The sequence below is a fragment of the Pseudomonas sp. SDI genome, from assembly GCF_003105155.1.
Taxonomy (GTDB): domain Bacteria; phylum Pseudomonadota; class Gammaproteobacteria; order Pseudomonadales; family Pseudomonadaceae; genus Aquipseudomonas.
Genome location: NZ_QETK01000037.1, coordinates 1 through 43,550, shown reverse-complemented (window position 1 = coordinate 43,550; position 43,550 = coordinate 1). Strand labels below are relative to the sequence as shown.

At 64.9% G+C, this 43,550-nt stretch carries 31 protein-coding genes and 2 pseudogenes; 19 read left to right on the top strand and 14 right to left on the bottom strand.

The window, feature by feature from the left end; translation table 11 throughout:
• Window positions 1-41: 41 nt before the first annotated feature.
• Together DCO48_RS23335 and DCO48_RS23330 are read right to left on the bottom strand one after the other, a co-directional pair.
• On the bottom strand, window positions 42-797 hold the full coding sequence (locus tag DCO48_RS23335) for a methyl-accepting chemotaxis protein (protein WP_371919531.1): 756 nt from the start codon (window positions 795-797) through the stop codon (window positions 42-44).
• A gap of 102 nt (window positions 798-899) precedes the next feature.
• Window positions 900-1,046: pseudogene (locus tag DCO48_RS23330) on the bottom strand (HAMP domain-containing protein); the annotation flags it as partial.
• 1,413 nt (window positions 1,047-2,459) lie between these two features.
• On the opposite strand from DCO48_RS23330, the gene DCO48_RS20170 reads away from it, so the two are divergent.
• On the top strand, window positions 2,460-3,779 hold the full coding sequence (locus DCO48_RS20170) for a Na+/H+ antiporter family protein (RefSeq protein WP_116552366.1): 1,320 nt from the start codon (window positions 2,460-2,462) through the stop codon (window positions 3,777-3,779).
• Window positions 3,780-3,823: 44 nt separating this feature from the next.
• Here the strand turns inward: DCO48_RS20170 and DCO48_RS20165 are convergent, their stop codons facing one another.
• The 3 genes from DCO48_RS20165 to DCO48_RS20155 all read right to left on the bottom strand — a co-directional run bounded on the left by DCO48_RS20165 (window position 3,824) and on the right by DCO48_RS20155 (window position 8,452).
• Window positions 3,824-4,837, bottom strand: a complete 1,014-nt coding sequence (locus tag DCO48_RS20165; RefSeq protein ID WP_116552365.1) for a FecR family protein — start codon at window positions 4,835-4,837, stop codon at window positions 3,824-3,826.
• A gap of 193 nt (window positions 4,838-5,030) precedes the next feature.
• Entirely contained in the window at window positions 5,031-6,800 is a 1,770-nt protein-coding gene (locus tag DCO48_RS20160; protein WP_116552364.1) for an acyl-CoA dehydrogenase C-terminal domain-containing protein, read from the bottom strand.
• Between the two features lie 29 nt (window positions 6,801-6,829).
• Complete coding sequence (locus DCO48_RS20155; RefSeq protein ID WP_116552363.1) at window positions 6,830-8,452, bottom strand: acyl-CoA synthetase; 1,623 nt, start codon at window positions 8,450-8,452, stop codon at window positions 6,830-6,832.
• A 197-nt stretch (window positions 8,453-8,649) separates the two neighbouring features.
• Here DCO48_RS20155 and DCO48_RS20150 point away from each other — a divergent pair, with 197 nt between their 5' ends.
• A complete protein-coding gene (locus DCO48_RS20150; protein WP_256584124.1) occupies window positions 8,650-10,062 on the top strand; it encodes a sensor histidine kinase in 1,413 nt (470 codons plus the stop codon).
• A 14-nt stretch (window positions 10,063-10,076) separates the two neighbouring features.
• Window positions 10,077-10,706 carry a response regulator transcription factor gene (locus DCO48_RS20145; protein WP_116552362.1) on the top strand — a complete coding sequence of 210 codons (630 nt, stop codon included), beginning with the start codon at window positions 10,077-10,079 and terminating at the stop codon, window positions 10,704-10,706.
• A 75-nt stretch (window positions 10,707-10,781) separates the two neighbouring features.
• Here DCO48_RS20145 and DCO48_RS20140 read toward each other — a convergent pair whose 3' ends face one another.
• Complete coding sequence (locus DCO48_RS20140; protein WP_116552361.1) at window positions 10,782-11,102, bottom strand: YqjD family protein; 321 nt, start codon at window positions 11,100-11,102, stop codon at window positions 10,782-10,784.
• Between the two features lie 129 nt (window positions 11,103-11,231).
• On the opposite strand from DCO48_RS20140, the gene DCO48_RS20135 reads away from it, so the two are divergent.
• Entirely contained in the window at window positions 11,232-11,486 is a 255-nt protein-coding gene (locus DCO48_RS20135) for a hypothetical protein (RefSeq protein WP_116552360.1), read from the top strand.
• 7 nt (window positions 11,487-11,493) lie between these two features.
• On the opposite strand, the gene DCO48_RS20130 is transcribed toward DCO48_RS20135, so the two are convergent.
• Window positions 11,494-11,970, bottom strand: coding sequence for an LEA type 2 family protein (locus DCO48_RS20130; RefSeq protein ID WP_116552359.1), 477 nt, complete (start codon window positions 11,968-11,970; stop codon window positions 11,494-11,496).
• Window positions 11,971-12,101: 131 nt separating this feature from the next.
• On the opposite strand from DCO48_RS20130, the pseudogene DCO48_RS20125 reads away from it, so the two are divergent.
• The 3 genes and pseudogenes from DCO48_RS20125 to DCO48_RS20115 form a co-directional block, all read left to right on the top strand.
• Window positions 12,102-12,612: pseudogene (locus DCO48_RS20125) on the top strand (RNA polymerase sigma factor); the annotation flags it as partial.
• On the top strand, window positions 12,613-13,497 hold the full coding sequence (locus tag DCO48_RS20120; protein WP_256584123.1) for a FecR domain-containing protein: 885 nt from the start codon (window positions 12,613-12,615) through the stop codon (window positions 13,495-13,497).
• Between the two features lie 203 nt (window positions 13,498-13,700).
• Window positions 13,701-16,058, top strand: coding sequence for a TonB-dependent receptor (locus DCO48_RS20115; protein ID WP_116552369.1), 2,358 nt, complete (start codon window positions 13,701-13,703; stop codon window positions 16,056-16,058).
• On the opposite strand, the gene DCO48_RS20110 is transcribed toward DCO48_RS20115, so the two are convergent.
• Window positions 16,059-16,949 (bottom strand): LysR family transcriptional regulator, encoded by an 891-nt coding sequence (locus DCO48_RS20110; RefSeq protein ID WP_116552357.1) that lies wholly within the window; start codon window positions 16,947-16,949, stop codon window positions 16,059-16,061.
• A 103-nt stretch (window positions 16,950-17,052) separates the two neighbouring features.
• Here DCO48_RS20110 and DCO48_RS20105 point away from each other — a divergent pair, with 103 nt between their 5' ends.
• The 4 genes from DCO48_RS20105 to DCO48_RS20090 all read left to right on the top strand — a co-directional run bounded on the left by DCO48_RS20105 (window position 17,053) and on the right by DCO48_RS20090 (window position 20,720).
• Window positions 17,053-18,132: an extracellular solute-binding protein gene (locus DCO48_RS20105; RefSeq protein WP_116552356.1), complete on the top strand. Its 1,080-nt coding sequence runs from the start codon at window positions 17,053-17,055 to the stop codon at window positions 18,130-18,132.
• A 15-nt stretch (window positions 18,133-18,147) separates the two neighbouring features.
• The gene (gene speB, locus DCO48_RS20100) at window positions 18,148-19,107 is read left to right on the top strand and encodes an agmatinase (RefSeq protein ID WP_116552355.1); all 960 of its coding nucleotides are present in this window, start codon (window positions 18,148-18,150) and stop codon (window positions 19,105-19,107) included.
• Between the two features lie 110 nt (window positions 19,108-19,217).
• Complete coding sequence (locus tag DCO48_RS20095; RefSeq protein WP_116552354.1) at window positions 19,218-19,541, top strand: hypothetical protein; 324 nt, start codon at window positions 19,218-19,220, stop codon at window positions 19,539-19,541.
• 30 nt (window positions 19,542-19,571) lie between these two features.
• Window positions 19,572-20,720, top strand: a complete 1,149-nt coding sequence (locus tag DCO48_RS20090) for a PQQ-dependent sugar dehydrogenase (protein WP_116552353.1) — start codon at window positions 19,572-19,574, stop codon at window positions 20,718-20,720.
• Window positions 20,721-20,816: 96 nt separating this feature from the next.
• On the opposite strand, the gene DCO48_RS20085 is transcribed toward DCO48_RS20090, so the two are convergent.
• The 6 genes from DCO48_RS20085 to glgA form a co-directional block, all read right to left on the bottom strand.
• Window positions 20,817-21,887, bottom strand: a complete 1,071-nt coding sequence (locus DCO48_RS20085) for an autotransporter outer membrane beta-barrel domain-containing protein (protein WP_116552352.1) — start codon at window positions 21,885-21,887, stop codon at window positions 20,817-20,819.
• A gap of 293 nt (window positions 21,888-22,180) precedes the next feature.
• Window positions 22,181-24,367: a glycogen debranching protein GlgX gene (glgX, locus tag DCO48_RS20080; protein WP_116552351.1), complete on the bottom strand. Its 2,187-nt coding sequence runs from the start codon at window positions 24,365-24,367 to the stop codon at window positions 22,181-22,183.
• A gap of 97 nt (window positions 24,368-24,464) precedes the next feature.
• Window positions 24,465-24,725, bottom strand: a complete 261-nt coding sequence (locus DCO48_RS20075; protein ID WP_116552350.1) for a DUF2934 domain-containing protein — start codon at window positions 24,723-24,725, stop codon at window positions 24,465-24,467.
• Between the two features lie 215 nt (window positions 24,726-24,940).
• Window positions 24,941-27,013, bottom strand: a complete 2,073-nt coding sequence (gene malQ / locus DCO48_RS20065; protein WP_116552348.1) for a 4-alpha-glucanotransferase — start codon at window positions 27,011-27,013, stop codon at window positions 24,941-24,943.
• Window positions 27,006-27,314: a hypothetical protein gene (locus DCO48_RS20060; RefSeq protein ID WP_116552347.1), complete on the bottom strand. Its 309-nt coding sequence runs from the start codon at window positions 27,312-27,314 to the stop codon at window positions 27,006-27,008. The genes malQ and DCO48_RS20060 overlap by 8 nt, the downstream gene beginning before the upstream one ends.
• Window positions 27,315-27,327: 13 nt before the next feature.
• Window positions 27,328-28,890: a glycogen synthase GlgA gene (glgA, locus tag DCO48_RS20055; protein ID WP_116552346.1), complete on the bottom strand. Its 1,563-nt coding sequence runs from the start codon at window positions 28,888-28,890 to the stop codon at window positions 27,328-27,330.
• Window positions 28,891-29,584: 694 nt separating this feature from the next.
• On the opposite strand from glgA, the gene DCO48_RS20050 reads away from it, so the two are divergent.
• The 8 genes from DCO48_RS20050 to DCO48_RS20015 form a co-directional block, all read left to right on the top strand.
• Window positions 29,585-29,872, top strand: a complete 288-nt coding sequence (locus DCO48_RS20050; RefSeq protein WP_116552368.1) for a hypothetical protein — start codon at window positions 29,585-29,587, stop codon at window positions 29,870-29,872.
• Between the two features lie 76 nt (window positions 29,873-29,948).
• Window positions 29,949-30,710 carry an efflux RND transporter periplasmic adaptor subunit gene (locus DCO48_RS20045; RefSeq protein ID WP_116552345.1) on the top strand — a complete coding sequence of 254 codons (762 nt, stop codon included), beginning with the start codon at window positions 29,949-29,951 and terminating at the stop codon, window positions 30,708-30,710.
• Window positions 30,707-32,026, top strand: a complete 1,320-nt coding sequence (locus tag DCO48_RS20040; protein WP_116552344.1) for an efflux RND transporter periplasmic adaptor subunit — start codon at window positions 30,707-30,709, stop codon at window positions 32,024-32,026. The genes DCO48_RS20045 and DCO48_RS20040 overlap by 4 nt, the downstream gene beginning before the upstream one ends.
• Window positions 32,023-34,122 carry a site-2 protease family protein gene (locus DCO48_RS20035; RefSeq protein ID WP_177410628.1) on the top strand — a complete coding sequence of 700 codons (2,100 nt, stop codon included), beginning with the start codon at window positions 32,023-32,025 and terminating at the stop codon, window positions 34,120-34,122. The genes DCO48_RS20040 and DCO48_RS20035 overlap by 4 nt, the downstream gene beginning before the upstream one ends.
• 113 nt (window positions 34,123-34,235) lie before the next feature.
• Window positions 34,236-34,742, top strand: a complete 507-nt coding sequence (locus DCO48_RS20030; protein ID WP_116552342.1) for a GNAT family N-acetyltransferase — start codon at window positions 34,236-34,238, stop codon at window positions 34,740-34,742.
• Window positions 34,739-35,080, top strand: a complete 342-nt coding sequence (locus DCO48_RS20025; RefSeq protein ID WP_116552341.1) for a hypothetical protein — start codon at window positions 34,739-34,741, stop codon at window positions 35,078-35,080. The genes DCO48_RS20030 and DCO48_RS20025 overlap by 4 nt, the downstream gene beginning before the upstream one ends.
• A gap of 41 nt (window positions 35,081-35,121) precedes the next feature.
• Window positions 35,122-35,679 (top strand): phage tail protein, encoded by a 558-nt coding sequence (locus DCO48_RS20020; protein WP_116552340.1) that lies wholly within the window; start codon window positions 35,122-35,124, stop codon window positions 35,677-35,679.
• Between the two features lie 99 nt (window positions 35,680-35,778).
• Window positions 35,779-43,550 (top strand): DUF4347 domain-containing protein (locus DCO48_RS20015; protein WP_116552339.1); only part of this gene is annotated, 7,772 nt, incomplete at its 3' end.

Below are 43,550 nucleotides of genomic sequence, written 5' to 3'. Positions count from 1 at the left end.
TCACTGTGGGTGCCGGCCTGGCCGGCGATAGAGCCCTCAGATCAAACCCTGAACTGATCCATCAAACCCTGCTGCTGGTTCGCCAGGCTGTTCAGCGACTGGCTGACCCGCGCCGACTCATTGGCCTGTTCCGACAGCGATTCAGTTACATCGCGGATGCTCGCCACGTTGCTGTTGATCTCCTCGGCCACCGCGCTCTGCTCCTCGGCGGCGCTGGCAATCTGCAGGTTCATGTCGCTGATAACGGTCACCGCATCGCCGATCTGTCGCAGCGCGATCACCGCCTGGCCGACCTGCTCGACGCTGCCCTGGGCCTGGCGATGGCTGCTGTCCATTGCGCCCACCACCTCACGGGTACCCGCCTGCAACTGCTCGATCACCTGGCGGGTTTCTTCCACCGACTCCTGCGTGCGCCGGGCCAGGTTGCGCACCTCGTCGGCCACCACGGCAAAGCCGCGCCCGGCTTCACCGGCACGGGCGGCTTCGATGGCAGCGTTCAACGCCAGCAGGTTGGTCTGCTCGGCGATCGAACGGATCACCTCCAGCACCGAACCGATCTTCTCGCTGTTGTCGGCCAGCCCCTCGACCTGGCTCATCGCGGTGCTCATGTCGGCGGCCAAGGTGTCGATGCTGCTGGTGGTGCGGTCGATCACCTGCAGGCCCTGGCGGGTGGCCTGGTCGGCTTCGCGTGCGGCCTGGGCGGCCTGGGCGGCGCTGCGCGCGACGTCCTGGGCGGTGGCGCTCATTTCATGCGAAGCGGTGGCCACCTGATCGACCTGGCGGTACTGCTGCTCCATGCCGGCACTGGTCTGGCTGGCAATCGCCGACGACTGATCGGCGGTATCGCGCGCGGCCTGCACCGAGTGTTTGACCTCGGCGATGATCGGTTGCAGCTTGTCGAGGAAACGGTTGAACCAGCCCGCCAGTTCGCCCAGTTCGTCGCGCTTGTCGTAGGTTAGGCGGCGAGTCAGGTCGCCTTCGCCGCTGGCGATGTCCTTGAGCATGCTGGCCACGCCCAGAATCGGTCGAGTGACGGTGCGGGCCATGACCCAGATCAGCAGAAGGCCAACAATGGCTGCCAGCAGGCCCAGGCCCAGTTCAATCAAGGTACCACTGGTGTTACGCTGATCGAGCTCGGTTTTCAGGGCTTCAGCGGGACCGGTAAGGGCGTTTTCCGGTACATCGAGCAACACCCCCCAGGACTTCGCGCCAGGAATCGGCGAGAACGAGGCCAGCACTTTCAGTCGGCCGTCATGGTGCACGCTGTGCAGCGGGGTGCTGTCGGCGAGCAGGCGAATCAGCTCTGCGCCATTGGCGCTGTCGACCTGGTCGAGGCGCTGGGCCAGCTTGCTGGCGTCGGCGCTGTAGCCGGCCAGCAGGCCGACCGGGCTGAGAATGCCGACACGCGTCTGGCCTTCATACAGGTTGCGGCTGGCCTGTTGGCTGATCGCTTGCAGGCTGTTCAGGTTGATGTCGATCGACAGGGTGGCGACCACCTTGTCGGCCACCATCAACGGGAAGACGATGCTGGTCATCAGCACCTGCTGCCCGTCGATTTCATAGAAGTACGGTTCGATCACACAGGTTTTACGGGTGGTCCGCGGGCACACCGACCAGGTGTTGGCCGGCTCGCCGCTCGGGCCGATGCTGGTGTCGGCCATGTCGCGCTCGGGCAGCGCCATCGAGGTCAACTGGCCTGGGGTCGGTTGCGACCAGTACAGGGCAAAGCGGCCTTTCTCGTTGCTGCCCAGTTCTTTCTGGTCGACGAACAGTTCGTCCTTGTGGTCCAGGGCATTGGGTTCGAACACCAGCGACAGGCCGAGCAGGTCCGGGTTGGCCTGCAGTGCCGAGCGCACCTGGCGAGTCAGGTCTTCACGCAGGTCGAAGGCATCGAGGAAGCGTTTTTCCGCCTGCTCGCGCAGGAACAGTACCTGCCGGGAAAAACCGGCGCCGTACTGGTAGGCGTCCATGAACTGGCGACGAATGTTCAAGGCCTGGACTTCGCCCTGCGACTCGATCCGCGCCTGGGCCGCTTCGGTCAGCATCTGCATGCTGCTGGCCTTGACCAGCTCCGAGTTGTGCTCCATGCGATAGAGCGAGAGGCTGACCAGCAGGGTGACGATGCTTGCGAGGCAGAGGCCGGCCAGCAGGGTGATTTTCCATTGGATGGAAAGTTGTCTGAACGACATGGGCGAAGTCCTTTGATCCAGAAAGTTGGAAGCTGCCGACTGTAACGGCCGCATCGCGGTTTTCTTTATTCAAACGTTCAATTTAAATGCGCCGTTTTCGTTCATCCAGGCGACCCTGCGCCTTGCGTCTGGCCCGACACTTTGACAACGGCGGGGGCCTGCTTCAGAGTGTGCGCCCTCCTAAAACAATACCTTACGCATTCGGCCGGTGCCCTGGGCAGCCTGTCGCCGAAGCGCTCGCTTTTTGTCTGGTTTCTAGAGGTTACAGGAATGAATGCAGTCATTGCCGCGGTCGGCATCATGCTGATACTGAGTCTGTCCCGCGTGCATGTGGTGATAGCCCTGATCATCGGCGCACTGGTGGGCGGCCTGGTCGGCGGTCTGGGTATCGAGGGTACGCTCAAGGCCTTCAATGGTGGCCTCGGTGGCGGCGCCACGGTGGCGTTGTCCTACGCATTGCTCGGCGCATTCGCCGTGGCGATTGCCAAGTCGGGCCTGGCGCATGCGCTGGCAGACCGGGCGCTGGCCATGTTCGACCGCCAGGGCCATAGCGATGGCGGCGCGATCAAATGGCTGCTGATCGGCCTGTTGCTGGCGGTGGCGATTTCCTCGCAGAACATCCTGCCGATTCACATCGCCTTCATTCCACTGCTGGTACCGCCACTGCTGTATGTGCTGACGCGCCTGCAGATCGACCGGCGGCTGGTGGCCTGCGTGATGACCTTCGGCCTGATCACGCCGTACATGTTCCTGCCGGTGGGCTTCGGCAACATTTTCCTGAACGAGATCCTGCTGGCTAATGTGGCCCGCAGCGGGGTCGATATCAGCGGCGTGAACGTCACCCAGGCCATGGCCATTCCTGCCGCCGGCATGCTCTTCGGCTTGCTCATGGCGGTGTTCTTCAGCTACCGCAAAAAGCGTGTGTATGACCTAAGCAAGATCGAGGAGGTCGAGCAGGTTGCCGTGCGCTACAACCCGATGACCCTGCTGATCGCCGGTGTTGCCATTGCCGCTGCGTTCATCATCCAGTTGCTGCTCGACTCGATGATCATCGGCGCGATGGCCGGCTTCCTGATCTTCTCGGTCTCCGGCATCGTGCGCTGGAAAGACACCGACGACCTGTTCACCGAAGGCATGAAGATGATGGCCATGATCGGTTTCATCATGATTGCCGCGTCCGGCTTTGCCGAAGTGATGAAGGCTACCGGTCAGGTCACGACGCTGGTCGAAACCTCGGCGGCCTGGATCAACCACAGCAAGGGGATCGGCGCGCTGCTGATGTTGCTGGTCGGTCTGCTGGTGACCATGGGGATCGGCTCGTCCTTCTCCACCGTGCCGATTCTGGCGGCGATCTTCGTGCCACTGTGCGTGCAGTTGGGCTTCGACCCCGTCGCCACCGTGTGTATCGTCGGCACCGCCGGCGCGCTGGGCGATGCCGGCTCGCCAGCGTCGGATTCGACCCTCGGGCCGACTGCCGGCCTCAACGTCGATGGCCAGCATCACCATATCTGGGACACCGTGGTGCCGACCTTCATCCACTACAACCTGCCACTGCTGGCGTTCGGCTGGTTGGCGGCGATGGTGCTCTGAGGGCAGGGCAGGCGGGTCAGTAGCCGGCCGGCTGAGCGCAAGGCTCAGCCTTTGGCCGGTGGCAGGGCGATGCGGTTGAGCACCGTGTAACCCTGCTTGTCCTGGGTCAGGTAGATCGGCAGCACTTTCGGCAGGCTACTGACCAGGCGTTTGACCTCGGTGATGTTGTAGATCCCACTGATACGGATATGCCCGGTGCTGCTGTCGGCCAGGCGCAGCGGCTGCTCCAGGTAGCGGTTGATCAGCGGCAGGGCCTGGTCCAGGGTCAGGTTGTCGAGGATCAGCTTGCCGCCACGCCAGGCCAGGCTGGTGTCGTCGGCGTAGGTCTGGCTCAGTACCGGCTCGTAGTCACCCTTGTGGTAGACCGCCTGCATGCCAGGGCCGAGGCGGTAGCCACTGTCGGTGTCGTTGGCATCGCTGGTGACCAGCACCGAACCTTCCACCAGCGTTACCTTGACCGCGTCGCCGTACTTCCAGACGTTGAACTGGGTACCGGTGACCTTGGTCTGGCCGCTGCCGGCACGGACCACGAATGGGTGCTGGCTATCGTGTTGCACCTTGAAGAACGCCTCACCCTTGACCAGGGTGGCCCGGCGCTCGTCCTTGAAGTTCATGTAGCGCAGCTCGGTGCCGAGGTTCAGCTCGGCCGTACTGCCGTCGCCGAGGGTAACGTGGGTCAGCGCGTTGCCGCTTTCGAAGTGCTCGTAGCGATTGGGCACCCAGCCCTGTTCCCAGCCGATCCAGGCGCCGACCGGCAAGGCCAGCAGGGTGATCGCGGCGGCCGCTGCACAGTGACGCAGTGTCCGCGAACGGCGACGTGTGGCAACGGGCAGGGCAATGACCGGCGCCAGCGCCGGGCGTGGCAGGTGGTCGGCGGTCAGCCAGATTTCCTGCATGGCTTCCCATTCCTGCGCATGCAGCGGATGCGCGCTGCGCCACTGTTCGAACGCGGCGCGTTCGGCAGCGGTGCAGTCCTCAGCATGCAAACGCATGCACCAGTGCGCGGCGGCATCGGTGATGGCATCAAGTTCGGCGGCGCTGAGGCTGGTTTGATTCATCGAAACTCCCGGTTTTGTCCATTCTACCCTTGCCGGGTGGTTGCCGAGAACCGGGATCATGGCGAATCACTATCAGTTGCACGATTTCTTTCAACGAAAACACCTGCAAATGCAGGCATTTTCAAAGAAAACCATTCAGACGAGTGGTGGTGCCGAGCCTGGCCGTTGAGGCTGCGCCCGGCACAAACCCGGCTTAGAACTGCTCTGCGCCAAGCGCGAAGAGGCTGCCGCTACCGGCATGAATGCTCGCTTGCAGCGACAGCACGCGCGGCAGCAGCCGTTCGAAGAAGAACGCTGCGGTGCCCAGCTTGGCGGCGTGGAAGTCCGGCTCCTGCTCGCGATTGGCCGTGGCCACCGCTGCCATGCGCGCCCACATATAGGCGTAGGCCACATAGCCGAACAGGTGCAGGTACTCCACCGACGCTGCACCTAGCGCATTGGCGTCGCCACTGGCCTGTTCGCGCAGCCAGGTACTGGTCTGTTCCAGTTGCGCCAGGGCTTGCAGCAGGGCCTGGGCATACGGTGGCTGGCTGTTACAGAAAGCGCGGATCTCGTCGGCGAACACCCCCAGCGACTGCCCGCCATCGGCGACCACCTTGCGTCCGAGCAGGTCCAGGGCCTGGATGCCGTTGGTGCCCTCGTAGATCTGCGCGATGCGCACGTCGCGCACCAGTTGCTCCTGACCCCATTCGCGAATGTAGCCGTGGCCGCCGAACACCTGCTGGCCGAGCACGCAGCTTTCCAGCCCGGTGTCGGTGAAAAACGCCTTGGCCACCGGCGTCAGCAGGGCGACCAGGCGCTGGGCCTGCTCACGCTCGCCGGCGTTCTCGGCATACTTGGCGATATCCAGTTGCAGGCCGACATAGGTGGCGAAGGCCCGACCGCCTTCGGTGAGGGCACGCATGGTGAGCAGCATGCGCCGCACATCCGGGTGTACGATGATCGGGTCGGCAATCTTCTCCCGTGCCTGTGGCCCGCTCGGTGCGCGGCTCTGCAAACGGTCGCGGGCATAGGCCACGGCATTCTGGTACGAGGCCTGCGCACAGCCGATGCCCTGAATACCGATAGACAGCCGTTCGTAGTTCATCATGGTGAACATGGCCGCCAGGCCGCGGTTGGCTTCGCCGACCAGATAGCCCGTCGCGCCGTCGAAGTTCATCACGCAGGTGGCCGAGGCCTTGATGCCCATCTTGTGTTCCAGCGAACCGCAGTTGACCGCGTTGCGCGCGCCGAGGCTGCCGTCGCTATTGACCAGGAACTTCGGTACCAGGAACAGTGAGATACCCTTGGGCCCGAGCGGCGCATCCGGCAGCTTGGCCAGCACCAGGTGGACGATGTTCTCGGTCAGGTCCTGCTCGCCGCCGGTGATGAAGATCTTCGTCCCGCTGATGGCATAGCTGCCATCGGCCTGCGGCTCGGCCTTGCTGCGGATAATCCCCAGGTCGGTGCCGGCATGCGGTTCGGTCAGGCACATGGTCCCGGCCCACTCGCCGCTGTACAGCGGCGGCAGGTAGCGGGCTTTCAGTTCGTCGCTGGCGTGCGCGTCGATGGCCAGGCAGCAGCCGGCACTCAGTGCCGAGTACAGGCTGAAGCTGCAGTTGGCGGCGTAGAGCATTTCCTCGAACTGCACCGCGAGCATCTTCGGCATGCCCAGTCCGCCATGCTCGGGGTTGCCGGCCAGGCCTACCCAACCGCCCTCGCGGTAGGTCTGCCAGGCCTGGCGGAAACCGTCCGGGGTGCGTACCTGGCCGGCGTCGAAGTGCACGCCTTGCTCGTCGCCGCTGCGGTTGAGCGGGGCGATCAGTTGCCCGGTGATCTTCGCCGCTTCCTCAAGGATGGCATCGGCGGTGTCGGCATCGACGCCGGCGGCCAGCGCCGGTAGGCGCGCCCACTGGGCCGGGCCGTGGAATACCTCGTGCAGTACAAAGCGCATGTCGCGCAGCGGGGCGGTGTAATCAGGCATCGTGGTTCTCGCAATGAAAAGGGTTTGAGTCAGAGCGCCTTGGCCCAGTCGCGCAGCAGGTACTTCTGGATCTTGCCGGTGGAGGTCTTCGGCAGCTCGCTGAAGACCACGGTTTTCGGCAGCTTGAAGCCGGCCAGGTGTTCCCGGCAGAAGGCGATGATGTCGGCTTCGGCGGTGCCTTCCAAGCCCGCCTTGAGGGTGACGTAGGCGCACGGCGTCTCGCCCCATTTCTCGTCCGGGCGGGCGACCACGGCCGCTTCGAGCACGGCGGGGTGGCGGTACAGTACGTCTTCGACCTCGATGGTGGAGATGTTCTCGCCGCCGGAAATGATGATGTCCTTGAGCCGGTCCTTAATCTCGACATAGCCGTCGGCATGCCACACCGCCAGGTCGCCGGTATGGAACCAGCCACCGCGGAACGCCTCGGCAGTGGCTTCGGGGTTCTTCAGGTAGCCCTTCATCACCGTGTTGCCGCGCATGAAGATCTCGCCGAGGGTGTTGCCGTCGCGTTGCACCGGCTCCAGGGTTTGCGGGTCGGCGACCATCAGGCCTTCCAGGGTCGGGTAGCGCACGCCCTGGCGCGACTTGATCCGCGCCCGCTCGGCCAGCGGCTGTTCGTCCCACTCGCGATGCCAGGCACACACGGTTACCGGGCCGTAGACCTCGGTCAGGCCATAGACGTGGGTTACCTTGATGCCCATTTCCTCGACCGCGCCAATCACCTTGGCCGGTGGTGCGGCGCCGGCGACCATGGCGTTGACTGGATGGTCGATGGCCGCCTTGGCCGATTCGGGCATGTTGATCAGCGCATTGAGCACGATCGGCGCGCCGCACAGGTGGCTGACCTGGTGCTCGCGAATCAGCGTCAGGATCCGCTGCGGGTCAACCCGCCGCAGGAACACATGGGTGCCGGCAAGGGCGGTCACGGTCCACGGGTAGCACCAGCCGTTGCAGTGGAACATCGGCAGGGTCCAGAGGTACACCGGGTGGTTGCCCATGGCCCAGGTCATCTGGTTGCCCAGGGCGTTGAGGTAGGCGCCGCGGTGGTGATAAACCACGCCCTTGGGGTTGCCGGTGGTGCCGGAGGTGTAGTTCAGCGAGATTGCCTGCCACTCGTCTTCCGGCCACTGCCAGGCGTAGTCCGGGTCGCCTTCGGCGAGAAAGGCCTCGTAGTCCAGCTCGCTGACGGCCTGGCCTTCGCCGTATTCCGGGTCGTCGACATCGATCACCAGCGGCGGGTATTCCAGCAGCGCCAGGGCGCCGCTAATCACCTTGTGGAACTCGCGGTCGGTGATCAGCACTTTGGCTTCGCCGTGCTCAAGCATGAAGGCAATGGCTTCGGCATCCAGTCGCACGTTCAGGGCATTGAGCACCGCGCCAACCATCGGCACGCCGAAGTGCGCTTCGAGCATTGCCGGAATGTTCGGCAGCATCACCGCCACCGTGTCGCCACGACCGATGCCGCGGCCGGCGAGGGCGCTGGCCAGGCGCCGGCTGCGCTGATAGGTTTCCTGCCAGTTGCGCCGAATCGCGCCATGAATCACCGCCGGGTACTGGCCGTAGACGGCAGCGGTACGCTCGATGAAGCTCAAGGGGGTGAGGGCAATGTGGTTGACCGGGGCGGGTGCCAGGCCTTGGGAGAAAATCGACATGAGGTCGTCCTGTGCGGGAGGCAGCCGGCCGCATGGGCTGACTGAAACCTCCGATGGCTGATTGTTAGCTCTGATCAGGTTTCGGGAGCGGCAACGCTGGCTGCTCCGGACTCGCAATTTTTACGCGAATCGCCATACTACTTGGAAGATAGACCATAGCAATATGGTAGAAATACTAGATATCTTCGGAGCCTGCCTTGACTGACACTCCCCTGGCCTTGTTCGACAAAGACCCGCAACCGACCCTGCTGCTCGATGCCGAGGCGGCCGTGCTGGCGCTCAATCCGGCCCTGGCGGCGCAGCTCGCGGAGTGGCCACCGACGCCGCTGGAGCGGCTGTTACCGGCCAATCACGCGGCGCTGGTCGGTGCCTGTGTGCGTCAGCAGCGGGCGATTGTCGACGTCGAAGCGCAGGCCGACGAGGCGATTTTGTTGTGGACCTACGTGCCGGTTGCCGAGCGCCAGGTGCTCGCTCGTTGCCGTGATGCCAGCACCGAGCGTCGTGCCGAGCGCGAGGGCAGCCAGGCGCGCCGGTTGTATCGGCTGATCACCGAAAACACCACCGACCTGATTTCCCGGCACACCCCCGACGGCTGCTTTCTCGACGCCTCGCCGGCTTCCTACCGCCTGCTCGGCTACTGGCCGGAGGAACTGCGCGGGGTAGCGGTGCAGTCGCTGTTCCACCCGCAGGACCGCGAGCAGTTCCTGCAGCAGGCCGCCCACGCCCTGGAAGCGGACGGCTACCAGACCATGACCTGTCGGGTGCGTCACCGCGACGGTCGCGACCTGTGGTTTGAAATCGCCAGCCGGGCGATTCGCGAAACCTATACCGGTGTAGTGGTGGAGATTGTCAGCGTATCGCGCGACATCACCCTGCAACGCCGGCACCAGGACGAACTGGCGCACACCGCGCGGCTGATCACGCTCGGTGAACTGGCCTCGGGCATCGCCCATGAAATCAACCAGCCGCTGGCGGCAGTGCTCAACTATGCCGGCGCCAGCCAGCGCTACTTGCAGACCCTGGAGCGCGACCCGCAAGCCGCTGCCCGGGTTGCCCAGGGCTTGCAGCGGATCAGCGAGCAGGCCACCCACGCCGCGCAGGTGATCAAGCGCCTGCGCGCCTTCCTGCGCAAGGAACCTCGCCGTCTGCAAGCCCTGGCTATTGCCGATGTGGTGCGTGAGGCCGGGCGCCTGTGTGCCTGGGAGGCGGCGCAGGCGCAGGTGACGATCGAGTCGCAAATCGCCGACAATCTGCCGCCGGTCTACGCCGACCGGGTGCTGCTTGAGCAGGTGCTGCTGAATGTGCTGCGCAATGCCATCGATGCCAACCGCGAGCAGCAGCCGCAGGCGCCCTCGCGGGTGCTGCTCGAAGGCGTGCTGGAGGAGGGCTGGCTGCTGATCCGCGTCAGCGACCAGGGCCCGGGCGTGGCAGCGGAATTGCTCGACGGCATTTTCACTCCATTCACCACCAGCAAAGCGGATGGCCTCGGCCTGGGCTTGAGCATGAGCCGCAGCATTGTCGAGGGCTTCGGCGGCACGCTGGAGGCGCACGCGGGGGCGGCGGGCGGATTGCTTCTGTGCTGTCGGCTGGCGCCGGCGGTGACGGTTTGAACGAGGGGACACCAATGCAGCAACCGAAGGTCTATGTGGTCGACGACGACCAGGGCATGCTCGACTCCACCGTGTGGCTGCTGGAGTCGGTGGGCTTGCAGGCATTGCCGTTCACCAGTGGCCAGGCATTTCTCGAAGCCTGCGATGGGGATTTGCCCGCCTGTGTGCTGCTGGATGTGCGCATGCCGGGGATGGGCGGGTTGAGCGTACAGGAAGCGTTGCGCGCGCGCGGGCTCGACTTGCCGGTGATCTTTGTCAGCGGGCATGCCGATGTCCCGATTGTGGTGCGCGCATTCAAGGCAGGGGCGCATGACTTTATCGAAAAACCGTACAACGATCAGTTGTTGCTCGACAGTGTGCAGGAGGCGCTGGGGCGGGCGTCCCGGGTCCAGGTCGACAGCCACGAGCGGGGCGTCGTGCAGGCGCGTATCGATAGCCTGACGCCGCGCGAGCGCGATGTGTTCGTACCCCTGGTGCAGGGGTTCAGTAATCGGCAGATTGCCGAGCAGTTGGCGGTGAGCGTGAAGACCGTGGATTTGTACCGTGGCCGGGTGATGAAGCGCATGCAGGCCGAACACCTGCCGCAACTGGTGGGGATGGCGATTGCCTGTGGGGTGGTCGATGCACTGGTCTTGAGGGCCTAATCGCGAGGCCCGCCCGGGCCCACAGGGGTTGAGGTAATCTCTGTGGGCGCGGGCGGCTCCGGCGATAGGCTCACCTCAATTCCTGCGGCCCAGCAACAACCCCACCACCAGGCCGAACCCCGCCGAAATCGCCACGGTCTGCCACGGATGCCCGCCAATGTAATCCTGTGTCGCCTCGACCACCGGTTGGGCCTTGTCGCGTACGCCGCCGACCGCCGTGCGCGCCTGCTTGAGCTTCAGGCCAACCTGCGCGCGCAGGCTTTCGGCCTCTTCGCCGACCAGCGCGGCGCTGTCGTTGAGCAGCTTTTCCGATTCCTCGATCAACGCCTGCAACTCGCTGAAGGCCTGATCCTTGATTTGGTCGGCAGTGTTTTGCGCAGTGGTTTTCCTGGCCATGAAGGCTTCCTCGTCGAGTGATGAACAGTGTTCAATGGATGCCGGCGCGCGCGGAAAGTTGCAGCGGCTTTCCGGCCGGTCGCGGCTACAGTGTAAGATAGCGCCCATTTTCAAGCGGCAGGAGTCCCCATGAGTTTCAATCTGGCCAACAAGAGCTTCGCCGAACGGGCGCAGATCGAGGACGAGAAATCGCGCCTGTTCGAACTCTGGCAAAGCAACCTGGGCAAGGCCAAGGCCGATGCCGCCCGGCTGATCAGCGAAAAACCACGGCGCAAGGGCAAATGGGCCGAGTGGGTCCGCGCCGAACTCGACGGCATGTCGCCACCGGAATACGCCAACATGGTCCGCAGCGAAGTCAACAAGCTGATGGCGGCGGCCAAGTAATCCCGCGTTACCAGCCTGCTGGCCGTGGCTTTGGCAGATTCAGCCGGCCTTCGTCGCTGAAGCGCAGCGTCCCGAACGGGCCGCCGGCAAGCTTGCCGCGCACGGTGTAGGGCAGGCCATCGAGGTCGCGCATGCGGCTCAGGCCCACCGCCTGGCGCAGGAACGAAAACGCCGTGATGCTCACCGGCACCACCAGCACGCGCTCCCCATAACGACCGATACTGCCGTGCTGGTCGCTGACCCCGGCGGCCAGCGGCTGGCCGTTCACCTCCAGGTTCAACGCCACGCCGTTGAACTCGATCGGCGTTTCGTTGGGGTTCAGCACTCGCAGTTTTACTGCCATGCGCAGTTCCAGGTCCTGGCCGGGCAGGGGCTCGATGCCGATCACGCTGATGTTTAGCGGATCGCGCCCCTGTAGCAGCGCACAGGCGCCGAGGCTGAGGATCAGGCCAAGGGTCAGGCAGCAGCGGAAAACGGCTTTCATGGGCACGGCTCACAGGCAAAGATGCCCTGAGTGTGGCAAATGCACGGCGACGTTGAAAGCCGCAGGCGTTATGAACGATACTGTTTCTCATTAACGTCCTATAAGTTCCCCTACCGGCCCTGCGATCCCCCATGCTGATGTCCCCCCTGTCCGGGCTGCTGGCAAGCTTCCAGGAGCATTACGACGACCTGCTGCAGTTTCTCACCCGGCGCATGAGCGACCGGCAGCGGGCCGCCGATGTTGCCCAGGAAACCTACCTCAAGCTGGTCAAGATCGACGAACAGGCCGTACCGGTGCTGCACGCGCGCAGTTTTATCTTCCGCGTAGCCAGCAACCTCGCCATCGACACCCTGCGCCGCGATCAGCGCCTGTCGGCCAATTTTGCCGACAGCGAGGCGGCGGCTGAAGTTGCCTGCCCGGCGCCGGCCCCGGAGGCGGTCTTGCTCGCCAGCGAGCGCTTGCAGATGCTCGACGAAGCGCTGTTGCAGCTGTCGCCGAATGCCCGCCAGGCCTTGTTGCTCAATCGTGTGGAAGGCCTGACCCAGGCACAGATTGCACAACAGCTGGGTGTTTCCGAGAGCATGGTGGCAAAATACATCGGCCAGGCCCTGCGCCATTGCCGCGACTGGCTCAAGCACAACCATGACTGACGCCATCGCCATGCCGACTCCGCATCCCCTTCACGATCTTTCCGACGCTGCGCTCGACTGGCAGGTGCTGCTGCATTCGGGGCGCGCCAGCGCGGCCGAGCAGGCGCGCTATCGGCGCTGGTGCCAGCTGAGCCCGGCGCATGCCGCCGCGGCGGCCGAGGCCGAAGCGTTGTGGCTCGACCTGGGCCAGACCGTGACGGCGCAGCACCTTGTTGCTGCGGCTGTACCGCAGCGCCGACGGCATTGGAGCCGTGCGCTGGCAGCGTCGCTGCTGCTGGCGTTGGTCGGCTACGGCGGCTGGCAGCAGGCGCCAGCCTTGCTCGCCGACTATCACACCGGCACCGGCCAGCGGCAGACGGTAACCCTGGCTGATGGCTCGCGGGTCACCCTCAACAGTGCCAGTGCGTTTTCGGTGAGCTACAGCGGCGAACAGCGGCGGGTTTCGCTGAAGGCTGGCGAGGCGTTGTTCGAGCCGGCCGAGGATGCGCGGCCGTTCGTGGTCGACAGCGGCGCCGAGCAGGTGCAGGGCAGCGGCGCGGTGTTCAGCGTGCGCCGCACCGGTAGCGGCACCGCCGTGGTGGTCACTCGCGGCCAGGCGCAGCTGGGCGAGCAGGTGTTGCAGCGCAACCCGAACGCCGAGGCGCTGACCGCCTGGCAGCGCGGCAAGCTGATCTTCAATGGTCGGCCACTGCGTGAGGTGATCGCCGAGCTTGAACGCTACCAGCATGGGCGCATCGTGATGTCCGATGGGCAGCTGGGGGCGTTGCAGGTGAGCGGGGTGTTCGACCTGAACGATCCCGAAGGGCTGTTGCGCACGCTGGAGCAGCGCTATGCGCTGAAGGTCACCTACCTGCCGTGGCTGGCGGTGCTGCACTAGCGCAGGCCCCCACAGGGGCCATGGCAAGCGTTTAATTTTTTTCATTTCTCTACTGCAAGTTCGCTCACGCCAGATCGTCGTAGTGAGACTGATCAGAAACTCATTCTCATTTACACCACTTTGTCTGGAAGAAAACCGTGAAGGGTCCGTTCAAGCCAACCGCGCGTTCCACCGCCCCCCTCAAACACGCCCTGGCCATTGCCATGCTGCTTGGCCCCGCCTGGGTCAACGCTGCCGAGCCGGCCAGCGCCGCGCAGGTGCAAAGCCGCCAGGTCAGCCTGGACCTGCCCGCACAAAGCCTCGACCAGGCCCTGACCCGTTTCGCCGACCAGGCCGGCCTGCACCTGCTGTTCACCAGCCAGGACGTCGCCGGCCTGCACAGCGAGGGCCTGCGCGGCAGCTACAGCATCGAACAGGCGCTGCAGCAGTTGCTCGCCGGCGCCGGCATGCGCTGGCAGTTCAGCGACGCGCGCACGGTGATCCTGCGCAAGGCCGATGGCCAGGCGCAAAGCGTCAGCCTCAAGCCGACCGAAGTCAGCGTCGCCTCGCGCACCAGCACCGCCATCAGCGAAATCCCGGGTACCGTCTGGGTGGTCGATCAGCAGCAGCTCAAGGAGCAGATCGACAGCGGCGTCAGCCTCAAGGAGGCCATCGGCAAGCTGGTGCCCGGCCTCGACCTGGCGCCGGAAGGACGCACCAACTACGGCCAGAACATGCGCGGGCGCAACGTACTGGTGATGATCGACGGCGTCAGCCAGAATAGCTCACGGGGCCTCTCGCGGCAGTTCGATAGCATCTCGCCGTTCAACGTCGAGCGCGTCGAAGTGCTTTCCGGCGCCAGCGCCCTCTACGGCGGCGGGGCCAGCGGCGGGATCATCAACATCGTCACCAAGAAGGGCGAAGCCGGCCCGGCCCGTTTCGAAACCCAGCTTGGTGCCAGCAGCGGTTTCAACAACAGCGACGACCTGTCGACGCGCATTGCCCAGTCGATCAGCGGCGGCAACGAGCGGGTCAACGCCCGCCTGGGGATCTCCGGCGAGCAGAACGAAGCCTTTTACGACGGCCAAGGCGATCAGATCTTCATCGACAACACCCAGACCGACCTGCAATACAACCGCACCCTCGACGTGCTCGGCAGCCTCGGCCTGCGCTTCAACGACGAGCAGAGCCTCGACCTGCTGGCCCAGTATTACGACTCGGGCAACCACGGCAGTACCGGCATCTACTTTCCGCACCTGAACTACAACGCGCCGTCCGACCTGAACGACGCCGAACTGCGCAGCGGCCTGTCCAGCGACCTCGAACCGCGCACCAAGCGCCTGCTGCTCAACGCCAACTACCATCACAGCGACGTGTTCGGCCAGGATTTCTACCTGCAGGCCTCATACCGCAAGGAAGACGACAACTTCTATCCGTTTCCCTACTACAACGCCGGCAAACCGGCCGGGGTCAAGGGCGTGTACTTTGCCGCCTCGCAGCAGAACTTCGAAGTCAGCAGCCTGAAAGCGCTGTTCGCCAAGCAGTGGGACCGCCTCAAGCTGACCTATGGCGTCGACCTCGACCGCGAGCGCTTCAATGCCGAGCAGACCACCTTCGACGCGCGCAGCTCTTCGGCCAGCGGCGGCCTTGAGCTGGACGAAGCGAGCAAAGCCGCGCGCTACCCCAGCTACCGCGTCGACGGTGTGTCCGTCTACGCCCAGCTGGACTGGAAAGCCACTGACAACCTGAGCCTGTCCGGCGGCGCGCGGCGCCAGCAGATGGATGTCGACGTCGGCACCTTCAAGGGCGTGCCCGGCGGCCGCAACGACTACCAGGTCAACCTGTTCAACCTCGGCGCGATCTACGACTTCAAGAACGGCCACCAGGTCTGGAGCAACTACGGCGAAGGCTTCGACCTGCCGGACCCGGCCAAGTACTACGGCAAGCCCGGCCTGAGCGTCAAAGACAACCCACTGGCCGGCATCAAGAGCCGCCAGGTCGAGATGGGCTGGCGCTATGCCGACCTGGACTGGGACGCGCAAGCAGCGTTGTACTACATCTGGTCGGACAAGATCATCAGCACCGACATGGCCACCCTGACCATCAACGTCGAACCACAGAAGAGCCGTGACTTTGGCTTCGAAGGGGCGCTGACCCGGCACTTCCAGAACGGCTGGGAAGCCGGCAGCACCCTGCACCTGGTGCGCTCGGAAGAAGAGGACGCCAGCGGCGACTGGATCAAGCGCGATGCCCGTTACGCCTCGTTGTCCAAGTCCACCGCCTTTGTCGGCTGGAAGGGCGACGGGCGCAGCGCGCGCCTGCAGGCCAACCGCGCGTTCACCCTCAGGGACGACGCCGACCACAAGATCAGCGGCTACACCACCTTCGACCTGCTCGGTAGCCAGGACAGCGAATTCGGCACCTTCAGCGCCGGCATCCAGAACCTGCTGGACAAGGCGTACAGCACGGTCTGGGGGCAGCGCGCGACGCTGTTCTACTCGCCGACCTACGGCCCGGCCTACCTCTACGACTACCAGGGGCGTGGGCGCACCTACACCCTGACCTGGTCGCTGGCTTACTGATCAGCCGAACACCGCCAGCAGGTCGTCCTCGAACGCCTGCTGGGCATCGCTCGGCACCTGCGCCCGGTGCCGGGCGAGCATGAACTCGGCGGCGAAGTCCAGCGCCGGGTCCAGCGCGCGCAGCAGCCCACGGGCCACCCACGGCGCGGCGAAATGCTGCGGCAGGTAGCCGATGTGGCAACCGGAGAGGATGAAGGTCAGCGTACCCTCGACTTGCTCCGAGCGGGCCGAGCAGACACTGCCAATGAACGGCTCCGGGTCTTTCAGGAAGCGGTACGGGTGTTCGACCCGATCGCTCTGCTGCAAGGCTTCGGCGGTGATCGTCGCGCAGGTAAACAGCGGGTGACTGCTGGCGCAATACAGGCGCTGGGTCTCGCTGAACAGCGGGCGGTAGGCGAAGGCCGCATGGCTGCCGGAGAAATAGCCGATGCCCAGGTCCAGGCGCTGCTGCAACAGCAGGCGCTCCATTTCCGCCGGCATCGCACTGACCAATTCCAGCCGTACCGACTCGTCGCGCTGGCGAAAGCGCGCAATGGCCTCGGCCAGGCGCAGGCTGACGCTGCTGTCGAGGGCCTCGGAAATGCCGATCCGCAGTTCGCCGAGCAGGCGCCCGGCGACACCGTTGGCGCGGTTGCGAAACGCCTCGATATTGTCCAACAGCTCGCGGGTCGCCTTGAGCAGTGCCTCGCCCTTGGCGGTCAGCTGAAAGCCGCGTTTGCCGCGATTGCACAGACGGTAGCCAAGGCGCGTTTCCAGTCGCGCCATGTGCTGGCTGATGCTCGGCTGGCTGAGCCCGAGCGCGCCCTGGGCGGCGCTGAAGCCGCCAGCCTCTACTACAGTGACGAACAGCCGCAGCAGCTGCAGGTCGAGGTCGTGCAATTGGCCAAGCATCAAACATTGCTCCTGGGTAATGTCAGGATCATCGGGTTGGTATTTTTCCAATGTAACCCGCCACGCATGCTGACGGCACTCCCTGGATCGAGAGGTGCCCGAGATGCGTTCATCCCTGTGGTTGCTGTGCCTGGTTCTGGCCTTGCCGGTTCAGGCCGAGGAAAAAGTCCTTAACCTGTACAGCTGGGCCGATTATGTGGCCCCGGAAACCCTGCAGCGCTTCGAACAGCAGACTGGCTACAAGGTCCGCTACGACAGCTTCGACACCACCGAAGTGCTGGAAACCAAACTGCTCACCGGCGGCAGCGGCTACGACGTGGTCGTACCCTCGTCCAGTGTGCTGGCACGGGCCCTGGCCGCCGACGCCCTGCAGCCGCTCGACGGGCAGGGCATGCCGGGCTACGCCAACCTCGACCCGGACCTGCTCGGCAAACTCGCCGAGGTCGACCCCGGCAACCGCTACGCGGTGCCCTACACCTGGGGCACGCTGGGGCTCGGGCTGAATGTCGAAGCGGTTCGCCAGCGTCTCGGCGATGTGCCGCTGGACAGCCTCGACCTGCTGTTCAAACCCGAATACGCCGGCAAGCTCAAGGACTGCGGCATCGCCATGCCCGACTCACCGCAGGAGGTGATCGGCCTGACCTTGCACTACCTGGGCAAGGATCCCTACAGCCGCGACAAGGTTGACCTGGCCGCCGCCCAGGCGCTGCTCAAACAGTTGCAGCCGTCGATCAGCTACGTCGCCAACGGCCGTCAGATCAACGACCTGGCCAACGGCAGCGTGTGCCTGGCGCTCACCTACAACGGCGATGCGAACATGGCCGCCGATCAGGCGCGCAAGGCCAACAAACCCTACTCGGTGGTCTACCGCATCCCCCGCGAAGGCACGCTGATCTGGCAGGACAACCTGGTCATTCCCAAGGATGCGCCGCACCCGCAGGCGGCGCGGGCGTTTATCGCCTTCATGCTCCAGCCCGACTCGGTGGCGCCGCTGACCAACACCCTGTACTTCGCCAACGCCAACCAGGCGGCCACCGTGCTGGTCGACGAGGCGGTGCGCAGCGACCCCGATATCTACCCTTCGCCCGAGGTGCGCAGCCGGCTGTATGCCGACCGCAGCATGGCCCTGGCCGACCTGCGCCAGCGCACCCGGTTGTGGACCACTTTCCGTACTCGCCAGTAACCGAGGAGCCCCACCATGGACCACGCTTTCAACAACGACCAGGCGCTGACCCGCGACAGCCTCTACGGCACTGCGGCCGAAAGCACCTACGCCGGCATTACCAGCTTCTCCCGGCGGCGTTACAGCCGCGACTTGCGCGGCGTCGACGTGGTGGTCAGCGGTGTACCGTTCGACACCGCCACCAGCAACCGCCCAGGTGCGCGCTTCGGCCCGCGTTCGATCCGCGCCGCCTCGGTGCAGCAGGCCTGGGCCCGGCACTGGCCGTGGGCGTTCGATCCGTTCGAACACCTGGCGGTGATCGACTACGGCGATTGCGCCTTCGATTCCGGCCTGCCGCAGTCGGTGCCGGCAAGCATCGAGGCGCACGCGCAGCACATTCTCGATGCCGGTTGCGCGATGCTCACCCTGGGTGGCGATCACTTCATCAGCTACCCGCTGCTCAAGGCCCATGCCCGCAAACATGGCCCGCTGTCGCTGATCCACTTCGACGCGCACAGCGATACCTGGCCGGACGAGGACGGCCAGCGTATCGACCACGGCACCATGTTCTGGCACGCCGCTCGCGAAGGGCTGGTGGATCCGGCGCGCTCGGTGCAGATCGGCCTGCGCACCACCAACGACGACAGCCAGGGCTTCGCCATTCTCGATGCGCGCCAGGTGCATCGCAGCGGCGTGCAAGCGATTGTCGAGGCGATCCGCGCGCGGGTCGGCGAGCACCCGGTGTACCTGACCTTTGACATCGACTGTCTCGATCCGGCCTATGCGCCGGGCACCGGCACCCCGGTGTGTGGCGGCCTGAGCACGCTGCAGGCGCTGGAGATCCTCGGCGGTCTGCGCGGGATCAACCTGGTCGGCATGGACCTGGTCGAGGTGGCGCCAGCCTATGATCATGCCGATATCACCTCGCTGGCCGGGGCCACGCTGGCGATGGAGATGCTCTGTCTGTACGCCGCGCGGCATAAGGTCGACTGCTGATGCGGTAACAAAATGAATCACCTCCGGGCGCGGTGCCGGTATCGCAATGAACCGTGCGCGCCGTAGGCTATCCAACGCTTGGGTGTAGGACGCTGGCGGAGGTGATTTCGATGAAAGCCATCAGTTTGTTGTTCTTCTCGGCCTTGAGCCTGCTGCTCGGCCTGTCGGTGCAGGCCGCGGCGGCGCCGTCATGGCTGTTGGCGGCCGATGCCAGCAACCCCTACAACAGCCCGATTCGTCGGGCCAATCCCAATTCGCGGCAGGGCAGCGTAGCGGCTACGCCGCCACTGCCGGGGCCGAATACGGTGCCCAAGCCACGCCTGCCGACCCTGGAGAACCGTGGTATTGGCAATGGCGACACCCTGCGCCGCGAACAGACCACGCCGCGGTTCGAACCCACCCGACCCGCTCGCGATTCGCGGCGGGTGCCGTAAGCGCCTGCGCTTGACTGAAAGGACCCCCCGATGACCTCACGACCCTGGCTCGCCGTCCTCTGCGCCGCTGCATGGCTACCGCTCACCGCTGGCGCTGCGCCGCAACGCAGTGTTCCCAGCGAGCTGGGCACGCTGACCGTCAGTACCCTGGCCGAAGGCTTGAAGCACCCCTGGGCCTTGGCATTTTTGCCGGACGGGCAAGGCCTGCTGGTCAGCGAGCGCCAGGGCAACCTGCGCATCGTCGGCACCGACGGTAAAGTGGGCGCGCCGTTGTCCGGGGTGCCGGTGGTGTGGTCCAAAGGTCAGGGCGGCCTGCTTGACGTGGCGTTGTCGCCGCAGTTCAGGCAGGACCGCATGATTTACTTGTCGTTTGCCGAGGGCGATCAGCAAGGCGACAAGGCCGGTACGGCGGTCGGCCGCGGGCGGTTGTCAGCCGACCTGGCGCGGCTGGAGGATTTCAACGTGATCTTCCGTCAGCAGCCGAAGCTGTCGGTGGGCAACCATTTTGGCTCGCGGCTGGTGTTTGATCGCGACGGTTACCTGTTTGTCACGCTGGGCGAGAACAACCAGCGACCGACCGCGCAGGACCTGGACAAGCTGCAGGGCAAGGTGGTGCGGCTGCTGCCCGATGGCAAGGTGCCGAATGACAACCCGTTTGTCGGGCAACGCACTGTGCGCCCGGAGATCTGGTCGTATGGCCATCGCAACCCGCAGGGCGCGGCGCTCAACCCGTGGACGGGCCAGTTGTGGACGCACGAGCACGGGCCGCGCGGCGGTGATGAGATCAACATCCCCAAGCCGGGCAAGAACTATGGCTGGCCGCTGGCCACGCACGGCATCAACTATTCGCTGATGCCGATCCCGGAGGCGCAGGGCAAGCACGTCAAGGGCGCGCTGGACCCGCTGCATGTATGGGCGCAGTCGCCGGCGATCAGTGGCATGGCGTTTTATGACAACCCGCGCTTCAAGGCCTGGGAGCACAGCCTGTTCATCGGTGCGCTGGCGGCGCAGGCCGTGATTCGCCTGCAACTGGACGGCGACAAGGTGGTGGGCGAGGAGCGCCTGCTCGGGCAGTTGAACGCCCGGGTGCGCGATGTGCGGGTGGGGCCGGATGGCTTCCTGTATGTGCTGACGGATGAGGATGATGGTGAGTTGTTGAAGGTGGGGCTGGCGCAATAGTCAGTAAATGCACGGATCACTGTAGGAGCAGGCAAGCCAGCTCCTACAGAAAAACTACGCAGAATCTGTGGGAGCGGGCTGGTCCTGCGCTTGCTGTTACCAGCGCATCCGCACCCCCAGGTTGCCAATCAACCCATTCAGGTCGTTGTCATCGACATCGCTGCTGTAATCCGCACTCACAAACAGACTGACCGTCGGCGTTACCCGCGCCACCAAGCCCAAACCCAACTCCACCGTCGCCGAATTGCGCCCGCTGCTGATCTTGTCGACCTTGTCCAAACTCACCGTGTCGGCGTTGGAGAAGTCATACCAGACGTTGGTCCGCACATACGGTTCAATTGGCATCCCGCGCACTTCATAGCGACCGGACAGCTTCGCGCCCACCCGGCCCGACCAGGTTGGCTGGCGGTCATACGCCTGCAGCGTTTCCGCCTGCGCCTCGTTACCCGGGTAATACTGCTGATTGATCACCTGCGCCTGTGGTTCGATCACCCAGTTCTTGCCCAGGCCGATGGGGAAGCCACCCTCGACCGAGAAGGTCAGCGCGTGGCCGTTGCCGTCCAGCCGCTCACCCGAAGCGCTGCGGCCGTTGGCATCGAAGCGGGTGCCCATGGCCACCGCATCCACGTGCCAACCCTTTTCGTGCTGCACGCTCCAGTACACGCCCAGGCTTTCACCTTCCAACTGCACGGCCTGCTGCTTGCTGTCGCCCAGTGCCGGCCGGGTGGCGTTGACGCCGGTTTGCAGGTTGCTGCGGCCGACGAAGAACCCGGCACGGTGAGTATTGCCGCCGGCAGTTTCGCGGATGAACAGATCAGGACTGATCTGCAGGTTCCGGTTCGACGTATCCAGTTGCGCCGAGGCTGGCGCCGGGGTGCGCGCAGGGCTGGGGAAAAACTGCGCCCACTGGCTGGCAATCAGCTCGGCCGGCACCTGTGCCTGACGTTCGGCCAAACGGCTGGAGAAGCCGTCGAGCAAGCTCAGGCTCAATCCAGACACATTCACCGGGTTTAGCGCGAGCGTTGGCAGGCTCTGCGCCAGGTTGATAAACGGGTCGTCATCCTCCAGGCCCACTGCATGGGTTTCCACCGGGGTTGCTAATAGCAGCGACGTGGAAACCGCATAGAAAACATACGCAAAACCCGAAGGATTCGATGCTTTTCTCATGACGGATCTCCTCTGTAGTACAGCCAAAAGTCTGGCGTGATGTCACAGGCTGTACGGCAAAACCAGAGGGCGACTCAAACCAGCAAACCAATCCCGTACCCGCGCCGCAAGGCGCGAGCTAGAGGCTCGGGTTGATGTTTAAACATGCGGTCTACTGTTCAGCTAAGGAGAGGACACCGGGTGCGTCAAGATTGTGTGATTAATTCGTCAGTGTTTTGTTGGGGTCATTAACTCGCTGAAAAATATAGGAACATTGGCTTCTATAGCCGGGAAGACTCTTTCAAGCGGGTTGGCTATGCCGAATCATTGCTAAGAAGCTGTTGAGCGTCCTCGTCGCGTTGCAGCTCGAACAGCAGCAGCGAGCGCCCGCTGACGGCAAATGCGCTGCCGAAATCATGCCGCTGGGCCTTGCGCAGGTTCGGCCGGTCGGTGTCCAGCAGGCAGTTCCAGTGCTCGCCTTGCGGGACTTCGGGCAGGCTGAAGGGGATCTTGTCGTGCTGTGCGTTGACGATCAGCAGCAAGGTCGCATCGGCGCCGGGGCGGATGATCCCGCTGACCTGCGCACGGCCATCGAGCAGCATGCCCAGGCAGCGACCCTGGCTGTCCTGCCATTGCTCCAGCGACATCTCGTTGCCGTCCGGGGCCAGCCAGGTGACATCCTTGACCCCGATCGCCGCGTTGTAGTCGCCGACCAGGAAGCGGCTGCGGTGCAGCACCGGGTAGGTATGGCGCAGTTTGGTCAGGCGCTTGACGAACTTGAGCAGTGCCGCGCCTTCCTCGTCCAGGTCCCAGTTGACCCAGCCGATCTCGCTGTCCTGGCAGTAGGCATTGTTGTTGCCGTGCTGGGTGCGGCTGAACTCGTCGCCGGCGACGATCATCGGCGTGCCCTGCGAAAGCAACAGGGTGGCGAAGAAATTGCGCATCTGCCGCAGGCGCAGTGCCTTGATCTCGGGGTTGTCGGTCGGCCCTTCGACGCCGTGGTTCCAGGAGATGTTGTGGTTGCTGCCATCTTGGTTGTTCTCGTCGTTGTCCTCGTTGTGCTTGTGGTTGTATGAGACCAGGTCGCGCAGGGTGAAGCCGTCATGCGCGGTGATGAAGTTGACCGAGGCATACGGCCGCCGGCCACGGCGGTTGAACAGGTCGCCGGAGGCCGTCAGGCGTTTGGCGAAGTCGGCCAACTGGCCCCCGTCGCCTTTCCAGAAGGCCCGCACGGTGTCGCGGAAGCGGTCGTTCCACTCGGCCCAGCCAGGGGCAAAGTTGCCCACCTGGTAGCCGCCGGGGCCGCAGTCCCACGGTTCGGCGATCAGCTTGACCGCACTCAGTAGCGGGTCCTGGCGGCAGGCAACGAGGAAACTGTGGCGCTCGTTGAAACCGTCGTGGTAGCGGCCGAGGATGGTCGCCAGGTCGAAGCGGAAGCCGTCCACGCGCATTTCCCCGGCCCAGTAGCGCAGCGAGTCGGTGACCAGTTGCAGTACGCAGGGGTGGCTCAGGTCGAGGCTGTTGCCGGTGCCGGAATCGTTGATGTAGAAGCGCTTGTCCTCGGGCATCAGGCGGTAGTACGAAGCGTTGTCGATGCCGCGCATCGACAGCGTCGGGCCTTGCTCGTTGCCTTCGGCGGTATGGTTGTAGACCACGTCCAGAATCACTTCCAGGCCGGCGTCGTGCAGGTGCGCGACCATCTCCTTGAACTCGGCGATCTTGCCGTTGGCCAGGTAACGCGGGTGCGGGGCGAAGAAGGCGATGCTGTTGTAGCCCCAGTAGTTGTTCAGGTTCTTTTCCAGCAGGTGCTGGTCGTTGACGAAGGCATGGATCGGCAGCAGCTCGATCGCCGACACGCCCAGTTGCTTGATATGCCCGAGCAGTTCGTCGTTCATCAATCCGGCAAAGGTCCCGCGGACCGCCTCCGGCACGCCCGGGTGGCGCATGCTGATGCCGCGCACGTGGGCCTCGTAGAGCACCGTGCGTTCCCACGGCACGCCGACGCGCTGGTCGCGGCCCCAGGTATAGGCCGGGTCGATTACCTTGCACTTGGGCACGAACGCCGCACTGTCGCGCTCGTCGAAGCTGAGGTCGGCATCGGCGTGGCCAATGGTGTAGCCGAACAACGCTTCCGACCAGCGCAACTCGCCCACCAGCTGCTTGGCGTAAGGGTCGATCAGCAGTTTGTTGGGGTTGAAGCGATGGCCGTTCTGCGGTTCGTAAGGCCCGTACACCCGGTAGCCATAGACCAGCCCCGGATGCGCGTCGGGCAGGTAGCCGTGGTAGATCTCGTCGGTGTATTCCGGCAGCTCGATGCGTTCCAGTTCCTGCTCGCCGGTGGAGTCGAACAGGCACAGTTCAACCTTGGTGGCGTTGGCCGAGAACAACGCGAAATTCACCCCCAGGCCGTCCCAGGTGGCGCCCAGCGGGAAGGGCAGGCCTTCGCGAATACGCGAGGGTTCGGCGGCGGCAGGTTCGGGCTTTTTCTGGCTCTCGCTCATGTCAGTCCTTGTTCGGGCGATAGGGAATCCGCCAACCGTGGCGGTAGCCCTGGACTACCGCGTGGTCGGGTATGAACAGCGCCGAGACCGGCTGGGCTCAGGTGGCGGCCGGCTTCCTGGGGGCGCGCGGCTTCTTCTCGGGCGCAGCCTTGCTCACCGACGTGGGCTTGGTGCTGGCCGCGGCGCTGCTGCCATTGGCCGCGCTGGGCTTGCGCGGCTTGGCCTTGGGCGCCAGGGATTCGGCTTCGGCGAGCTTGCGCGCCATGTCCCAGTGGCGGTTTTCCTGGCCGTCGGGTTTACCTTCCGACTCCCAGATTTGATAGGCGAACTCACGGATACGCTTGTCGTCGACAGTCATGGTTAGGCTCCTGATAACGCAACGGAATCAATGAACAGATTGACCGGAACATCCTTGAGCGCAGCGCTCAGCCGCAGCCCCTTTGAGGCTGTGACTGCGCCTTGCTCGAAAAGTCCAATCCAGTTGGCAGTGGATACGGCGAACGGCAGCTCTACGTAGGTGTCGTCCCAGTTCTGTGCCGGGATCAAAGGGTAGGCGTTGTTGCCCGAGCGGGTTCATTGGTCACGCTCGAAGGCTTGTTCGCGGGCCTGTGCCAGCAGTTCCAGACGCCGCGCGGCGTCGGCGTCGTCGAGTAACTGGTCGACCGGCAGGCTAAAGCGCCGCCGCCAGTTCGGGTGGCTATCCAGGGTGCCGGGCAGGTTCGGTTGTTCGTCGACCCCGAGCAGGTCTTCCAGCGGCAACAGCACCAGTGGCGCCCGGGTGTGCCCGAGCAGCCGCACGCTGGCGTCGAGCAGCGACGCTGCACAGGTCTGGCTGCCGCCATAGTTGCTGCGCAGCAAGTGGCGCAGGCCTTGGATTTCCTGCTCGCGGCTGTCGCGCCAGTGCTGCTCGGTGTTGGCGTCGATCAGTTGCAGGCGGTGGTTCCAGTCGATGTCGCGGGCCAGCAGCCAGCCGGCCAGCGGCGGCAGGTCGTGGGTGCTGGTGGTGGCCAGGGCGTTGTCCGGCCAGTCGAGGATCGGCTTGAACTGGCCGGGTGGGTCCTGCTCGAACAGCAGCACGCGAATGCCGAGGATTGCGCGCGCCGCCAGCTTCTCGCGCAGGCCGGCCGGCACCGTGCCGAGGTCTTCGCCGAGGACAATCGCGCGGTGGCGCAGCGACTCCAGCGCCAGCAGGCGCAGCAGGTCGTCGAGCGGGTAGTTGAGGTAGGCGCCGGCGCTTGGCGGCGCCCCGGCGGGGATCAGCCACAGCCGTTGCAGACCCATCACATGGTCGATGCGCAGGCCGCCGGCGTAGGCAAAATTCGCCCGCAGCATTTCGATGAAGGCGCGGTAGCCATTGCGCCGCAGGCCTTCAGGGGAAAAGGCGCAGATGCCCCAGCTTTGCCCGCAACGGTTGAGGGTGTCCGGTGGCGCGCCGACATGCAGGTCGGCGAGCAGTTCGGCCTGGCGGCTCCAGGCCTGGCTGCCGGCGCCGTCGGCACCGACGGCAAGGTCGGCGATCAGGCCGATCTGCATGCCATTGCCGCGCGCCGCCTCCTGGGCCCGCGCCAGGCTGCGGGCGATCAGCCACTGGCAAAACAGGTAGTAGTCGATCTGTTCGCGGTGCTGCTCGGCGAAGGCGGCGATTTCGGCGCTGCGCGGGTCGTGCCAGCCGCTGGGCCAGCTGCGCCAGTCCTGGTTGTGGCCGTTGGCGGCAGCGGCATCGAGCAGCGCCTCGAAGCGGCAATGGTCTTCCAGCGGCTGGCCGCCGGCGCTGCGGAAGCTTTCGAAGTCCTCGCGCTGCGGGTGTTCGCCGTTGATGAAGTCCTGGTACAGCGTGCGCAGCAAGGCATGCCGGGCAGCGACGGCCCGCGGCCAGTCGACCAGCGGCAGCGCTTCCAGCTCGGCGAGGGTGGCTTCCAGGCCCAGCGCTTCAATGGCCAGGCGCACGCTGCGTTCGCCAAACACCGCCTGTGGGCTGGCATACAGGCTGTTGAGGAACAGCCGGCTCGACGGCGAATAGGGGCTGAAGGTGTGCTGGTTATTGGCGAACATCGCATGCAGCGGGCTGATCGCCAGGGCATCGGCACCGCGCTCGGCGGCACTGCGGGCCAGGGTCTCCAGCGCCAGGCTGTCGCCGAAACCGCCATCGCCGGGCCGGCGCAGGCTGTACAGCTGGGCGGCCAGGCCCCAGCGGCGTGGCGCGTCCTGTTCCAGCGCATCGCCCAGACTGAAGCAGCGCAGCGGTGCCACGGCGAGGGTGAAACGCTGCCCCTCGATCGCCAGGGTGTGATAGCCGATCGGCAGTTCGCCGGGCAACTGGGCGTGGTCATCCAGGTGCAGGGTCAGGCTGCTTTCGCCCTCAAGCTGTGCATCGCAGCGGCTGCCTGCACCGAAATACAGCGACAGGTCCAGCGGCTGGCCGTGATCGACGGTGAGCAATGGTGGCAGGTGGCGGGCATCATGGGCCCGCTCCAGGCTGGCGAGGCTGCGCGCGATGGCCGGGCCATCCGCAGCCGGCAGGCCGAGCCCGGCCAGCACCTGGCGCAGGGCGTCGTCGGCGACCCGCTGGGGGCGGCCGTTGGCGTCGATCCAGTCGACCGACAGGCCGGCGCGGTGGGCCAGTTGAATCAGGCGATCGTCAGGCATGTACAGGCTCCGTGAGGGTGATAAGGCTGACCAGGGTGCTGAACGGCGGTAAGTGGTTGTCGCCGATCGGCGTGTCGAAGCCTGCTTCAAGCCGGTGCGCCTGGTTGCGCTCGTTTGCCAGGGTGAGCCACAGGTGCCGGCCCGGCGCACAGTTCCTGGAGGAAGTCCGGGGCGTCGATGGCGTCCTCGGCGCCCAGCCGTCGTCGCTGCGCGCATCCGGCGCCCAGAGGGCGAAGCGGGTTGTTGCGGGGTCGAGCATCGCGGCCCCGTGGGTCGAGGCATCCTTTGACCGTAAGGGCATACCGGGCCTCTCCTCAGCCGACGTTCAGCATGGCGCGTTCCACCAGCTCCTCGTAAAGGCGGGCATAAGGCTCGACGGCCTGGCACCAGTTGAACGGCTGGGTCATCGCCAGGCAGCGCATGGCATTGAGCAGGTGTTTCTTGCGGTACACATAGAACGCCCGGTGCAGGGCTTCGCGGTAGCTGTCGACGCTCGACTCGTTGAACAGGAAACCGGTGACGCCGTTCTCGATGGTGTCGGCCAGCCCCCCGGTGTTGCGTGCCACCGGCAACGAGCCGAAGCGTTGCGCATACATTTGGCTCAGCCCGCAGGGCTCATAGCGCGAGGGCATCAGCAGGAAGTCGCTGCCGGCGAACATGCGCCGGGCGTCGGTTTCGTTGAAGCCGATGCGTACGCCGATCTGCCCGGGGAAGCGCAGTGCCAGCTCGCGCATGGCCTGCTCCTCTTCCGGTTCGCCGCGGCCGATGATGGCGATCTGGCCGCCTTGCTCGACGATGTATTCGGCCACGCCCAGGGTCAGGTCGAGGCCTTTCTGGTAGACCAGCCGCGAGACCACGGCGAACAGCGGGCCGCTGGACGGCTGCAGGCCGAACAGTTCGCGCACCTGGCGGCAGTTGGCGGCCTTGCCGTCCCAGTCGTTGATGCTGAAGTTGTGGCTCAGGTGGCTGTCGGTGGCCGAGTCCCAGCTTTCGTCGATGCCATTCGGAATGCCGCTGAGCAGGCCTTGCTGGGCCTTGCTGCCGAGGAAGCCGTCGAGGCCGCAGCCGAAGTCCGGGGTGGTGATTTCCCGCGCGTAGGTGGCGCTGACCGTGGTGATGTGACTGGAATAGGCCAGGCCGGCCTTGAGGAACGACAGCTTGCCGTAGAACTCCATGCCTTCCTGGTGCTGGGCGTGGTCGGGGATGGCCAGCTCCGGGCAGCAGGCGCGGCTGACCACGCCTTGGTAGGCGAGGTTATGGATGGTGAACAGGGTTGGCGTGCGCAGGCCGCGCCAGTGCATATAGGCGGGGGCCAGGCCGGCGGGCCAGTCGTGGGCGTGGACCAGGTCGGGTTTCCAGTGGACCATGCCTTCGCCGGCGGCGATTTCCGCGGCGGCCAGGCCCAGGCGGGCGAAGCGGATATGGTTGTCGGGCCAGTCGCGACCATTGTTGGCGCCGTAGGGGGTGCCTTCGCGCTGGTACAGTTCGGGGCAGATGAGTACGTAGATAACCAGGCCGTCGGCCAGGTCCATGCGGCCGATCTTGCACGGGGGCAGGGCGGCGTGCCCGCCAAGTTCGCCGACCAGGTGGATCGGGTTGTCGCTTTCCAGCACCTGCGGGTAGCCGGGGATCAGCACGCGGACGTCGTGCAGGTGGCGCATGGCCCGGGGCAGTGCCGCGGAGACGTCGCCGAGGCCGCCGGTTTTGACCAGGTCGGCGATCTCCGAGGTGACGAACAGCACTTTGCGCTTGTGCGGGTTGTGTCGCGCTTCGCTGGCCGGTGCCTTGGCTGTCGTGGCGAGGTCCGCCTGGCTGAGTGCGGTGCTGGTTTCGGTTCTGAACTGTTCTACATGAGGTTCGACAGCGGCACTGATCATACTTCTCTCCGTCCCTTGTAGCGGGTGTGTGGGGTCACCCGTTGTTATGTCTGTGTGTGAATCTCTCTGTGAGTTGTCCTGCCTTCTTGCGATCCCTTTCCCCGGGGGTGCGTGCAAGCGCTGCGCCAATCGGCAATCCTGGCCGATGAACGGGCTGCTGGGTCGGGTGGGTGGGCCGCGCCTGGGTGTGTCCAGATTCGTTGGCCTGCTTCTGTTGCTGACCTGCCGTGGCGTCGGAAAGTTTCGACTATTTCTGGTCGAGTGTTCCGGCTCGGTATTTACGGTCGAAGCTGAGTGTAGGAGAGGTGGCTATAAAAATGTGACCCGCTGGTCATTTTTGCTTATTTGGCGGGTTTGGGGAGCGCGCGGGGCGCATCTGAATGCCTGCTCAGATCCCGAGCAACATGTCCAGCCCTCGGGCAAAACTTGAATAGGTATGAAAAACAACCACCACCTGCGGCTTGCGGTAGCTGTCCATGTTCGCTACGTCTGCTCGGGTTAAACCCTCTGATCGTCCCGGCTACCGTTATTTCGACACCGCCACCGAAAATAATCTGCAAAACCGACCAGCGGCCCACTTCCGCGCTATTGAAAACATTGATAGCATCCGGCCACTTTTTTTGGAGTCTCAGTCGTGACTCACCTCGCCCCCCCGCCTAGTACCCTGCGCCTGCTTGGCGCCGGGCTGGTGCTGATGCTGGCCGGCGCCAATGCCATGGCCGCCAACCAGCCCTGCTCAGGGCGCAAAGGCGGGATCGCCGGCTGCGACGGTGACCTGTTCCTGTGCAACGACGGCTCAATCAGCGCCTCGAAGCAGCGTTGCAGCGCCAGCCGCTTCGGCAATAGCGCCCGGCCTGCGCCCCTCGGCGGGCAGGGGCGTGCCGATAGCTGCGCCTGCGGCACCGGGGCGTTTTGCACCGGCCCGCGCGGCGGGGTCTACTGCCTGACCCCGGCAGGCAAGAAAAGCTACCCACGCCACTGACCAATGGTGTTCAGGTTTACCCTGCGGCAACCGATACAGACCTCATACAACCAATTAAACGTAAGGATGCAGCGAGATGAAGCAGGGAGCGTGGTGGGTGGCGTTGCTGATGGCCAGCAGCCTGTGTCAGGCCGCAACAGAGAGCGATCCGCTGCTCGACGGCGCCACCTCGACCGCCAGTGAGGTGCGCGGAGTGCTGCGTGCCCGCTCCCAGGCCGTGTTGGCCAGCGAGCTGTCCGGCCGGGTCACGGACATACCGTTTGCCGAAGGCCAGTCGTTCAACAAGGGCGACGTCCTCGTACGTTTCGATTGCAGCGCCTACCAGGCCCAGCAGAACGCCGCCAGCGCCGCCGTGCGCGCCGCCCGTGAAGAACTGAAGAACAAGCAGCAACTGGCCGCCCTGAACTCGGTGGGTCGCTTCGAAGTGACCCTGGCCGAAGCACGCCAGGCGCAGTCCGCTGCCGAAGCGCAGGTCTATCAGGTGCAGGTCCAGCGTTGCCAGGTCAAGGCGCCGTTCGACGGCCAGGTGGTGTCGCGCAAGGTCCAGGCCCACGAAAGCGTCGCCAGCGGTGCGCCGCTGCTGGAGATCGTCGATAACCGCTCGCTGGAAGTGCACCTGCTGGTGCCGTCGCGCTGGCTTGGCAAACTCAAGCCGGAACAGAAATTCAGCTTCGTTCCGGACGAAACCGGCACACCGCTCGACGCCGTGGTCAAGCGCCTCGGCGCACGCATCGACGAAGGCAGCCAGACCCTGCTGCTGATCGGCACCGTGCCGGCCAACAGCGCCGGCCTGCTGGCCGGCATGAGCGGCACCGCGCACTTCGCCGAGCAGCCATGAACGCCCCCGTACCCAATGCCATGGAACAACTGCTCGCGCATTACCTGCGCCTGGAGCAGCAAGCCCGCGTCGCCACCTCGGTAGAGGCGCTCGGCTACAGTATCGTCAACGACCCGCAGCCGCTGTTCGCCTTCCGCCACGCGGCGCTGTTGATCGCCGGCAAGGTGCAGGCGCTCACCGGTATCAGCGTGGTTGAACCCAATGCCCCTTTCGTGGCCTTCATCGAGCACGCCGCCGGCCAGTTGGCCAAAGCTGGCCGCCTCGATAGCGCCGGCCCGCTCAACCCGGAAGCGTTCGACCAGACCAGCCGCGATGACTGGCAGTCGCTGTCGGCCGCCGCCGCATTCTGGCTACCCCTGAAGGATCGCCAGGGGCTGGTGTTTGGCGGGCTCTGGCTGGCCCGCGACAATCCTTGGGTGGAGGCCGAGCAAAGCCTGCTCAGTCACCTCGGCGACTGCTACAGCCATGCCTGGCTGGCGCTGCAACCGGGCAAGCCATGGCGCCTGCGCTGGCCGGCCAGGACCCGCTGGGCGCTGGCCGCTGCGGCGCTGCTGGTGCTGTTGGTGCCGGTGCGCCAGTCGGTGCTGGCGCCGGCTGAAGTGGTGCCGCGCAATGGTCAGGTGGTGGCGGCACCGCTGGACGGGGTGGTCGCCGAGTTCCTGGTCAAACCCAACCAGCCGGTGCAGGCCGGGCAGGTGCTGGTGCGCTTCGATGCGACCAGCCTCAAGGCCCAGGCCGATGTCGCCGAGCGTACCCTCGGGGTCGCCGAGGCCGAACTCAAGGCCAATACCCAGCGAGCCTTTTCCGACAGCGAATCCAGCGCCCGGCTCGACCTGCTGGCCGCCCGCGTCGAACAGAAGCGCGCCGAGCGCGACTATGCCCGCGACCTGCTGGCCCGCGCCGAAGTGCGCGCCGAACGTGCCGGCATCGCGGTGTTCGCCGACGCACAACGGCTGACCGGCAAGCCAGTACAAACCGGCGAGCGCCTGCTGGAAATCGCCGACCCGGCCCAGGCCGAACTGCGTATCGAACTGCCGGTGGCCGACGCCATCAGCCTGGAGCCCGGTGCCGAAGTGGCGCTGTTCCTCGACAGCGATCCACTGCACCGCCATGGCGCCGAGCTTGAGCGCGCCGCCTATGAGGCGCAGAACACCCCGGCCGGGCAGTTGGCCTACCGGCTGGATGCACGCTTTACCGACGCACCGCCACGGATCGGCCTGCGCGGCACCGCCAAGCTGTTCGGCCAGCGTGCACCGCTGGCCCTGTACGTGCTGCGCCGGCCACTGGCGGCGCTGCGGCAGACGGTGGGCCTGTGATGCTGCCGGCGCTGCGCCCGGATCTGCAACTGTCGCCGAGTGCGGCAGGGCTGGATGGCGCCCCGCAATGGACCCTGGCCGACCCGCTGCGCGGGCGCTATTTCAAGCTCGGTGCACCGGCCATGCGCTTGCTGCGGCATTGGGCGCTGGGCGACCCGGCACGGGTGCTGGCAGCAGCCAACCGCGAGCCGGGTGTGCTGCTGCCCGAAGCCGCCATCGACGAATTGTTGCGCTTTTTGCGCGGACACGATCTGGTCGCCGCCAGCGACGCCGAGCAGCGTGCCGGGTACGCCGACAAAGCGGCGAGCCAGCGTCAGGGGCTGTGGACCCAGTTGTTGCACAAGTACCTGTTTTTCCGCGTTCCGCTGTGGCGCCCGGATGCCTTCCTCAACCGTACCTGGCCGTGGCTGGCGCGTTTCGGTCCGAACCTGTTGCGCTTCGGCCTGCCGGCTGTGCTGGGCCTGGGGCTGTTTCTGGTACTGCGCGACTGGCAGCGTTTTCTCGCAACCTTTCCGCATTTGCTGAGCCTCGGCGGCGCGGCGGCGTTTGCCATCGCCCTGGGGTTTGCCAAGCTGTGCCACGAATTCGGCCACGCCTATATGGCCAAGCGCGCCGGTTGTCGGGTGCCAAGCATGGGCCTGGCGTTCATGGTGCTGCTGCCGATGCTCTACACCGACGTCAGCGATGCCTGGCGCGTGCAGGACCGGCGCACCCGCCTACTGATCGGTGCGGGCGGTGTACTCGCCGAGCTGCTGCTGGCCTGTATTGCCTTGCTGGCCTGGTCGCTATTGCCGGACGGGGCAGGGCGCACGGCGGCCTTCATGCTCGCCAGTGCCACGTGGATCACCACCCTGGCGATCAACCTCAACCCGCTGATGCGCTTTGACGGCTATTTCCTGTTGAGCGACCTGTGGGCGGTCGACAACCTGCAAGGGCGCGCCTTCGCCCTGTGCCGCTGGCGTTTGCGCGAGGCTCTGTTCGGTTACGGCGAACCGGCGCCGGAACCCTGGTCGGCGGCCATGCGCCGGCGCCTGCTGAGCTGGGGCTATGCCGCCTGGATCTGGCGCGCAGTGCTGTTTTTCGGCATCGCCCTGGCGGTCTATCACCTGTTCTTCAAGGCGCTCGGGATCTTCCTGATGCTGGTCGAGCTGACCTGGTTCATCGCCTTGCCGATCTATAAGGAAGCACAGCACTGGTGGCAGCAACGCGAACGCGCGCAACCGCACAAGGTGCTCTGGCTCGGCCTTGGCCTGCTGGCCTTGCTGGCACTGCTGCTGGTGCCATGGCGCAGCGACGTTGAAGTGCCGGCGATGCTTGAGGCGTCGAAGCTCAGTGCGCTGCATGCACCGACCGCCGCGCGGATCCGCGAAATGCGTGTACGCGACGGTCAGCGTGTGGCCGAGGGCGAACTGCTGCTGGTGCTCGAATCACCCGACCTGGATTCGCGCTTGCAGATCGTTCGCCGCGAAATTGAGATTGCCCAGTTGCAACTGCGCCGCCAGGCTGGGCGCAGCGAAACTGCCGCCGACAGCGGCATTCTCGAACAGCGCTTGGCCGAGGCCGTGGCCGAATACCGTGGTTTGGCCGCCCAGCGTGAGCGCCTGAACCTGCGTGCGCCGCATGCCGGCGTGGTGCGCGACCTGGCCGTGGGCCTGGCGCCGGGGCGCTGGATCGCCGCGCAGTTGCCACTGGCGTCGGTGATGGAGGAGGGCGCGCGCCTGCGCGGCTACCTGGCCGAAGCCGACCTCTGGCGGGTCGAGCCCGGTGCCCGTGGGCACTTCGTCGCCGACGATCCGCTGCGCGATTCGCTCGGCGTGAGCCTCAGCGATATCGACACCACCGGGGTCGCGGCCATCGATCAGGAGGCGTTGGTTTCCGAACACCACGGACCGATTGCGATACGCCGCGACGAGAACCGTCGGGCGCAGCCTCTACAGGCGCAATATGGCGTGCGTTTTGCCCTGGATAACGCCGCCTCGACCCGCGTCTCGCACCCGATTCGCGGGCTTGTGGTGCTCACGGGCAAGGGCGAGTCGCTGTTGGGATCTGCATGGCGACGAATGGCCGCACTCGGTGTAAGAGAAAGCGGATTTTAATGATGTGATTGTCTAACAACTAGAATATGATGCCATCACAATGATCTCACGCTGAACGTGGGTGTTTGGGCGAACGAGTCAACGCAGCGTTACAAGCAGGGATGCTACACACGATGAACCTCTCCGGTCTGATTTTTCGCCCGATCGCGCAAGGTGACCTGCCGTTTTTGCAGCAGTTGTACGCCAGCACCCGTGCCGAGGAGATGAGCCATAGCGGCTGGTCTAGCGAGCAGATCGCGGCGTTTCTGCTGCAGCAGTTCAACGCCCAGCATCAGTATTACCAAACCCATTTCCCGGACGGCGAGTTCTTCGTCATCGAGCGCCAGGGCCAGGCCATTGGCCGGCTCTACCTGTTCTGGGGGCAAACCACCCTCAATCTTATCGACATTGCCCTGTTGCCGGCCTGTATTGGCCACGGCACCGGCAGCGCGATTCTCGCCGAACTGCTGCAACGCGTGGATGCGTGCGGGCTGGCCTGTGAACTGAGCGTCGAACATTACAACCCTGCGCAACGGCTGTACGCCCGGTTTGGCTTCGAGCCGGTCGGCGAGTCCGGGGTTTACCGCCGCCTGCGGCGCGCGGCCGTTGCGTCAGTTGATCAGGTCGTGGAGGCCTCATGAGCGACAACAGCGAATTCCTGATACCCAGCTACGCCGAGCTGGAGGCCGCCGACCCGCACGCTTTTGCCATTTGGAACGGCCCGGATGCGCCGACGCCGGTGGAGCGCGTGCAATTGGACCGCGGGGTGGCGCTCAGTGCCCGTTTCGAATGCTTCCTGGCGTTTTTCGCCGTTCCAGCAGGCGTCACGCCGCAACAGGGGGTTTACCGTCTGCTCGGCCCGGACCAGAAACACTGGGATCTCTTGATGACCCCGGTGCAGCCCGAACCGGATGGCCGTCATGTATTGCAAGTGGTGATCCATCGCGAGCAACCAGCGCTGACGGCGAGTGGCGTCTGAGTAACCGATTCCTAAAACAACCAACCACAGAGTAATCCTAGATGAGTGAACCATTCCTCGGTGAGATCAAGATGTTCGGCGGCAACTTCGCGCCACGTGGCTACGCATTTTGTGCCGGGCAACTGTTTTCGGTTTCGCAGAACACCGCGCTGTATGCCATCCTGGGTACCACCTTCGGTGGCAACGGCCAGACAACCTTCGCCTTGCCTGACCTGCAGGGCCGTTCGCCAGTGGGCACTACTGTTCAAAGTGGATCAGGCTTGCGCGTTGTAACCCTGGGCGAGGCCGAAGGTACTGAAACCAACTCCCTGACGTTTAGCCAAATGCCGCCTCACAACCATGTGGTGACCTTGGCCGCGTCCCTCAAGACGGCCGACACCGACATCCCTGGTCCTGCTCAGGTTCTGGCAAAAAGCACTGACTCGAGCCTTGCCCCGGCGAACATCTATGGCAATATCCCGGCCTCGACAGACCTGACCACGCTGCACGGTGGCACCTGCAGCATTAGCGGTAGCGGCCAGCCGATCAGCAACCTGAGTCCGTACCTGGGCGTGAGCATGATCATCGCGACTCAGGGCATGTTCCCTATGCGCAATTAATGAACAACCGGCGCGGCGGTGCCTGACCGGCGCTGCCGTTTGCCGCCGCGAATCCATCAGCAATTACAGGGCAACATCCCGTACAACACGAGGTGCAACATGAAGTTCATCGACCGATTCAAACGTCAGGGCCGGCCTGTGCCCACCACCTCGGGCGCTGCCGGTCAGGCACCGCTGTTGTTCGCCCTGGAACCGCGCATCATGTTCGATGCCTCGGTCGCCGTGGTTGCTCAAGAGGCGACCGCCGAAGCTGCCAAGGACACCGCAAAAGATACCGCCAAGGACACCTCGCATGCCGACAAGGCTGCGGTTGCCACCGGCGATGCCACCGGCAGCGGCGCCAGTCAGCGCCACGAAGTGGTGTTTGTCGATGGCCAGATCAATAACCCGCAGGACGCCCTCAAGGGCTTGCCGGCGGGCAGCGAAGTGGTCGTGCTCGACCCGAGCAAGGACGGCCTGCAGCAGATGGCCGACTACCTCAAGGGGCGCAACGACCTCGATGCGATTCACGTGTTGTCGCACGGCGCCTCGGGCACCGTGCAGTTGGGCAATGTCTGGCTGAGCAGCAGCAACCTCGCCGATCACAGCGCAGCGCTGCAATCGATCGGTGAGTCGCTCAAGCCTGATGGCGACCTGATGCTGTATGGTTGCAAGGTTGGCAAGGACGCCGCCGGCGAGGCTTTCATCAGCCAGCTGGCAACCCTGACCGGTGCCGATATCGGTGCCTCGATCGACGATACCGGCGTTGCCGCGCAGGGTGGCAACTGGGCCTTGGAGCGTAGCAGCGGCCAGATCGACACTGCCGCGTTGGCGCTCAACGATTACCAGGGCCTGCTGCTGACGTCGTGGAGCACCGGCAGCCCGCCGTTCGGCGCCAGCATCATTAGCGCCGGCTCGCGGGTGGTGGTCGGCGACTTCGATAACGACGGCGACGCCGATATCCTCTACCAGACCGGCAGCAACGGTTCGGCCTGGGCGTTCGCCCGCAGTAATGGCGACGGCACCTTTACCCTGCTGAGCCAGGCACAATCGCCGTTTGCCGGGCTGACGCTGCCGGACAATACTGGCGCCAACTACTATGTTGCCGACATTGACGGCGATGGCGATGTGGATGTGGTCGCCGGGGTAAACGGCAGCTCTGGCAACTATTTCCGTAATGACGGCGGCAGCTTCAGCCTTCAATCCACCTCAACCTTCCCGACACCGGCGGCTGGTTCGCGGATGGTGTTCGGCGACTTCGATAACGATGGCGACGCCGACATCCTCTACCAGACCGGCAGCAACGGTTCGGCCTGGGCGTTCGCCCGCAGTAATGGTGACGGCACCTTTACCCTGCTGAGCCAGGCACAATCGCCGTTTGCCGGGCTGACGCTGCCGGACAGCAACGGCTCCAACTATTTCGTGGCCGACTTCGACGGTGACGGTGACGTGGATGTGCTGGTCGGGGTCAACGCCAGCACCGGTAGCTACTTCCGCCAAGATGGCAGCTCCTTCAGTGCGCAGTCCACCGCCTCTTTCCCGGCGCCACTGGCCGGCTCGCGCATGGTGGTGGGCGACTTCGATAGCGACGGCGATGCCGACATCCTTTACCAGACCGGCGCCAACGGTACCGTCTGGAACTATGCGCGCAGCAACGGTGACGGCACCTTTACCCTACAAGCGCTGTCGCAGTCGCCGCTGAGCGGGCTGACCCTGGTCGACCATACCGGCACCAGCTACCGCGCCGCCGACTTCGACGGCGATGGCGACATTGACATCTATGGCGGGGTGAACTCCACCTCCGGCAAGCTGTATATCCAGAACGACAGCCCGCCGGTGATCGTGATCTCGACGCCTGGCGACGATGGCATCAACGTCGACAGGAACGCCAACATTGTGCTGACCTTCAACGAGACCGTCAGCAAGGGCAGTACCGGCAACATCTATATCGTGCGGACCTCGGACAACGCCGTGGTCGAAACGATTGCCATCGGCAGCAGCCAGATCACCGGCTCCGGCACCACCTGGACCATCGACCCGTCGATCACCCTGGCGCTGGGCACCGGCTATGCGATCCGCCTTGACGCCAAGACCTTCGTCGACGGCGACGGCGCAATCTTCAAAGGCGTGAAAGACAACACCACGCTGAATTTCACCACCAAGCTCAACGACCCGCCAGTGCTGAGCAACGTCAATGGCGACAGCAGCACCTTTGTCGAGGGGAGTGGTTCGGTCCTGCTCGATGTGAGCAGCAACGCCACGCTCACCGACCTCGACTCGACGGACTTCAACGGTGGCAACGTCACCGTGGCGATCACCGGCAACCGCCAGAGCGGTGAAGACCTGCTGGGGATTCGCAACGAAGGCACCGGCGCGGGCCAGATCGGCGTGTCCGGTTTCAACGTGACCTATGGCGGTATCGTTATAGGCACCGTGGCGGGCGGCAGCGGCGTCAGCAACATGGTGGTGACGCTCAACAGCGCAGCCAACGCGGCGGCGGTGCAGGCCCTGGTGCGTAACCTGACCTACAGCAACAGCAACAACGCCGATATCGGCACTGCTGCGCGGACGGTGCAGATCAGCATCAACGACGGCGACAGCCCCAGCAATACCAGCGCCACGGTGACTGTCAACGTCACTGCGGTCAACGACGCACCGACCGTCAGCGCCACGGGTGGCCCGACCAACGCGGTCGAGGGCTCGCCGAGGGACCTGTTCAGCTCGGTGGTGGTGTCTACCGTCGAAAGTGGACAGAACATCAACCAGTTGACCTTCACCGTCAGCAATGTCACCGATATCGGCAAAGAACAGCTGAGCCTCGACGGCACCAACATCGACCTGGTCAACAACGTTGCCGGCACCACCAGCATCAACGGCTTCAGCTATCTGGTCACCTTGAGTGGCTCCACCGCTACCGTCACCCTGAGCAAGGTCGGCGGTGTCAGCGTCGGCCAGGTGCAGACACTGATCGATGGCGCGTCCTATACCAACCTGAGCAACGCGCCGACCATCGTCAACCGCGTGGTGACCCTGACCAGTATCAGCGACACCGGCGGCACCGCCAATGGGGGGGTGGACACCAGCGTGCTGGCAATTGCCGCCACCGTATCGGTGGTGGCCGTCAACGATGCGCCAATCCTGTCCTCCGGGTTGCCGGCGGTTTTGCCGAGCACCAACGAGGACAACGCTTCCAGTGGCTGGTTGGTATCGAGCATTCTTGCCGGGGTGATCTACCACAACGACCCCGACGGCCCAGGTGCATTGAGCGGCATCGCTGTGACGGCCATGAGTGGCAACGGCATCTGGCAGTATTCCACCGACGGCGTGAGCTGGACCAACATCGGCGCGATTTCCAACAGTGCCGGCCTGCTGCTGTCGAGCACCGCGCAAGTGCGTTTTGTGCCGGATGGGATCAACGGCGGCAACGCCAACCTGACCTTCCGCGCCTGGGACCAGACCACTGGCACGGCCTCGGCCAACGGTGTGCCGCGCACAGCCGACACCAGCAGCAACGGTGGCAGCACCGCCTTCTCGACGGGCACCGCGCAGGCGGTGATCAGCATCACCTCGGTCAACGACGCGCCCGTGTTGAACCCGGTCGCCCCCAACCTGACCGGCATCAGCGATGGCCAGGTGAACAACGCTGGACAAACCGTCGGGAGCTTCCTGGGTGGCGTCAGCGACGTTGACAGCGGTGCCCTCGGTGGCATCGCCATCACCGGTCTGGTCAGCGGCACCGGCACCTGGCAGTACAGCACCGATGGCACTACCTGGACCAACATCGGCACGGTCGATGGCGCCAACGCCTTGCTGCTACGCAGCACCGACAAGGTGCGTCTGGTGCCGGACGGCAGCACCGGCACTACCGCCAGCCTGACGTACAAGGCCTGGGACCAGACCAACGGCACCCTCGGCATGCACGGTATCAAGGTCGACACGTCAAGCAATGGCGGCAGCACCGCGTTCTCGGTTGGCAACGACACCGCCACCATTACCGTCACGGCGGTCAACGATGCGCCTGAGCTCACCACCAGTGGCGGTTCGGCGAGCTTTGTCGAGGGCAACAACGTTACCTCGACCCCCGTGGTGGTCGACAGCGGCATAACCCTGAGCGACTCCGACAACGGCACCCTGGCCAGCGCCAGCGTGTCGATCATCGGCAACCTGCAAACAGGTCAGGACCTGCTGGCCTTCAGCAATACCAGCGCGGCCCTGTTCGGCAATATCACTGCCAGTTACAACGCCGGCAGCGGGGTGCTGAGCATGACCTCTGCGGGTGGCACCGCAACCCTGGCGCAATGGCAGGCGGCACTGCGTTCGGTCACCTACGGCAACAGCAGCGAAACCCCGAACACCGCCAACCGCACGGTGAGTTTCCAGATCAACGATGGCAGCCTGAGCAGTGCCGCGGGTACGCGGGTGGTGACCGTGACCGCGACCAACGACACGCCTATCGTCAGCACCTCGGGTGGCAGCGAAACCTATACCGAAAATGGTGGGTTGTTGCCAATCGACATGAACCTGGGATTGAGCGACCTCGACAGCAGCACCCTGGTCAGCGCCACGGTCAGCATCACCGGCAACTTCCAGGCCGGCCAGGATGTGCTCGGCTTGAGCAGCAGCCCACCGACCATCGGTAATATCGTCGGCAGCTACGACGCAAGCACCGGGGTGCTGACCCTGACCTCCGCTGGCGGTACCGCGACGCTGGGGCAATGGCTGAACGCGTTGCACCTGGTCGGCTACCGTAACAGCTCGGAAAACCCTGATACCGGCGCGCGCACCGTGTCCTACTCGGTGAACGATGGCAACAGCACCAGTGCCGTCGCCACCAAAGCGATCAACGTGCAGGCAGTCAACGACGCCGGCACGCTCAGCATCCCGCCGAGCATTGCCTTCACCGAAGATCTCTCGGGCGTGGTGTCCGGCATCAGCATTGCCGATGTCGATGCCGGCAGTAGCCTGGTCACCCTGAACCTGACGGTTGCCAACGGTCAGCTCAGTGCCATCAGCGGTGCCGGTGTCACGGTCGGCAGCCTGTCGTCCGGCTTGTCGCTGGTGGGCACGGTTGCCGACATCAATGCCTTCATTGCCGCCAACCAGGTCCGCTACATCGGCGCCGCGAATGCCAACGGCAACGTCAACCTGAACGTGAGTTACAACGACGGTGGCAACACCGGTTTCGGTGGCGCGCAAGTCACCACCCGGGTCGTGACCCTGGCCATCGCCGCCGTCAATGACGCGCCGGTCAACCAGCTGCCGAGCACCCAGACGGTCAGCCAGGACGCCACGCTGACCTTCAATACCGGCAACGGCAACCTGATCAGCGTCAGCGATGTCGACAGTGGTGGCAATACCCTGAAGGTCACCCTGACTGCGACCCACGGCCGCCTGACGCTCTCCGGCACCAGTGGCCTTTCGTTCGATGTCGGCACTGGCAGCAGCGATTCGACCATGACCTTCGAAGGCTCGTTGGCCAATATCAATGCCGCCTTGAATGGCATGGTTTTCACCCCGACTGCCGGCTACTTTGGTGGTGCTGTCGTACAGCTCATCACCAACGACCAGGGCAGCAGTGGGGCAGGCGGGGCGCTGAGCCACATGTCGATGCTGAGCGTCGACGTGGCACCGCTCAATCCGCGGGTAACCTCGGTCAACGCCATCAGCGCGGACGGCAACTACAAGCTCGGCGACAGCATCCTGGTCACGGTGACCTTCGACCAGGTGGTCAACGTCGATACCACGGGTGGCGTGCCGACGCTGCTGCTGGAAACCGGCTTGGTCGACCGTAATGCCAGCTACGTGTCGGGTTCGGGCAGCAACACGCTGACCTTTGCCTACACCGTCCAGGCCGGCGACCGCAATGCCGACCTGAACTACAACGCCAGCACGTCCCTGGCGCTCAACGGCGCGACCATTCAGAGCGCGACCGCCGATGCTGCGGTGCTGACCCTGCCAGGCCTCGCCGACGCGCATTCGCTCGCCGTGCAGCGCAACCTGAATGTCGATGGCATCGTGCCGACCGTCACCAACGTGCAGGTGCCGGCCAACGGCACCTACACGGCCGGGCAGAACCTCGACTTCACGGTCAACCTTAACGAAGCGGTACTGGTCAACGGCACGCCGCAGTTGGCCATCACCCTCGATACCGGCGGCACCGTGTTTGCCCAGTACCTGTCCGGTTCCGGCACCAGCGCGCTGGTGTTCCGCCTCACGGTGAGCAGCGGTCAGCTCGACAGCAACGGCATCAGCGTGGGCACTACGCTGGCGCTCAATGGTGGCACGATCAGCGACCTGGCCGGTAACAACGCGGTGGCCACGCTGAACAGCGTGGGTAGCACTGCCGGGGTCAACGTCGACGCGGTGGTACCGACGGTGGCTAGCGTTTCCGTACCGGCTGGCGGTAACTACAAGGCGGGCGACGTGCTGAACTTTACCGTCAGCACCAGCGAGTCGGTGACGGTCGACACCAGCACCGGCACGCCACGCCTGCAACTGGATATCGGTGGCGTGACCCGTTACGCCACCTATGTCTCCGGTTCGGGCACCGGCCAGTTGCTGTTCCAGTACAGCGTCGAAGCGGGCGTCAACGATGCCAATGGTATCCAGGCCAACGCCAGCCTCGACCTCAACGGCGGCAGCGTGCGCGATGCGGCAGGCAACAACCTGACCCTGGCCCTCAATGGCCTGGGCGACACCTCGGCGGTGTTGGTCGACACCGTAGTGCCGACTGCAGGTCCGGTGGTGGCAATCGACGCCAGCCCGACCAACGCCGGCAGCGTGCGCTACACCGTGACCTTCAGCGAAGCGGTAAGCGGCGTCGATGCCAGCGACTTCAGCCTGAACTTCACCGGCAGTGCCAACGGCAGCATCAGCAGTGTCACCTCGCTGGACGGGCGCACCTACAGCGTAGTGGTGTCGGGCCTGAGTGGCGTCGGCAGCCTGCGCCTGGACCTGAACGGCAGTGCCACCGGCATTGCCGACGCCGCGGGTAACGCGCTGAACGGCGGGCAGACCGGCGCCAGCTACCAGATCGACCGGGTTGCACCGACGGTCTCCAGCGTTGCAGTGCCGGCCAACGGCATCTACACCGCCGGGCAGAACCTCGACTTCACCGTCAACCTCAGCGAAGCGGTCACCGTGGTCGGTACGCCGCGCCTGGAAATCACCCTGGACACTGGCGGCACCGTATTCGCCGACTACGTCTCGGGCTCCGGCACCGGCGCCCTGGTGTTCCGCCTGACCGTCACCAGCGGCCAACTGGACAGCAACGGCATCAGCCTGGGCAGCACCCTGAACCTCAACGGTGGGGCCGTGCGCGACAGCGTTGGCAACGACGTGGTCACCAGCCTCAACAATGTCGCCAGCACCAGCGGCGTGCAGGTCGATGCGGTGGCGCCGGGCGTGACCAGCGTCAGCGTACCGGCCGCCGGCAGCTATAAGGCCGGCGACCTGCTGACCTTCACCGTCAACACCAGCGAGTCGGTGATCGTCGACACCAGCACCGGCACGCCACGCCTGCAACTGGATATCGGTGGCGTGACCCGTTACGCCACCTATGTCTCCGGTTCGGGCACCGGCCAGTTGCTGTTCCAGTACAGCGTCGAAGCGGGCGTCAACGATGCCAATGGTATCCAGGCCAACGCCAGCCTCGACCTCAACGGTGGCAGCGTGCGCGATGCGGCAGGCAACAACCTGACCCTGGCCGTTAATGGCCAGGGCGACACCTCGGCGGTGCTGGTCGACACCGCAGTGCCGACCGCAGGTCCGGTGGTGGCAATCGACGCCAGCCCGACCAACGCCGGCAGCGTGCGCTACACCGTGACCTTCAGCGAAGCGGTAAGCGGCGTCGATGCCAGCGACTTCAGCCTGAACTTCACCGGCAGTGCCAA

What these genes read in the sequence shown, in the direction of transcription:
- DCO48_RS23335 (WP_371919531.1), bottom strand. Translation starts at nt 797, where the DNA reads ATGGAGCAGCAGTACCGCCAGGTCGATCAGGTGGCCACCGCTTCGCAT.
- DCO48_RS20170 (WP_116552366.1), top strand. Translation starts at nt 2,460, where the DNA reads ATGAATGCAGTCATTGCCGCGGTCGGCATCATGCTGATACTGAGTCTG.
- DCO48_RS20165 (WP_116552365.1), bottom strand. Translation starts at nt 4,837, where the DNA reads ATGAATCAAACCAGCCTCAGCGCCGCCGAACTTGATGCCATCACCGAT.
- DCO48_RS20160 (WP_116552364.1), bottom strand. Translation starts at nt 6,800, where the DNA reads ATGCCTGATTACACCGCCCCGCTGCGCGACATGCGCTTTGTACTGCAC.
- DCO48_RS20155 (WP_116552363.1), bottom strand. Translation starts at nt 8,452, where the DNA reads ATGTCGATTTTCTCCCAAGGCCTGGCACCCGCCCCGGTCAACCACATT.
- DCO48_RS20145 (WP_116552362.1), top strand. Translation starts at nt 10,077, where the DNA reads ATGCAGCAACCGAAGGTCTATGTGGTCGACGACGACCAGGGCATGCTC.
- DCO48_RS20140 (WP_116552361.1), bottom strand. Translation starts at nt 11,102, where the DNA reads ATGGCCAGGAAAACCACTGCGCAAAACACTGCCGACCAAATCAAGGAT.
- DCO48_RS20135 (WP_116552360.1), top strand. Translation starts at nt 11,232, where the DNA reads ATGAGTTTCAATCTGGCCAACAAGAGCTTCGCCGAACGGGCGCAGATC.
- DCO48_RS20130 (WP_116552359.1), bottom strand. Translation starts at nt 11,970, where the DNA reads ATGAAAGCCGTTTTCCGCTGCTGCCTGACCCTTGGCCTGATCCTCAGC.
- DCO48_RS20120 (WP_256584123.1), top strand. Translation starts at nt 12,613, where the DNA reads ATGACTGACGCCATCGCCATGCCGACTCCGCATCCCCTTCACGATCTT.
- DCO48_RS20115 (WP_116552369.1), top strand. Translation starts at nt 13,701, where the DNA reads ATGCTGCTTGGCCCCGCCTGGGTCAACGCTGCCGAGCCGGCCAGCGCC.
- DCO48_RS20110 (WP_116552357.1), bottom strand. Translation starts at nt 16,949, where the DNA reads ATGCTTGGCCAATTGCACGACCTCGACCTGCAGCTGCTGCGGCTGTTC.
- DCO48_RS20105 (WP_116552356.1), top strand. Translation starts at nt 17,053, where the DNA reads ATGCGTTCATCCCTGTGGTTGCTGTGCCTGGTTCTGGCCTTGCCGGTT.
- speB (WP_116552355.1), top strand. Translation starts at nt 18,148, where the DNA reads ATGGACCACGCTTTCAACAACGACCAGGCGCTGACCCGCGACAGCCTC.
- DCO48_RS20095 (WP_116552354.1), top strand. Translation starts at nt 19,218, where the DNA reads ATGAAAGCCATCAGTTTGTTGTTCTTCTCGGCCTTGAGCCTGCTGCTC.
- DCO48_RS20090 (WP_116552353.1), top strand. Translation starts at nt 19,572, where the DNA reads ATGACCTCACGACCCTGGCTCGCCGTCCTCTGCGCCGCTGCATGGCTA.
- DCO48_RS20085 (WP_116552352.1), bottom strand. Translation starts at nt 21,887, where the DNA reads ATGAGAAAAGCATCGAATCCTTCGGGTTTTGCGTATGTTTTCTATGCG.
- glgX (WP_116552351.1), bottom strand. Translation starts at nt 24,367, where the DNA reads ATGAGCGAGAGCCAGAAAAAGCCCGAACCTGCCGCCGCCGAACCCTCG.
- DCO48_RS20075 (WP_116552350.1), bottom strand. Translation starts at nt 24,725, where the DNA reads ATGACTGTCGACGACAAGCGTATCCGTGAGTTCGCCTATCAAATCTGG.
- malQ (WP_116552348.1), bottom strand. Translation starts at nt 27,013, where the DNA reads ATGCCTGACGATCGCCTGATTCAACTGGCCCACCGCGCCGGCCTGTCG.
- DCO48_RS20060 (WP_116552347.1), bottom strand. Translation starts at nt 27,314, where the DNA reads ATGCCCTTACGGTCAAAGGATGCCTCGACCCACGGGGCCGCGATGCTC.
- glgA (WP_116552346.1), bottom strand. Translation starts at nt 28,890, where the DNA reads ATGATCAGTGCCGCTGTCGAACCTCATGTAGAACAGTTCAGAACCGAA.
- DCO48_RS20050 (WP_116552368.1), top strand. Translation starts at nt 29,585, where the DNA reads ATGCTGGCCGGCGCCAATGCCATGGCCGCCAACCAGCCCTGCTCAGGG.
- DCO48_RS20045 (WP_116552345.1), top strand. Translation starts at nt 29,949, where the DNA reads ATGAAGCAGGGAGCGTGGTGGGTGGCGTTGCTGATGGCCAGCAGCCTG.
- DCO48_RS20040 (WP_116552344.1), top strand. Translation starts at nt 30,707, where the DNA reads ATGAACGCCCCCGTACCCAATGCCATGGAACAACTGCTCGCGCATTAC.
- DCO48_RS20030 (WP_116552342.1), top strand. Translation starts at nt 34,236, where the DNA reads ATGAACCTCTCCGGTCTGATTTTTCGCCCGATCGCGCAAGGTGACCTG.
- DCO48_RS20025 (WP_116552341.1), top strand. Translation starts at nt 34,739, where the DNA reads ATGAGCGACAACAGCGAATTCCTGATACCCAGCTACGCCGAGCTGGAG.
- DCO48_RS20020 (WP_116552340.1), top strand. Translation starts at nt 35,122, where the DNA reads ATGAGTGAACCATTCCTCGGTGAGATCAAGATGTTCGGCGGCAACTTC.